This is a genomic window from Mycobacterium asiaticum (genome assembly GCF_001673315.1).
GTDB classification, from domain to species: Bacteria; Actinomycetota; Actinomycetes; order Mycobacteriales; family Mycobacteriaceae; genus Mycobacterium; species Mycobacterium asiaticum_B.
In genome coordinates, this window is the sequence record NZ_LZLQ01000129.1 from 1 (window position 1) to 57,671 (window position 57,671).

Here is a 57,671-nt window from a genome sequence, read left to right on the forward strand (position 1 = left end):
GGAAGAACTGGTGGCTGACTTTGCGGAGAGCGACGGTGGTCGAGCACTGGACGATCCGGTGGTCCTGCGCCGACTCGGCGAGATCGATGTCCGGATCAAGTATCTGGAAGTGCTTTGCCAGCGGGCGATCTCGGCGACACTGCACGGGGGTGACGCACTCGGTTCGGCAAGTCTGGCCAAGACGGTCTGGGGTGAGATCGGACAGGATCTCGCCGCTCTGGCGTTCGACGTGCTGGGAACCCGCGGCGCGCACGGCCGATGGAGCGACTACCGGCTGACATCCCGGTCACTGACCATCGCGGGTGGCACCAGCCAGATCAACAGGAACATCACCGCCCAACGGGTCTTGGGGTTGCCGCGCTCATGAATCTCGAACTGACCGCGGAACAGGTCGCGCTACGTGACACCGTGCGGCGCTTCCTTGCCGAGCGAGCGCCAATTTCCGGACATGTGCGCGCGCTGCTCGATGACCCCACCGGTAGCACGGAGACGGTGTGGCGCGGTCTTGCCGATCTGGGCGCGACGGGGTTGCTGGTCCCGGAGGAGCACGGCGGTGCCGGCATGACCATGGTCGAGGCCGGTGTTGTCGCCGAAGAACTCGGCGCCGCGTTGTACCCGGGGCCCTGGCTGTCCACGGCCGTTGGCGCCGTGCGGCTGTTGACTCGGATTGGCGGCTCGTCGGCGGCCCGGATCCTCACCGAAATTGCCCGGGGAACCACCGTCGCGACTATCGGCCTGTTCGATACCGGCGCGGTCGCGGCGATTGAACGCACCGACGAGGAGACCCCGCGCGTCGTCCTCAAGGGCGAGATCGCCATCGTGCCCGACGCGGCTGCCGCCGACCTTGTGCTGGTCGCTGCGCAAGACCGCGACGGCACCGGGCTTTTCGCGGTCGAGACCGCCAGCGGCGGCATCACCATCACCCCACAACGCGGAATCGACCAGACCCGTAAGCAATTCGAAGTCAAATTCGACGGAGCCGCCACGCGTCGGTTCGGTAGCCTGTCCCCCAGCACCCTCCAGGCCGTGGTCGACGACGTCCTCATCGCGATGGCCGCCGACGCGCTCGGCGCCGCCCGCGCCGTGCTGGCCATGGCCCTCGAATACGCAAAGACACGAAAGCAATTCGGTCAGGCCATCGGCTCGTTTCAGGCGGTTCAACATTTGTGCGTCGATATGTACGAGACGGTCGAGTTGGCTCGCGGCGGGGTGATCCACGCGCTGTGGGCGGCTGACGCCGCGGATCCCGAGGAGCACCACCTGTCCGCGCTGCGCGCGAAGGCTTTCGCAGGCCGGTTGGCTGCCGTGGGTGACACCGCGATCCAGGTGTTCGGCGGCATCGGATACACGTGGGAACACGATGCACACCTCTACCTCAAGCGGTTACTGAGCTGGAGCGAATACGGGGGCGGACCCGATCAGTATCTGACCGAAGTCGGTGCGCGCCTCGCCAAGAAGGGACAGCGGTGATCGATTTTCATGGCCAGGTAGCCATCGTGACCGGCGCTGGGCGCGGCCTGGGCCGCTTGTATGCGCTCGAACTGGCGCGCCGAGGGGCCTCGGTCGTCGTCAACGACCTCGGCGGAACCATGCACGGTGAGGGTGCCGACAGCACCGTCGCCGATCAGGTCGTCGCCGAAATACAAAGTGCCGGTGGCACAGCGGTGGCATCCCACGATTCGGTGGCCAGCCCCGAAGGCGGCGCCGCAATTGTTCAGACGGCCCTGGACACCTTCGGTCGGCTGGACGCCGTCATCAGCAATGCCGGCATCTTCAACAGCATCGCGTTCGAGGAACTATCGGCGGACGACTGGCGTCGCATGCTCGGCGTGCACCTAGACGGCGGGTTCTATCTCAGCCAGCCCGCTTACCGGGTGATGAAAGCGCAAGGCTATGGCCGCTTCGTGTTCGTCTCGTCCTCCGGCGGAATGTTCGGACAACCGTGGGAAGCCCATTACGCGGCCGCCAAGGCCGGGCTGGTGGGGTTATGCAACGTCATCGCCATCGAGGGCGCCGAGCACGGCATTCTCGCCAACACGGTACTGCCGTTTGGCTTTTCGCGCATGGTGACCGAGACAGTCGGGGACCCGGAGGTCTTGGAACGGATCGGCTTCCTGGAGCTGATCAAGCCAGAGTTGGTGGTGCCGATGGTCATCTTCCTCGCCAGCCGGGCGTGCGAGCTCAGCCATCAGAATTTCTCCGCTTGCGCGGGCCGCTTCGCGCGCGTGTTCGTCGGACTTGGCCAGGGCTGGCTCGCCGATGCTGACGGCGCACCGAGTGCGGACGACATCGCGGCCCATCTATCGGCGGTGACAGCGACCGAACCGTTCACGGTGCCTGGTTCGATCTTCGAGGAAGTGTTCGGTGTCTGTGCGCAACGCGGCGTCGAGATAGGGGCGTAATCGTGCACATCGATTACCTGCTCACCGCGACCCGCTCGGCGCGCAGGTCGCTCGACCTGGACGCACCCGTCGACCTCGACGAAATCCGTGACTGCCTGCGCATCGGACTGCAGGCTGCCAATGGCTCCAACCAGCAGACCTGGCGGTGGCTGGTGGTGACCGATCCAGCGTTGCGGGGTGAAATCGCGGAGTTGTACCGGGAAGCTTATCTGCGCCGCGTCGGCGGTCAGTTGCTCGCAGGGATGATGCCCGCTGGCACGCCGGAGACCAGGCTGATGTCGTCGACTGAGTGGCTGGTCGAGAATATGCGCACGGTTCCGGTGCTGGTGGTCCCCTGCTACCAGCCCTACCTGCCCCGCATCGACGGCGACGAGTCGTTCCACCTAGCCACGCTGTATGGATCAATCTTTCCCGCGGTGTGGAACTTTCAACTTGCTTTGCACACCCGGGGCTACGGCACCTGCATCACTACCCTGCACCTGCACCACGAGGCGGCGGTCGCAGAACTGCTCGGCATCCCACCGGGCTACGTCCAGGGTTGCCTGCTGCCAGTCGGCCGCCTTCGGGCCGGGCACACTTTCCGGCCCGCCCGTCGTCTTCCCGTTGACGAGGTAATCTGCATCGACCACTGGCCCGCGCAGTCCGGCTAGGATGAGGCACAGATCCCTACGCAGCGCGTTTGGCACCGTGATGCTGTTAATCTCTAACAAAGATTTGGTTCATCGGGAGGATGTGATTCGCATGTTGCCGAGACTGCGATTCGCCAAGTCCGGCCAGCCATGACCGATAGCGCAACCGAATCCGGAACGCGCCGGACCGAGATCCTCGAGACGGCAGCGACGTTGATCGCCTCCTCCGGACTACGGACCTCGCTGCAGGAGATCGCTGATGCCGCAGGCATTCTCCCGGGCAGCCTCTACCACCACTTCGAATCCAAAGAAGCGATCCTGGTGGAGCTCATCCGCCGCTACCAAGCAGACTTGGAACGCATAGGGCAAAGCGCTCAAGCGAAATTGGACGAGCCGGACTCACGGCCACCGGCCGAACAGATCATCGAGCTGGGGTCCGCGATCGCCAACTGTGCTGTGCGGCATCGCGCGGCCCTGCAGATGTCGTTCTACGAGGGACCGAGCGCAGATCCCGAGTTGATGAAGCTGACCAAACAACGGCCCGTCGCGATCCTGGAGGCGATGCTGCAAACGCTGCGCGCCGCCAGATGGAGCGGCTACATCAAAGCCGAAGTAGACCTCCCGACGCTGGCCGATCGCATTTGCCAGACCATGCTGCAGGTCGGCCTTGATGTAATCCGGCATAACTCCTCTGCCGACCAAGTCGCTACGTTGATGTGCCGAATCATTTTGCAGGGGTTAGCATCTCGCCCCCCAACTGATCGAGCACTGGACCGGTCCCCGGCCTTTGCGGCTGCCAGCGACGTCATCCGAAGCTGGGCCGACGACAGCGAAGCCGACCCCAGCGACAAGGCGGCACACCTGCGCGCGGTGGCGCGAACGGAGTTCGGCCGCAAGGGATATGAAGTCACCACCATCAGGGATATCGCGTCGGCCGCCGGGCTGGGCACCGGCACCGTGTATCGGGTGATCGGATCCAAAGACGAACTGCTGGCGTCGATCATGCGCTCATTCGGTCAGAAGGTCGAAGCGGGATGGGTTGACGTGCTGCGCTCCGAGGCGACGCCGGTCCAGAAGCTGGATGCCCTTAGCTGGGTGAACGTCAATGCGTTGGATCAGTTCTCCGACGAGTTCAGGATTCAGTTGGCCTGGATGCGGCAGTCACCGCCGCGAGACACGGTGAACCCGGGGTGGTCGTACACGACACGGCTGCGTCAGATGAAATCACTGCTTTCCGAAGGCATTCGGTCCAATGAGATCCGCACCGACGCCGCTTCCACGACGATGTTGGCCCGTTGCATCATCGGTATGCAGTGGATCCCGGAGAACATCCTGCGCGACGTGGGCACTCGGGCGTCGCTCATCCTCGCTCGTGACACGGTGTTGCGGGGCACGGCCATTCGCGGTAGGTAGCGACCGCGCGTAGCGTCGAATCCATGGCGCACATCATCGTTATCGGCGGCCACGGCAAGGTCGCACTGCATCTGGCTCGCATCCTGACCGAGCGCGGCGACACCGTCAGCTCAGTATTCCGCAATCCAGACCACGTCGACGACGTCGCGGCTACCGGTGCGACGCCGGTGGTGGCCGACATCGAACAACGCGATACCGACGCCCTGGCCGACCTACTGGCCGGGCACGACGCGGTCGTCTTCTCCGCGGGGGCCGGCGGTGGTGACCCCGCGCGAACCTACGCCGTCGACCGCGATGCTGCGATCCGGGTGATCGACGCCGCCGAGCGGGCGGGCGCCAAGCGGTTCATCATGGTGTCCTATTTCGGCGCCGGACCCAATCACGGTGTATCAGCAGATGATTCATTCTTCGCCTATGCGGAAGCCAAGGGTGCAGCGGATGAGCACTTGCGCGCGAGCGGGCTGGATTGGACGGTGCTGGGGCCGGGCCGGCTCACCTTGGACCCCGGGACCGGCCGGATCGCGATAGGGAAGGCGAAGGGTTCGGTTTCGCGCGAGGATGTCGCGCTGGTGGCGGCGGCCGCACTGCGGGACGACTCGACCATTAGCCGCACCATTGAGTTCAACAACGGCGACGTGCCTATCGAGGAGGCGTTGGTCGGCTGAGCTTAGGCCGATCGCGGTTACCGGCTAAGTACGCGCGCCTTTGCCGCCCTTTCCGCCGGCGCCAGTGGAAGCTGCCGCATGCGGTGAGTCTGACGGCTAGCTCGGCCAGCAGCGTCGTGCCTACCGGGGACCTCTCAGGAGCCGCCGGCCCCGCCGGCACCGCCGTGGTCCCTGCCGCGGTCAGCCCGCCGTTTGCCCCGGCCCCACCAGCACCGCCGTTGCCGATCAATCCCGCCGCGCCCCCGTTGCCGGCGAGCCCGCCTGGCGTGGTTGGCGAATACCCATTGCCGCCATTGCCGTAGAGCAGGCCGCCGGGTCCGCCATCCGGACTTGCCGCGGTCCCATTAGTGCCGTTGCCGATCAGTGGCCGGCCCAGAAGCGCTCGAGCGGGCGCGTTTATTAGATCGAGCGCGTCCTGCTGAACGGTTTGGGCCGCATTGGCTGCCTCGGCGCCGGCGTACGAATTCGCGGCACCGAGGAGGGTCTGCACGAATCGGTCGTGGAACAACGCGGCTTGCGCGTTGAGGGCTTGATAGCTCCGGCCGTGTGCACCGAAGAGGAGCGCAACGGCGGCCGACACTTCGTCGGCACCGGCTGCTGCCAATGCGGTCGTCTGAGCGGCGGCGGCCGAGCTTGCCTGGTCGAGCGCAACACCGATCGCAGTGAGATCTCCTGCTGCACTCAAAAAATGAGCTGGTCCAACTAAAATAAAAGACATGCTTATCTCCTAGGACCCTCGTGCGCCAGAAACGGATGGTAGACCCTCATTGACCAGCTCAGCGCGATTTCGGCTGAATACTTGAGACAAAAATGCTGAGTACACCGGCGCGAAACCGCAGACTGGCTTGTCCGGCGAACAAAGTTCACAACAGACCGGGGCGCCGAGCGGGGAACACCGCTGGAGAATGCCGTGCGGCAACCCTATCTATAGGAAACAGTTCATCCCTAGGACTGTAGGAGACTGTTACACTTTCGCTGCTACCAGCAGGCACGGGATGGGGAAGCATCAGTGGCAACGGACAATGCGACAGCGGCCGACGAGTCACTGGACATGATCACCGATGCATTGATGACGGCTTCCCGGTTGCTGGTGGGCATCTCCGCGCATTCGATTGCTCAGGTCGACGACAGCCTCACCATTCCGCAGTTCCGCACCCTGGTGATCCTGTCCAGTCGGGGTCCCATCAATCTGGCCACGCTGGCGACCCTGCTGGGAGTGCAACCGTCGGCGACCGGTCGGATGGTCGACCGCCTGGTCGGCGCGGGAATGATCGACCGTCTCCCGCATCCGACGTCGCGACGCGAACTGCTCGCCGCCTTGACCAAACGCGGTCGCGACGTGGTTGCGAAGGTGACCGCGAACCGGCGCGCCGAGATAGCCCGCATTGTCGGGCAGATGCCGCAGACCGAACGCCAGGGGCTGGTGCGCGCGCTCACTGCGTTCACCGCCGCCGGCGGTGAGCCCGACGCCCATATCGGGCTCGACGAGATCTAGACGATTGGGCGGTGTTCGGACGCCGCTGAGCACAGACCACTGGGTCGGGGTACCTAGACTGTGCCGGTGCGCATCGTCTTCGCCGGCACTCCCGAACCCGCGCTGCCCGCGCTGCGTCGCCTGATCGAATCGCCCCGTCACGAGGTCATTGCGGTGTTGACCAGGCCCGATGCGGCCTCGGGGCGGCGGGGCAAAGTGGAACCGTCCCCCGTAGCTCGCGAGGCGCTTGATCGTGACATCCCGGTGTTGCGCCCCGCGAAGCCGAATTCCGCGGAATTCGTCGCCGAACTGGCGGAATTGGCGCCGCAGTGCTGCGCGGTGGTGGCCTACGGGGCACTGCTGCGTGAGGGGTTGCTCGGGGTGCCCCCGGACGGTTGGATCAACCTGCACTTCTCGCTGCTGCCCGCCTGGCGCGGCGCGGCGCCGGTACAGGCCGCGATCGCCGCGGGTGACAGGATCACCGGCGCCACCACCTTCCAAATCGAACCAAGCCTGGACTCCGGGCCGGTGTACGGCGTCGTTACCGAGGTCATCCGACCGACCGACACCGCTGGCGATCTGCTTGCGCGCCTTGCTGTTTCGGGTGCGGGGTTGCTGTCGGCCACGTTGGACGGCATCGAAGACCAGACGCTGACGCCACGTCCCCAGCCGCTCGACGGCATCAGCCTGGCGCCCAAGATCAGCGTGGAGCAGGCCAGGGTTCGCTGGGACCTGCCGGCACAGGTGGTTGAGCGACGCATCCGTGCCGTCACGCCCAATCCGGGCGCCTGGACGCTGATCGGCGATATGCGCGTGAAAGTTGGTCCGGTGCAATTAGATTCAGTAGCTGCCGATCCGATGCCGCCCGGCACGATCCGGGTCGACCGCAAGAACGTCTGGATCGGCACAGCCTCAGAACCGGTGCGGCTGGGCGAGATTCAGCCACCCGGCAAGAAAACCATGAACGCTGCCGACTGGGCTCGGGGCGCCCGGTTAGATCCCGCGGTGCGGGCGTCATGAGGCCGGGTCAGGACAAGCCGGACCGGAAGCGGCCGGACCGTAAACCGCCACGGCAGCGGCCGCAGAACCGAGCCCGAGGTCCACATCGCAAACCGCTGGATCCCGCGCGGCGCGCGGCATTCGACGTGCTGCGGGCGGTCAGTGAGCGTGACGCTTATGCCAACCTGGTACTGCCTGCCCTGTTACGCGAGCGTGGAATCGTCGGCCGGGACGCCGCTTTCGCCACCGAACTCACCTATGGAACATGCCGGGCCAGGGGATTGCTCGACGCGGTCATCGGCGCGGCCGCCGGGCGAGCCCCGGAAACCATCGACCCGGTGCTGCTCGATTTGCTTCGGCTGGGCAGCTATCAGTTGCTGCGTACCCGGGTGGACGCACACGCCGCGGTATCCACCACCGTCGACCAGGCCGGAATCGAATTCGATTCGGCACGAGCGGGTTTCGTCAACGGAGTATTGCGCACGATCGCCGGGCGGGACGAGAAAGCCTGGGCGGAGGAACTTGCCCCCCGCAATGATCCGGTCGGGCACGCGGCGTTCGTGCACGCCCACCCGCGGTGGATAGCCCAGGCCTTCACCGACGCGCTCGGCGCCGCAGCCGGGGAATTGGACGCGGCGCTGGCCAGCGGCGATGAACGGCCCCAAGTGCATTTGGCGGCACGCCCCGGCGTGGTCAGCGCCGCCGAACTGGCCGACACGGTCAGTGGCGCGGTGGGTCGTTACTCGCCGCACGCGGTGTATCTGCCGGGTGGTGACCCGGGGCAGCTGGCACCCGTGCGTGACGGGCACGCGTTGGTTCAAGACGAGGGCAGCCAATTGGTGGCGCGCGCACTGACCCTGGCGCCGGTCGACGACGACGCCGGCCGGTGGCTGGACCTGTGCGCCGGCCCGGGCGGCAAGACCGCGTTGTTGGCCGCACTCGGGGCGCAGGCGGGCGCCCGGGTGACCGCTGTTGAGCCGGCTCCGCATCGGGCAGATCTGGTGGTGGAGAACACCCAGGGGCTGCCGGTCGATGTGGTTCGGGTCGACGGCCGGCAGAGCGACCTCGAGCCGGGGTTCGACCGGGTGCTGGTCGACGTGCCCTGCACTGGGTTGGGTGCGCTGCGTCGCCGTCCGGAGTCGCGCTGGCGGCGGCAGCCGTCCGATGTGCCCGCGCTGGCCAAGCTGCAGCGCGAGTTGTTAGGGGCCGCAATCGCGTTGACCCGACCTGGCGGAGTGGTGCTGTACGCGACCTGCTCCCCGCATCTGGCTGAGACCGTCGGTGTGGTCGCCGACGCGCTGCGCCGCCACCCGGTTGAAGCCCTGGATACGCGGCCGCTGTTCGCACCGGTCGAAGATCTCGGACCGGGTCCGTACGTGCAGCTGTGGCCGCACCGACACGGCACCGACGCTATGTTCGCGGCGGCGCTGCGCCGCCAGTAATGTGTCGCTCATGTCTGGTACGGGGGGACCGTTGATAGCGCCGTCGATGCTGGCAGCGGACTTCGGTCGGCTCGCCGACGAAGCCGCCGCCGTGCGCGGTGCCGACTGGTTGCACGTCGATGTGATGGACGGCCACTTCGTGCCGAACCTGACCATTGGACTGCCGGTAGTGGAGAGTCTGTTGACTCACACCGATATCCCAATCGACTGCCATCTGATGATCGAAAACCCGGATCGATGGGCACCGCCGTACGCCGAAGCCGGCGCCTACAACGTCACCTTCCATGCCGAGGCCACCGACAACCCGACCGGGGTGGCTCGCGATATCCGCGCCGCCGGAGCCAAGGCCGGCATCAGCGTCAAGCCCAAGACGCCGCTGGGTCCGTACCTGGACATCCTCCCGCAGTTCGACACCCTGCTCATCATGTCCGTCGAACCCGGCTTCGGCGGTCAGGAATTCATCCCCGAGGTACTCAGCAAGGTGCGTACGGTCCGCAAACTGGTGGATGCGGGGGAGCTCAGGATTCTGGTCGAGATCGACGGCGGAATCAACGAAGAAACCATCGAGCAGGCCGCCGAAGCAGGCGTGGACTGCTTCGTCGCCGGCTCGGCGGTCTACGGCGCCGACGACCCCTCCGCCGCCGTCGAGAAACTGCGCCGCCAGGCCGGCGCGGCCTCACCCCATCTCGGTGGGGCGAAGGCGTGACCAGCGTCGAGCAGGTCAAGAGCATCGAAGAAGCGATGCGCCTGGCTATTGAGCATTCCTATCAAGTCAAAGGCACCACCTACCCGAACCCGCCGGTCGGGGCTGTCATCGTGGACCAGGAGGGCCGGGTCGTCGGAGTCGGCGCCACCCAGCCGGCCGGCGGCGACCACGCCGAAGTCATCGCGTTACGCCGGGCCGGTGGGCTGGCCGCCGGCGGAATCGCCGTGGTGACCATGGAGCCGTGCAACCACTTCGGCAAGACTCCACCGTGCGTGAACGCGCTGATCGAGGCCAGGGTGGGCACGGTGATCTTCGGCGTTGCCGACCCCAACGGCATTGCCGGTGGGGGTGCGGGCCGATTGACGGCGGCGGGCGTGCAGGTGCGGTCGGGCGTCATGGCCGATCACGTGGCCGCCGGCCCGCTCCGGGAATGGCTGCACAAGCAACGTGCCGGCTTGCCGCACGTGACGTGGAAGTACGCCACCAGCATTGACGGCCGCAGCGCCGCCGCCGACGGATCCAGCCAGTGGATCAGCAGCGAGGCCGCCCGGGCGGACCTGCACCGCCGGCGCGCGCTGGCCGACGCGATCATCGTCGGCACCGGGACGGTGCTGGCCGACGACCCGGCGCTGACGGCCCGATTGCCCGACGGTTCGCTGGCTCCGCAGCAACCGCTGCGGGTGGTGGTGGGGAAGCGGGAGATACCGCCGGACGCCAAAGTGCTCAACGACGATTCCCGCACCATGGTGATCCGCACCAACGATCCCGTGGAGGTGCTTCGGGCGTTGGCGGATCGCACTGACGTATTGCTGGAAGGCGGCCCCACGCTGGCCGGAGCGTTCCTGCGGGCCGGGGCGATCAACCGGATCCTGGCCTACGTCGCGCCGATCCTGCTGGGCGGCCCGGTGACGGCCGTCGATGACGTCGGCGTGTCCAGCATGGCCCACGCCCTGCGCTGGCAGTACGACAGCGTCGAGCAGGTGGGACCGGACCTGCTGCTCAGCCTGGTGGCTCGGTAGCCCCGGTCGGCTGCGGTTCGGCGATCGGCGGTTGTTCGGCCGGTTCGTCCTCCTCGTCGGCGTGCTCGCCGCGACTGCTGATCAACAGCCCCAACAAGGCTCCGACCACACAGATCACCACGGTGACCTTGAAGATGTCGCCGTACATCAGGGCGAAAGCCTGCAGGTACATGTGCCCCTGCGCGGTGACGCGTTCCAGGACGCCGGCGTCGGGCGGGATCGATGCCGTCAAGCCCCCCAGGATCTGGTTGAAGCGGTACAACCCCCAGGCGCTCAGCGCCGCCACGCCGATCAACATGCCGGTCATCCTGGCTACCACGACCGCTGCCGAGGCGATCCCGTGCTGGGCCGCCGGGACGACCCGCAGCGCCGCCGACGTCAGCGGGCCGATCACCAGTCCGAGGCCCAACCCGGCCACCAACAGGTCGGTGTGGACGGCGGGCACCGTGAAGAGCCCGAAGATGCTGTGCTGACGGTCCATCAGGTCGGCCCGCCAGTACGAGATCAGCCAGTACCCGCCCGCCGCGATGAGCATTCCGACGAACGCCACCACCCGGTCGCCGACCCTGGTGGCGATCCATCCGCCCAGCACCGCGCCGATGGGCAGCGCGATCAGGAACCACAACAGCAGGCCGGCCGCGCGGTTCTGGTCCATCTGCAGCACACCCTGGCCGAACAATTCGACGTTCACCAGCGTCACCATCAGCGCCGCGCCGGCGCAGACCGAGGTGCCCAGGGCAGACAGGAACGGACGGAAGTGCACACCGGCCGGGTCGATCAGGCGGGTGCGTGCGAACCGCTCCCAGGCGAAGAAGGCGAAGGCGGCGACCACCGCACCGATTACCAGCGGTGGCCCGTAGCTGGGCAGCACCTGCTTGCCGTCCGGGGCAGGGTTGTACAGCCCGATCACCGCCAGACCCAACGCCACGGCCAGCAGCACACCACCCACCAGGTCGATCTTTTCCGGCTGTGCGCTGCGGTCATGCGACGGAAGGCTGAAGTGGATCATCACCATCGCGATCAGCGTCAGTGGAACGTTGATCCAGAACACGTCTCGCCAGTCGTGGAACAGCCAGACGATGAAAATGCCGTACAGCGGCCCCAACACGCTGCCGAGTTCCTGCGCCGCGCCGATGCCGCCGAGCACGCCGGCGCGGTTTCGCTGCGACCACAGGTCGGCGCCCAGCGCTAGCGTGACCGGCAACAACGCGCCGCTGGCGATACCCTGGATCGTGCGACCGACGATCAGCACGTGGAACGCGCGGTTCGGGTCGGGCGTAAGCAGGATGTAGTCGCCCATCTCGAGGTTCCACTCGCCGAGCTTCACCGAGAGCGCGGTCACCACCGAGCCGACGATGAACATGATCAGGCTGGCCTGCAGTACGAACTTACGACCGAACCGGTCCGAGGCCCGGCCGAGCAGTGGCATGGCCGCGATGTACCCCAGCAGGTACATCGTGACAATCCAGGTGATTCGCTGCAGCTGGTTCACCGGGATGCCGACACTGTTCATGATGTCGCGCATGATCGTGACGACGACATAGGTGTCCAGAGCGCCCAGCAGCACCGCTAGGCTGCCGGCGCTGATCGCGACTCGGCGTCCTGTTCGCATGGTGGCCATCAGCTGACCGGAGGCTTGCTGACCTGTACTGACTGGCCCCAGTTGGACAAATTCATCTGGACCGAGTTACCGGTCCCGCGCTCGAGCTGGGCCTGCACCAACTGGTGGTCCCCGGTCTCCTGAATCCACACTTTGGCCGGCACCGGGTCCGACGCGCTGAACGGCGGCGCGATCGCATTCACAGCCTGGGCGGTGACTTTCCCACTGATGCGGATGGTGGTCTGGCCGTTGATGTTTTCCCGGCCTTCGGCCTTCGGTTCGGTGAAGTTCGCCAGCACATTGGCCAGGCCCTTGTCCGGGCTGAGGATCTGCGAGACGTCGTAGACGTCGGATGCCTTGCCGAAATCGGTCCACTTGTTCGGGGTGAGGGTGGCGTACAGGATGCCGTCGAACACGACGAAGTCGGCGTCGATGTCAGATCCGGCGAACGTGAGCTTGACGTTGCCCTTGGCCGCGGTCGGTTCGGTGTTGAGGTCACCGGTCAGTGTCTTGATCGACAGGCCTGGGATCTTGCCGTTCACCGTCAGAACTATGTGCGCGCTCTTGACGCCCTTGGTGGTCTCGGTCGACTGCTTGACCAACGTCGCAGCGTCGGGCAACGGCCCGCTACTACTCTTCTTGCTGATCGAGCACCCGGCGATGAGCGTCATCGCGACGCACAGCGCGGCAAGTACAGCGAAAAGGCGGCGGGGTTTTTGCATACCCAGCATCGTAGAGGGTGGCTGAGACTGCTCCCGGGAGCGAGGCGGGTGCAGCTGCACCTCAACACTCATTAACCTGGTGCGATGTTCACCGGAATTGTCGAGGAACTCGGAGAAGTGACGGGTCGGGATCCGCTGGCAGACGCCGCACGGCTGGTGATCCGCGGCCCCGTCGTCACCTCCGATGCCGGGCATGGTGACTCGATCGCCGTCAACGGGGTGTGCCTGACGGTCGTCGAAGTGCTGCCCGACGGCCAGTTCACCGCCGATGTCATGGCCGAGACGCTGGACCGGTCCAATCTGGGTCAGCTCCGGCCCGGCAGCCGGGTGAATCTGGAGCGCGCCGCCGCACTCAACAGTCGCTTGGGCGGGCACATCGTGCAGGGCCACGTCGATGGCACCGGTGAAATCGTCTCCCGCGCGCCCTCCGAGCACTGGGAGGTGGTGCGGGTCCGCATGCCCGCAACTGTGGCCCACTACGTCGTCGAAAAGGGTTCGATCACCGTCGACGGGATCTCACTGACCGTCTCGGGGCTGGGCGCGGACCCCTATCACTGGTTCGAGGTCTCCCTGATCCCTACGACGCGCGAATTGACCACGCTGGGCACCGCACCGGTGGGCACCCAGGTGAACCTGGAAGTGGACGTGATCGCGAAATACGTCGAGCGGTTGCTGCAACGCGAGGGTGGGGCCCACAGCGGTTGAGCCCGCCGGGGTAGGGCGGCCCGGCTTGAGACGATCCCTTCGCAGTACCAATAGAGCAGGTCATCGAGGCTGCCCGTCCGGTCGAAGCCGAGTTCGCCGCGTTCATAGAAGGTGAAGTGATAGGTGCCGTCGTCTGCCAGGTAGACGTTGAGACCGTCATTAGTCCTCAGTCCCACCTGAATCGGACGGACTCCCAACTGGTCGGAAATTCGGTCGATCTCGGCTTGCAGGTCGGGGGATTGATCGTGTGGATTGCGGGCCATAGCCGCGGGATTCTGCCATTGCGGGGCGAACAAGTGGGATCGCTCACAATTCTGCTGGGCCATGCCGCGGAAAATGCAGGCTGAGCTGCCATCGCAATAACTGACGTCGCGCGGTGGTTCATACTAGGTGCAGGTAGCGGGTCTCATAGCAAGGTGACAACGATGACGAGGTTGGACTCCGTCGAACGGGCGGTTGCCGACATTGCGGCGGGGAAAGCCGTCGTAGTCATCGACGACGAGGATCGCGAGAACGAAGGCGATCTGATCTTTGCGGCCGAGAAGGCCACGCCCGAATTGGTCGCTTTCATGGTCCGATACACCTCGGGATATCTGTGTGTCCCGCTGTCCGGTGAAATCTGCGACCGGTTGGGCCTATTGCCGATGTACGCGGTGAACCAGGACAAGCACGGAACTGCCTACACCGTCACCGTCGATGCGAGAAATGGTGTGGGCACCGGGATTTCGGCTTCTGATCGGGCCACCACGATGCGGTTGCTGGCCGATCCGGCAAGTATCGCAGAGGATTTCACCCGTCCGGGTCACGTCGTTCCTTTGCGGGCGAAAGACGGTGGCGTCTTGCGACGCCCCGGACACACTGAGGCCGCCGTTGATCTGGCCCGAATGGCGGGACTGCAACCCGCCGGAGCGATCTGCGAAATCGTCAGTCAAAAAGACGAGGGTTCGATGGCCCAGACCGACGAACTGCGGGTCTTCGCCGACGAACACCAGCTGGCATTGATCACCATCGCCGACCTGATCGAGTGGCGGCGCAAGCACGAGAAGCACATTCAGCGCATCGCCGAGGCACGGATTCCTACCCGGCACGGTCAGTTCCGGGCAATCGGCTACGCCAGCATCTACGAAGACGTCGAACACGTCGCGCTGGTCCGTGGTGACATCTCCGGACCCACCGCCGAGGGTGACGACGTGCTGGTCCGGGTGCACTCCGAGTGCCTGACCGGTGATGTGTTCGGGTCGCGCCGCTGCGACTGCGGGCCGCAGCTGGATGCCGCGATGGCCATGGTGGCCCGCGAGGGACGCGGCGTGGTGCTCTACATGCGCGGTCACGAAGGCCGCGGCATCGGCCTGATGCACAAGCTGCAGGCCTACCAGTTGCAGGACGCCGGTGAAGACACCGTCGATGCGAACCTCAAGCTCGGGTTACCTGCCGACGCAAGGGATTACGGCATTGGCGCCCAGATTCTGGTGGATCTCGGCGTGCGGTCGATGCGGCTGCTGACGAACAACCCGGCCAAACGGGTCGGCCTGGACGGATACGGGTTGCACATCATCGAGCGAGTGCCATTGCCGGTGCGGGCCAACGCCGAAAACATTCGCTATCTGATGACCAAGCGCGACAAGATGGGCCACGACCTGGCTGGTTTGGATGATTTCCACGAATCCGTGCACCTGCCCGGTGAATTCGGCGGTGCGCTGTGAGCGCCGATGCAGAGCGGTAGCGATGGGGAGGAACGGCGCAGATGAGTGCGCGCCGGTGACAATGCAGAGCGGTAGCGATGAGGAGGAACGGCGCAGATGAGTGCGCGCTGGTGACGATGCAGAGCGGTAGCGATGGGGAGGAACGGCGCAGATGAGTGCGCGCCGGTGACGATGCAGAGCGGTAGCGATGAGGAGGAACGGCGCAAATGAGTGGTGGTGCCGGCGTGCCGGACATGCCCGCGGTAGATGCGGCGGATGTCCGGCTTGCGATTGTCGCCAGCACCTGGCACACCGAAATCTGCGATGCGCTGTTGGCCGGAGCCCGCAAGGTGGCGACCGATTCCGGTGTCGGCAGTCCGACGGTGGTGCGGGTGCTGGGGGCCATTGAGATCCCCGTGGTCGCCCAGGAGCTGGCTCGCAGCCACGATGCCGTAGTGGCGCTGGGCGTCGTAATACGCGGACAGACACCGCATTTCGATTATGTCTGCGATGCGGTGACGCAAGGTCTGACGCGCGTTTCGCTGGATGCCGCAACGCCGGTGGCCAACGGGGTGCTGACCACCAACACCGAGGCGCAGGCGTTGGATCGCGCCGGGCTGCCGTCGTCGGCCGAGGACAAAGGCGCCCAGGCGGCCGCGGCGGCCCTGTCGACCGCCCTGACCCTGCGCAGGCTGCGCGCGCAATCGTGATGACCGCACCCGAAACCGAGAAATGGGACCTGGTCTGCCGTCCCCGGCTGACGCCGATGTTCGCCTACGTCGCGGCCTTCCTCATCCTCGCGGCACACATCGTGGTCGGTTTGCTGCTGAAAACCGGGTCCACCGGGGTGGTCTTCCAGACGGCCGACCAGGTGGCGATGGCCGTGCTGGGCGTGGTGCTGTCCGGTGCGGTGCTGTTGCTGACCAGGCCGCGGCTACGCGTCGGGGCGGCTGGCGTTTCGGTGCGGAACCTGCTGGGTGACAGGCTGATCCGCTGGCCGGAGCTGGTCGGTGTGTCCTTCCCGGCGGGCAGCCGCTGGGCCAGAGTCGACTTGCCCGACGACGAGTACATCCCGGTGATGGCGATCCAGGCAGTGGACAAGGAACGCGCGGTAGACGCGATGGACGCCGTCCGGGAGCAACTGGCGCGGTACCGGCCCGACCTGTTCACCCGCTGATGCGCCTGCTGCGGACGAGCACCGTGCCGGCCACCCGTCCATTTATCGCCGCCCGCGACGACCACTAGCCTGGTTACGTGCCAGATCCCGCCACCTACCGCCCCGCGCCCGGGTCCATCCCGGTTGAACCGGGCGTGTACCGGTTCCGGGATAGCTACGGGCGGGTCATCTATGTAGGTAAAGCCAAGAGTCTCCGCAGCCGATTGACGTCGTACTTCGCCGACACCGCCAGCCTGCATCCGCGCACCCGGCAGATGGTGACCACTGCCGCCAAGGTCGAGTGGACGGTGGTCAATACCGAGGTCGAAGCGCTGCAGCTGGAGTACAACTGGATCAAGGAATTCGATCCGCGCTTCAACGTTCGCTACCGCGACGACAAGTCGTACCCGGTGCTTGCGGTCACCCTCAACGAAGAATTTCCCCGGCTCATGGTCTATCGCGGGCCGCGGCGCAAAGGGGTGCGGTATTTCGGCCCGTACTCGCACGCATGGGCGATCCGGGAGACGCTGGACCTGCTCACCCGGGTGTTTCCGGCCCGCACCTGTTCGGCCGGAGTGTTCAAGCGGCACAACCAGATCGACCGCCCGTGTCTGCTCGGGTACATCGACAAGTGTTCGGCGCCGTGCGTGGGCAGGGTGAGCGCGGACCAGCATCGGCAGATCGTGATGGACTTCTGCGATTTCCTGTCCGGCAAAACCGACCGGTTTGCCCGCGAGCTGGAACAGCAGATGCACGCGGCCTCGGACGCGCTGGACTTCGAGCGGGCCGCCCGGCTGCGCGACGACCTGGGCGCGCTGAAACGGGCCATGGAAAAGCAGGCCGTGGTGTTCGGCGACGGCACGGACGCCGACGTGGTGGCGTTCGCCGACGACGATCTCGAGGCGGCCGTCCAGGTCTTCCACGTCCGCGGCGGACGAGTTCGGGGCCAGCGGGGCTGGATCGTGGAGAAGTCCGCAGACCCCGGCGACACCGGGGCCGAGCAACTGGTAGAGCAGTTCCTTACCCAGTTTTATGGGGAGCAGGCCGAATTGGGTGGCGCGGCAGACGAATCCGTGAACCCCGTGCCGCGTGACGTGCTGGTGCCGTGTCTGCCGTCCAACCACGACGAGCTGACTAGTTGGCTCTCCAGCCTGCGCGGTTCCAAGGTGTCGCTGCGGGTGGCGCGCCGCGGCGACAAGCGGGCCCTGGCCGAGACCGTGCAGCGCAATGCCAAAGATGCTCTCCAGCAACACAAATTGAAGCGAGCCGGTGACTTCAACGCCAGATCGGCTGCTTTGCAGAACATTCAGGATGCCCTCGGCCTGGCCGAGGCCCCGCTGCGGATCGAGTGTGTCGACATCAGTCATGTGCAGGGCACCGACGTTGTCGGCTCGCTGGTGGTCTTCGAGGACGGCTTACCGCGCAAATCGGATTACCGGCACTTCGGGATCCGGGAAGCGGCGGGGGAGGGGCGCTCGGATGACGTGGCCTCGATCGCCGAAGTGACCCGGCGCCGGTTCTGGCGGCATTTGAACGAACAGAAGGACCCGAATCTGCTGACCGCGGAAGGGAAATCGCGCCGGTTCGCGTATCCGCCCAACCTCTACGTCGTCGACGGCGGTGCGCCACAGGTCAACGCGGCCAGCGCGGTGCTCGAAGAATTGGGCATCACCGACGTCGCCGTGATCGGCTTGGCCAAGCGGCTGGAAGAGATCTGGGTTCCGTCGGAGCCCGATCCGATCATCATGCCGCGCAACAGCGAAGGGCTGTATCTGTTGCAGCGGGTGCGCGACGAAGCGCACCGATTTGCGATCGCCTACCATCGCAGCAAGCGATCCAAGCGGATGACGGCGTCGGCCCTGGACTCCGTACCGGGACTGGGCGAGCACCGGCGCAAGGCGTTGGTCACCCACTTCGGTTCAATAGCTCGCCTCAAGGAGGCCACCGTCGACCAGATCACCGCCGTACCCGGCATCGGTGTGGCCACCGCGACCGCCGTTTTGGAGGCACTCCAGCCGGCATCGCCGTCGGAGTCCACGGGAGCTGCGGAATGACGAACGCGGATGTCCCTGCCGGTATCGATGTCGTTCTGGTGACCGGGCTGTCGGGCGCGGGGCGAGGTACCGCCGCCAAGGTCCTCGAGGACCTGGGTTGGTATGTGGCGGACAATTTGCCTCCCCAATTGATCACGCGCATGGTCGATTTCGGGTTGGCCGCCGGGTCGCGGATCACCCAGCTCGCGGTGGTGATGGATGTCCGGTCGCGCGGCTTCACCGGCGATCTGGACGAGGTGCGCAACGAATTGGCCACCCGCAACATCAGGCCGCGGGTGGTGTTCATGGAGGCATCCGACGACATGCTGGTGCGCCGCTACGAACAGAATCGGCGCAGCCATCCGCTGCAGGGCGAGCAGACATTGGCCGAAGGCATCGCCGCCGAGCGCCGCATGCTCGCGCAGGTGCGCGCGACCGCGGACCTGATCATCGACACCTCGACCTTGTCGGTGCGGAGTCTGCGGGAAAGCATCGAGCGGGCGTTCGGCAGTACGGGCGGCCCGACCACCAGCGTCACCGTGGAGTCCTTCGGCTTCAAGTACGGGTTGCCGATGGACGCCGACATGGTGATGGATGTGCGGTTTCTGCCCAACCCGCACTGGGTGGACGAGTTGCGCCCGCTGACCGGTCAGCACGGTCCAGTGCGTGACTACGTCCTGAGCCAGCCCGGCGCGGGCGACTTCCTCGAGACCTACCATCGGTTGCTGTTGCTGGTTCTGGAGGGCTACCGGCGGGAGGGGAAGCGGTACATGACGGTGGCTATCGGGTGTACCGGCGGCAAGCACCGCAGCGTGGCGATCGCCGAAGCGTTGATGGCACTGCTGCGGTCCGATCCTCAATTGACGGTTCGCGCCCTGCACCGGGATCTGGGTCGCGAATGAGCGCGCCGCTGAATCAAAGCATTGTCGCACTGGGTGGCGGACACGGCTTGTATGCGACGCTGTCGGCGGCCCGCCGGTTGACGCCCTACGTGACCGCCATCGTGACCGTCGCCGACGACGGCGGGTCCTCGGGCCGGCTGCGCAGCGAATTGGATGTGGTGCCGCCGGGTGATCTTCGGATGGCGTTGGCCGCGTTGGCATCTGATAGTCCTTACGGGCGGTTGTGGGCGACCATCCTGCAGCATCGCTTCGGCGGCAACGGCGCCCTGGCCGGGCATCCGATCGGGAACCTGCTGTTGGCCGGTCTGTCCGAGGTGCTGGCCGATCCGGTGGCGGCTCTGGATGAGATCGGACGCATCCTGGGCGTCAAGGGCCGGGTGCTGCCGATGTGTCCCATCGCTTTGCAGATCGAGGCCGACGTCTCTGGGCTGGAGTCCGATCCGCGGATGTTCCGCGTGCTCTGCGGTCAGGTCGCGATCGCCTCGACTCCGGGCAAGGTGCGCCGGGTGCGCCTGCTGCCGGCTGATCCGCCGGCCACCCGGCAGGCCGTCGACGCGATCCTGTCCGCCGATCTGGTGGTACTGGGACCGGGTTCCTGGTTCACCAGCGTGATTCCCCACGTCCTGGTGCCGGGACTGGTCGAGGCCCTGCAGGCCACTGCCGCGCGCCGGGCGCTGGTGCTCAACCTGGTGGCCGAACCCGGCGAGACGGCGGGATTCTCGGTGGAACGTCACCTTCATGTGCTGGCCCAGCACGCCCCCGGGTTCACCGTCGACGACATCATCATCGACTCCGAACGAGTGCCCAGCGATCGGGAGCGGGACCAACTGCGGCGCACCGCAACCCTGCTACAGGCCGAGGTCCACTTCGCCGACGTCGCCCGACCTGGTACACCTTTACATGACCCGGGCAAGCTGGCGGCAGTCCTGGAAGCGGTGCGGGTAAGTGCTGGGAGTTCGGCAGTGCCCCCGGTGACTGCCTCTGGGGGGATACCGACCGACGGTCGGCCGCAACAGACCGGCGTGCAGGGAGCGGGCGGCAAAGGAGGTGACGACGCGTGGCGATGACGACCGAAGTCAAGGACGAGTTGAGCCGTCTGGTAGTCAAGTCGGTCAGCGCGCGCCGAGCGGAAGTCACGTCCCTGCTGCGCTTCGCCGGCGGGTTGCACATCGTGGCCGGCCGCGTGGTAGTCGAGGCCGAGGTGGATCTCGGCAGCATCGCGCGCCGGTTGCGCAAGGACATCTTCGACCTTTACGGCTACAACGCGGTGGTGCATGTGTTGTCGGCCAGCGGGATTCGCAAGAACACCCGGTATGTGCTGCGGGTAGCCAGCGACGGTGAAGCGTTGGCACGCCAGACCGGTCTGCTGGACATGCGGGGCCGTCCGGTGCGGGGCCTGCCCGCACAGGTGGTCGGCGGCAGCGTCGCGGACGCCGAAGCCGCGTGGCGCGGGGCATTCCTGGCGCACGGGTCGTTGACCGAACCGGGCCGTTCCTCGGCCCTCGAAGTCAGCTGCCCCGGGCCCGAGGCCGCGTTGGCGCTCGTCGGTGCGGCACGACGGCTCGGTGTCAGCGCCAAGGCACGGGAGGTGCGGGGTGCCGACCGCGTGGTGGTGCGCGACGGCGAGGCAATCGGTGCGTTGCTGACCCGGATGGGCGCCCAGGACACCCGGCTGATCTGGGAAGAGCGCCGCTTGCGGCGCGAGGTCCGGGCTACCGCCAATCGGCTGGCCAATTTCGACGATGCCAACCTGCGCCGCTCGGCCCGCGCGGCGGTGGCAGCTGCTGCCAGGGTGGAAAGGGCGTTGGAAATACTGGGCGAGACCGTGCCCGAGCACTTGGCCACGGCTGGCCGCCTGCGTGTCGAGCACCGGCAGGCGTCGCTGGAGGAACTCGGTCGGCTGGCTGATCCGCCGATGACGAAAGACGCTGTGGCAGGGCGTATTCGGCGGTTGCTCTCGATGGCTGACCGCAAGGCGAAAGTGGACGGAATCCCCGACACCGAGTCGGCCGTGACTCCGGATCTGCTCGAGGACGCCTGAGTAGCTGACCGCGAGCCGAACCTGGCCGCGATATCGGGAGCCCGTTCTCGCAGGGTGGTTCGGCTCGCGAGCAAGACTCGCTGGCTTCGCTGGGTGGCTGAGGACTACGGTCGTGGGATGAAACGGCTCTCGAGTGTTGATGCGGCGTTCTGGTCGGCTGAGACCGCCGGCTGGCACATGCACGTCGGCGCGCTAGCGGTTTGTGACCCCAGCGATGCCCCGGATTACAGCTTCCAGCGGCTGCGCGAATTGCTGATCGAACGTCTACCGGAGATTCCACAGCTGCGGTGGAAAGTCACCGGAGCACCGTTGGGACTGGACCGGCCGTGGTTCGTCGAGGACGACGAGCTCGACATCGACTTCCACGTTCGCCGCATCGGCGTGCCCGCGCCCGGAGGCCGGAAGGAGGTCGACGAACTCGTCGGCCGGTTGATGTCCTACAAATTGGACCGATCCCGCCCGTTGTGGGAACTGTGGGTCATCGAGGGCGTCAAGGGCGGTCGCGTCGCCACCCTGACCAAGATGCATCACGCCATCGTCGACGGTGTCTCCGGCGCCGGGTTGGGCGAAATCCTGTTGGATGTCTCGCCCGAACCGCGGCCACCGCAGAAAGAGACCGTCGGCTTTGTGGGGTTCACCATCCCCGGCCTGGAGCGCCGAGCGCTCGGGGCGCTGATCAACGTCGGCATCATGACACCGTTCCGCGTCGCACGGCTGTTGGAACAGACCGTACGTCAGCAGATTGCGGCCTTGGGCGTCACCAGGCCGCCGCGCTATTTCGACGCACCCAAGACCCGCTTCAACGCATCCGTGTCGCCGCACCGGCGCATCACCGGCACTCGCGTCGAGTTGAAGCGGGCAAAGAAGGTCAAGGATGCGTTCGGAGTCAAGCTCAACGACGTGGTGCTGGCGCTGGTCGCCGGTGCCGCTCGCGAATACCTGGAGAAGCACAACGAATTGCCCTACAAGCCGCTGATTGCGCAGATTCCGGTGTCCACCCGCACCGACGAGAACAAGTCCGACATCGGCAATCAGATCAGCTCGATGACAGCGTCACTTGCCACCGATATCGACGATCCCGCCGAGCGGCTGCGGGCGATTCACAAGAGCACGCAGAACGCCAAAGAAATGGCCAAGGCTCTGTCAGCGCACCAGATCATGGGGCTCACCGAAACCACACCTCCGGGGCTGTTGCAGCTGGCCGCACGCGCGTACACCGCGAGCGGCTTGTCGCACAACTTCGCTCCGATCAACTTGGTGGTCTCCAACGTCCCTGGCCCACCGATGCCGCTCTACATGGCCGGCGCCAAGCTCGAATCGCTCGTGCCGCTCGGACCGCCGGTGATGGACGTGGCACTCAACATCACCTGCTTCTCCTACCAGGGCTACCTGGACTTCGGTTTCGTGACTACGCCGGAAGTGGCTAACGACATCGACGAGATGGCCAAGGCCATCGAGCCTGCGCTCGCCGAACTGGAGCGCGCCGCGGAGTTGCTGGACGCTTAGCCGGACGGCGGGTTTGTCACGTAGACCCAGGACAAAAACCGGGCGACCGCGTCGGCGGACTTGTGTGCCCGCGGCGAACCGAAGATGTCGAACGCGTGCTGGGCGTGCGGCAATTCGGCGTAGGCGACGGGTGACTTCGACACCGAGCGCAGCTCCTCGACGAATTCCCGCGCTTCGGGAACCGGGATGAGCGAGTCGTTGACACCGTGCAGCACGAAGAAGGGCGGTGCGTCCGCAGACACGTGGCGGATAGGTGAGGCGTCAAGGTAAATCTGACGATGTGTGCTGAGTTTCTTCTTGACCACGAGTCTGCCGAGTATTTCGATGAATTCGGCACGGCCAGGCGCATTGGTGGAAAACCAGTCGTAGCGACCGTAATACGGTACGGCCGCGACGACGGAGGTGTCGGCGTCCTCGAAGCCGGGCTGAAATTTTGCGTCGTTGGGCGTCAGCGCTGCCAGCGCGGACAGATGGCCCCCGGCCGAACCGCCGCTGATCGCAACGAAATTCGGGTCGCCGCCATAGTCGGCGATGTTGTCCTTGACCCAGGCGAGTGCACGCTTGACATCCACGATGTGGTCGGGCCAGGTGTGCACCGGAGAAACCCGGTAACCCATCGACACGCACACCCAGCCGCGCGAAACCAGTTCACTCATCAACGGATACGCTTGCGGGCGGCGCATGCCGATCATCCAGGCACCGCCGGGCACCTGCAACAGCACTGGGGCCTTGCCGTCCCGCGGCAGGTCGCGCCGACGCCAGATGTCGGCCGTATTGGCGCGGCCGTGCGGGCCGTAGCGCACGATGTTCTCTTTGTCGACGAAGCGCCGCCGGGCCCCCGTGGTACGCAGCGGCGGATTGCGCCGTCTACCCCTTCCAGGGGTCAATTCGGTGGGCAGCTTCTTTAATTCCGCTGGGTAGTCGGGTCCGAGTTGATCCGTGAGGCCGGCATCCAGCACCGGACCCGGAGTCGTCAACCCGCGGTACGCGATCACCCCCAGCAGTGCCCACGACGCGGCCGTCAGCGTCAATGCCAGCTTGCCCTTCGGTCGGGCGAAGTCGCCGCGACGGTTGCGGCGCACGGCGTCCAGCACGGAGCCCGCGGCGTACAGAGCCGGCACCTCCGAGGTGGGCCAGCCGAACCAGAACACCATTACCGCGGCATACGGGTGACGGGTGATCGGGGCGAATCCGTTGGCGGCGTTGACCAATTCCACCGCCGCACGGGTCAGCGGTCTGGGACGACGCAGCTCGCGCAGCACTCGTTGGACCTTCATGAACCGCTCACCCTTGCCTGCAACTCGTTGCGCAGGATCTTGCCGGTGCTGCCCCGGGGTAACTCGTCGAGGACCACGATCTCGCGAGGCACCTTGTAGTTGGCGAGGTTCTCTCGGACGTGCTGCTTCAAGGTCTCCTCGGTGGCGGTGGCGCCGGGCTCCAACACCACGAAGGCCGCCAGGCGCTGCCCGTACTGTTCGTCGTCGACGCCGATTACCGACGCTTCGGCAACCTCCGGGTGCCCCGCCAGGGTCTTCTCCACTTCGATCGGATAAATGTTCTCCCCACCGGAGACGATCATTTCGTCGTCCCGGCCAACCACGAACAGGCGCCCGTTCTCGTCCAGGTACCCGACGTCGCCCGACGACATGAAGCCGGCGTGGAAGTCTTTCGTCTTGCCGGATGTGTAACCGTCGAACTGGGTGTCGTTGCGGACGTAGATGGTGCCGGTCTCGCCGGTGGGTAATTCGTTGAGATCTGAATCGAGGATCCGGATTTCGGTCCCGCCGGCCGGACGACCGGCGGTGTCGGGAGCCGCGCGCAGATCCTCCGGTGTGGCGGTGGCGATCATTCCGGCTTCGGTGGCGTTGTAGTTGTTGTAGATGACGTCGCCGAACTGATCCATGAAAGCGATCACGACATCGGGACGCATCCGCGAGCCGGAGGCTGCGGCGAATCGTAAGGACTTGCCGCTGTAGCGATTTCGGACTTCCTCGGGCAGGTCCATGATGCGGTCGAACATCACCGGCACCACTGCCAGTCCGGTGGCCTGATGGCGATCGATGAGGTCCAGCGTTGCTTCCGGATCGAACTTGCGCCGGGTCACGATCGTGCAGGCCATCGAAGCGGCGAAGATCAACTGCGAAAACCCCCACGCGTGGAACATCGGCGCCACGATCACGACGGTCTCCTCCGCACGCCACGGGGTGCGGTCCAGGATCGCCTTGAGGGTGCCCATTCCGGCCCCGCCACCAGACTGCTTGGCGCCCTTGGGACTTCCGGTCGTACCGGAGGTGAGCAAGATCATCTTGCCCTTGCCGTCGGTGCGCTGGGGTTGCTGACCGAGGTGGTCGGCGATCAGCTTCTCGACCGTCATATCTTGTGGCGAATCCGTCCACGCGAGAATTCGGGTGGCGTCGGGTCTGTCGGCCATCGCGCGCTCGACCGTTTCGGTGAACTCTTCGTCGTAAATGACGGTATCGACACCTTCGCGGTTGACCACTTCGGCCATCGCGGGCCCGGCGAAGGACGTGTTGAGCAGCAGAACGTCGGAGGCGATGCGGTTGGACGCGACCAGCGACTCGACAAAGCCCCGATGGTTGCGGCACATGATGCCAACGACTTTGGGCTGACCCGTCGGCAGCTTCTGCAGGCCGGTGGCCAACGCGTCGATCCGCTCGTCGAGTTGGCGCCAGGTCAGCGTGCCGATCTCGTCGATCAAGGCCGGACGATCCGGGCAGCGCTGGGCCGCACCCGCGAAACCGACCGTCATCGCCATGCCCTGGCGGCGCATCGCCGCGGCCATCTTGAGGTAGCGGTCGGGGCGCATCGGCGCAATCACCCGCGCGCGCCGGAATGTTTCGATGATGCCGAGGGTCTGTTGGAGTCGAGATGCCATGGCTCAGCCCAGGATCGGGAATCGGCGGTTGGCGGCCAACTTGTTCAGGCCCTGCTGCATCACCGATCGCACGTGTTCGTCCACTTCGTCGATATCGGGGTCTGAGCCGAATTGTGCGGTGATGTCGATCGGTTCCAGCACCTGCATCACGATCTTGGCGGGTAGCGGCAGATTGGGTGGTATCGCGGCACTGAAACCGAACGGAAAGCCGAACGAGAGGGGCAGGATGTCGCTGCGCAGGAGCCGCTTCAAGCCCAGCCGCTGGGCCAGCCAGGTGCCCCGGGTCAGGTACAACTGAGTCTCCTGGCCGCCGATACCGACCAGCGGCACGATGGGCACGCCCGCTTCGATCGCGGTCCGCACGTATCCCTTGCGTCCGTTGAAGTCGATGGTGTTCTCGGAGGCGGTCGGTCGGTATGCGTCGTAGTCGCCGCCGGGAAACACCACCACCACGCCTCCGGACCGCAGCGCCTCGGCGGCGTTTTCGCGGTTAGCCCGGATGTATCCCGTCTTGCGAAAGAAATCTCCGGTGAGGCCCATGAACAGAATGTCGTGGCTCAGCGTCAGCACCGGCCGGTCGAAGCCGAATTTGTCGTAGAAGTCGACGCTGAAGATCGGGACGTCCATGGGAAACTGACCGCCGGAGTGATTGGCCACCACCAGCGCCCCGCCCGAGGGAAAGGAGTCGAGGCCGTTCACCTCGGCGCGGAAGTAGGTCTTGAGGATGGGACGCATCACGCTTATCAGGCGCTGTGTCAACCCAGGATCGAATTTGCCGATGTCTCCGACATCCAAGCTGTCGCTCTCGCTGCTCACTGAGGCTCCCTCGGGCTATCCTCGCGGCTCCCTTGCCGTCGAGTCTCTAGATGGTAGCGACCGGCTTTGCCGGCTACGAGCCGACGGCGCATCGTCGTGCGGCGGCTATTGTCACGCCGGATAGATTTGGAATCGCTGAACGGTTCAGACCTGGGAGCGAGGCTGCGATGGGATTCATGTCACCGGACCTTCCGGATGTTGACCGCGACAGCTGGCCAACACTGCCACGAGCTACCCGGCTGCAGGTGGTGACCCGGCACTGGGCGGAAAACGGGTTCGGGACTCCATACGCGGTGTACCTGCTCTACCTGATCAAGATCGGACTGTACGTCGCGGTTCCGGCGGCCATCATCTCGTTGACGCCCGGGCTGGGCGGGCTGGGCCGCATCGGCGAGTGGTGGACACAGCCGATCGTGTACCAGAAGGCCATCATTTTCACGTTGCTCTTCGAGGTGTTGGGCCTCGGCTGCGGGTCTGGTCCCCTCACCGGACGTTTCATGCCGCCCATCGGCGGAGTGCTGTATTGGTTGCGGCCGAAGACAATTCGGCTTCCGCCCTGGCCGGGCAAGGTTCCGTTCACGAGCGGCGATTCCCGCACCGTCGTCGACGTCGTGCTCTATGCCGCCGTGTTGCTCAGTGCGGTATGGGCGCTGTTGGCGCCCGGGGACGGGCCGGTGACTAGTGCCGGTGACGTAGGGGTGATCAACCCGATCCTGGCCATGCCGCTCATCGTGGCGTTGGCGCTGCTGGGGCTGCGTGACAAGACGGTGTTCCTGGCCGCCCGCGGTGAGCACTATTGGTTGAAGTTGTTCGTCTTCTTCTTCCCGTGGGTGGACCAGGTCGCCGCGTTCAAGCTCATCATGCTGCTGCTGTGGTGGGGCGCGGCGACCTCCAAGCTCAATCACCATTTCCCCTATGTCGTCTCGGTGATGACGAGCAACAATGCGCTGCTACGCAGCAAGCTGTTCAATCCGCTCAAGCACCGGCTCTACCGCGACCACGTCAACGACCTACGGCCGACGGCGATACCGAAGCTGATGGCCCACGTCGGCGGGACCACAGCGGAATTCATCGTCCCGACGGTGCTGGTGTTCGTCGCCGGCGACCAACCGTGGCGGTGGTTCCTCATCGGGTTCATGGTGATCTTCCACCTCAACATCCTGTCCAACCTCCCGATGGGAGTTCCGTTGGAGTGGAACGTTTTCTTCATCTTCTCGCTGTTCTACCTGTTCGGTCATTACGGTTCGATCCGGGCCATCGACCTGCGCTCACCGCTGTTGTTGGCCCTGGTAGTGATCGCGGCGGCGGTCGCGATCGCGGGAAACATGTTCCCCGAGAAGATTTCGTTCCTGCCCGGCATGCGCTACTACGCCGGCAACTGGGCCACCAGCGTGTGGTGCTTCCGCGAGGGCGCCGAGGACAAGATCGAAGCCAACGTCGTCAAGAGCTCTGCGCTGGTGGTCAACCAGCTGGCCAAGCTGTACGACGAGGCGACCGCCGAGATCATGGCCGACAAGACCGCCGCGTTCCGGGCCATGCACACCCACGGACGAGCGCTGAACGGCCTGTTGCCGCGCGCGATCGACGACGAGGCCGCCTACAAGATCCGGGAGGGCGAGATCGTGGCAGGCCCGCTGGTCGGCTGGAATTTCGGCGAAGGCCACCTGCATAACGAGCAGCTGCTGGAGGCGGTGCAGAAGCGGTGCAACTTCGAGGAAGGCGAAGTACGCGTCATCGTTCTCGAGGGTCAGCCGATCCACATCCAGAAGCAGTGGTACCGGATCCTGGACGCCAAGACCGGACTGATCGAGTCCGGATATGTCGACGTCGCCGAAATGCTGACCCGTCAGCCCTGGCCCGAGCCCGGCGACGAATTCCCGGTGCACGTGACCACCCAGGCCGGGGTACACGGCACCTCATGACCAAAGCCATCGTCGTCGGCGCGGGACCCAACGGTCTGGCCGCGGCAATCCACCTCGCCCGGCAGGGCATCGACGTCCACGTGTTGGAAGCGCAAGACGCCATCGGCGGGGGAGTGCGGTCCGGGGAGTTGACGGTGCCCGGCGTCATCCACGATCACTGCTCGGCGTTTCACCCGCTGGGTGTCGGCTCGCCGTTCTGGAGTGAGATCGACCTGGCCAGCTACGGGCTGAGTTGGAAGTGGCCGGAAGCCGACTGCGCGCATCCCCTCGACGACGGCACCGCCGGGGTGCTGTACCAGTCGGTGGTCCAGACCGCCAAGGGGCTGGGCGCCGACGGCCGGCGCTGGCGGGCGGCCGTGGGTGGACTCGCTTCGGGGTTCGACGACCTCGCCGAGGACTTGCTGCGCCCGGTCATCAACATTCCGCGCCATCCAATCCGCTTGGCGCTGTTCGGTCCCCGGGCGGTGCTGCCGGCCACCGCGGTGGCCGGGTGGTTCCGCACCGAACAGGCACGCGCGCTCTACGGCGGCGCTGCGGCGCACGCCTACACCCGACTGGACCGGCCACTCACCGCGTCGCTCGGGCTGATGATCCTGGCCAGCGGACACCGCTACGGATGGCCCGTCGCCGAGGGCGGGTCGGGAGCGATCACCCGGGCTCTGGGTGCGGCCCTGGCCGCCGCCGGCGGACGTGTCAGCACCGGTGTGACCGTTCGCAGTCGCCGCGACATCCCGACCGCGGACATCGTCATGCTCGACCTCAGTCCCACACAGGTGCTGGACCTCTACGGCGACGCGATGCCGACCCGCATCAAACGGTCGTACCGGCGCTATCGGGAAGGGTCGTCTGCGTTCAAAGTCGACTTCGCCATCGAAGGCGACATCCCCTGGACCAACCCCGACTGCGGGCGGGCCGGCACGGTCCATCTGGGCGGTAGCTTCGAAGAAATCGCCGGCACCGAACGGCAACGCGCGGAAGGCAGGATGGTGCCGCGACCGTTCGTCCTGCTCGGGCAGCAGTACCTGGCCGACCGGTCGCGCTCGGCGGGCAACATCAATCCGATCTACGCCTACGCGCATGTGCCGTTCCGCTATACCGGCGACGCGACGGCGGCGGTCATTGAGCAGATCGAACGGTTCGCGCCGGGATTCCGTGACCGCATCGTGGCCACCGTCAGCACCGGGACGGCCGAGTTACAGGCACGCAACCCCAGCTACATCGGCGGCGACATCATCGGCGGGGCCAACGACCGGTTGCAGATCCTGTTCCGGCCGCGCATCGCCCTTGATCCCTATCCGATCGGCGTGCCCGGCGTCTACCTGTGCTCGCAGTCGACTCCGCCCGGCGCCGGGATACACGGACTGTGTGGCTATCACGCCGCTGAATCCGCGTTGCGGCGCATGCGGCGTCGGCAGTAGCGGGATCGCCGGAGCCGAAATGTGACGAAGACTTCACCGAATTGGGCACGTGCTTCCGGTGTCTCCCGGAGCGAACCACCTCTAACATGTATTACAAGCGTGTCATTAATGGAGGAGGATCAGGGCGCCGCCGTGCAACGCCTCTTGCATATTGCGCTGTCTTCTTTGTGGCGCCCTGCGATCCATTTCTCCGAATGGTGAATAGTTCGGCCGGTCGCGAATTATGTAAGCGGCTCACTCCGGATTCATTCTTTGAGCCGTAGTTTCAGAACTCTGCTCCAAACAGCGCACGGGAAACCGCGAATGGTCTCGCCTTGGCGGCGCATTATTCAAGCCATTTCGTATGGGAAATACTGCAGATGGCGAAGCGGGCTCCCGCGACCGGAATGGCGTGGGAGCCCGCTTCGCGCCAGGATCAGCCGGCTGCCCCTGCAGGGCCGGCCGGAGTGGGCTGGCCGGGCACAGGACCACCGGCGGGCGCCGCCGGGCTGGTCGGAACACCCTTCCCGGTCCCCGACATGTCGGTGATGGGAGCGGTCGCCGGCAGCGGTGCACCATCGGCTCCCATCGCTATCAAAGGGGCCCCGACTGGCACCGGCGCGCCGACTGGCACGGGAGCGCCGACCGGGACGGGAGCGCCGACCGGGACGGGAGCGCCGACTGGAACGGGGGCGCCGACTGGGACGGGAGCACCGACTGGAACGGGAGCGCCGACCGGGATTGGAGCACCCACCGGGACCGGTGCGCCGACCGGAACCGGAGCTCCCACCGGGACCGGAGCTGCCACCGGACCAGGCAATACCACGGGAACACCGGCCATGTCGGTGATCGGCGCGCTAGCAGGACCGCACGCCTCCGCAGGGGCGCCAGCGCCCGTGGGTGTGCCGCCAGCGGTCGGTGCGCCACCGCCCGCTCCGCCGCCGCCTGCCGGGCCACCACCCGCGCCGCCGGCGCCTGTGGGTCCACCGGCGGGTCCAGTTCCGCCGCCGTAGGCACAGCAGACTGAGTGTCCGCCCGCAGCCCCGGCTCCGCCCGCCGCCGCGGCTCCACCGGCGCCGGCCGGCCCGCCGGCCGCCGGTGCACCCGCGAGTTCGCCCGACATGCCCTGGATGCATGCGTGACCACCGGTGATCAACGGAACGGCGGCCGCATCCGGGCTAAACGCGATGGCGGCCCCGCACACCCCGGCGCTGGCAGCAATTACCTTGATGCTGAATCGACCAAAGATCGCCATCTACGTCACTCCCTCATTCGCTCAGATATATAACGTCGGGTGGCCGAGCAGAACCGCATAGTCCTACCGGGCCGTGCCCGACGACCGGCTCAATAATTGGCCGCCGTCGTGCAATTCAACCCACGCCGCGCCGCGCCGTTTCCAAATGGTGACGTTGGGCCGTTGAGGACCGCAAAGAGGGCGCGCGGTTCGTCTTGAAGAATGGCGACACCGGTGGTCTATTGGCGCCACTTCCCGGGGGCGGGAACGTGAGCGGCGCCACAAGATCGGAACCACCCGTTCAACCAAGTCTTACCGGCCCAGCAATGGGCGGACGTACTGATCTAGGCTGGCGACGAGGACTTCATCAGCCGGTAATGAACACAAGGAGAGACACGTGACGGTCCGAGTTGGCATCAACGGCTTTGGTCGAATCGGACGTAACTTCTACCGGGCCTTATTGGCTCAGCAGGGGCAGGGCGACGCCGACATCGAGGTGGTGGCCGTCAACGACATCACCGACAACAAGACCCTGGCGCACCTGCTCAAGTTCGACTCGATCCTGGGCCGCCTGCCCTACGACGTCAGCCTCGAGGGCGAGGACACGATTGTGGTGGGCGACGTCAAGATCAAGGGGCTCGCGGTCAAAGACGGACCTGCTGCCATGCCCTGGGGCGATCTCGGCGTCGACGTGGTGGTGGAATCCACCGGCCTGTTCACCAACGCCGCCAAAGCCAAAGGTCATCTGGAAGCCGGCGCCAAGAAGGTGATCATTTCCGCTCCGGCCACCGACGAGGACATCACCATCGTGCTCGGCGTGAACGACGACAAGTACGACGGCAGCCAGAACATCATCTCCAACGCGTCGTGCACCACGAACTGCCTGGGTCCGCTGGCCAAGGTGCTCAATGACGAGTTCGGCATCGTCAAGGGACTGATGACCACCATCCACGCCTACACCCAGGACCAGAACCTGCAGGACGGCCCGCACAAGGATCTGCGCCGGGCCCGCGCGGCGGCCCTGAACATCGTGCCGACCTCGACCGGTGCGGCGAAGGCGATCGGACTGGTGCTTCCGGAACTCAAGGGCAAGCTCGACGGGTACGCGTTGCGGGTGCCGATCCCCACCGGCTCGGTCACCGACCTGACCGCCGAGTTGTCCAAGTCGGCGAGCACCGACGAGATCAACGCCGCGTTCAAGTCCGCTGCCGAGGGTCCCCTGAAGGGCATCCTGAAGTACTACGACGCGCCAATCGTGTCCAGCGACATCGTCACCGACCCACACAGTTCCCTGTTCGACTCCGGCTTGACCAAGGTGATCGACAACCAGGCGAAGGTGGTGTCCTGGTACGACAATGAATGGGGCTACTCCAATCGCCTCGTCGACCTGGTCAAGCTCGTCGGCAAGTCCCTCTAGCCGTGGGCGTCCCGACTCTCGACGACCTTCTGGCCGAAGGTGTTTCCGGACGCGGCGTGCTGGTGCGCTCCGATCTCAACGTCCCGCTCGACGATGACGGCAACATCACCGACCCCGGCCGGATCACCGCATCGGTGCCGACGCTGAAGGCGCTGCTCGACGCCGATGCCAAGGTGGTCGTCACTGCGCACCTCGGCAGGCCCAAGGACGGTGCCGACCCGAAGTACTCGTTGGCCCCGGTTGCCGCGGCACTGAGCGAGCAACTCGGCCGGCACGTGCAGTTGGCCGGTGATGTTGTCGGTTCTGACGCACTGGCCCGGGCCGAAGGGCTGACCGACGGTGACATCCTGTTGCTGGAGAACATCCGCTTCGACAAGCGGGAAACCAGCAAGGATGACGACGAGCGGCTGGCGCTCGCCAAACAGCTCGCTGAGTTGGTCAGTCCAGGAGGCGCTTTCGTCTCCGACGGGTTCGGTGTGGTGCACCGCAAGCAGGCCTCGGTCTACGACGTCGCGACCCTGCTGCCTCACTACGCGGGCAACCTGGTCGCCGACGAGATAAAGGTGCTGCAGCAGCTGACCAGCTCCACCGACCGGCCCTACGCCGTAGTGCTCGGCGGATCGAAGGTTTCCGACAAGCTCGGCGTCATCGAGTCGCTGGCCACCAAAGCCGACAGCATCCTGATCGGCGGCGGGATGTGCTTTACCTTCCTTGCGGCACAGGGTTATCCGGTCGGCAAGTCACTGCTGGAAGAGGACATGGTGGAAACCTGTCGCAACCTCTTGGAGACCTACTACGATGTGCTCCGGCTGCCGGTCGACATCGTCGCGACCGAGAAGTTCGACGCTGATTCACCGCCACAGACCGTTGCCGCCGACGAGATCCCGGACGACCTCACGGGTTTGGACATCGGGCCGGGATCGGTCAAGCGGTTCACCACACTGCTTTCCAATGCCAGAACGGTCTTCTGGAATGGGCCGATGGGCGTGTTCGAGTTTCCCGCCTATGCACACGGCACCAAGGGCGTTGCCGAGGCGATCGTCGCCGCGACCGGCAAAGGCGCGTTCAGCGTAGTCGGTGGCGGTGATTCGGCCGCCGCGGTCCGCGCGCTGAAAATCCCCGAAGACGCCTTCTCGCACATCTCTACCGGAGGTGGTGCGTCACTGGAATATCTTGAGGGCAAATCACTTCCGGGTATCGAGGTGCTCGGAAGAGACCAGCCAGCTGGAGGAGAGTCGTGAGCCGCAAGCCGTTGATCGCCGGCAACTGGAAAATGAACCTGAACCACTTCGAGGCGATCGCATTGGTTCAGAAGATCGCTTTTGCCTTGCCGGACAAGTACTTCGACAAGGTGGATGTCACGGTGATCCCGCCGTTCACCGACCTACGCAGTGTCCAGACCTTGGTCGATGGCGACAAACTACGTTTGACGTATGGAGCGCAGGATCTTTCGCAACACGACTCCGGCGCGTACACCGGTGATATCAGCGGGGCCTTCCTGGCCAAGTTGGGTTGCAGCTTTGCGGTCGTGGGTCACTCCGAGCGACGCACTTACCATCACGAGGACGACGCTTTGGTAGCCGCCAAAGCCGCCGCTGCACTCAAGCACGAGATCACGCCGATCGTCTGCATCGGCGAGCACCTGGAGGTCCGCGAAGCGGGAAACCATGTGTCGCACAACGTCGAACAACTGCGTGGCTCGTTGGCCGGGCTGTCTACTGAGCAGATCGACAAGGTCGTCATCGCCTACGAGCCGGTCTGGGCGATCGGCACCGGCCGGGTGGCCAGCTCAGCCGACGCCCAGGAGGTCTGCGCCGCGATCCGTGCCGAGCTGGCCTCGTTGGCGTCAGCCGACGTCGCGGAGTCGGTACGGATCCTTTACGGCGGCTCGGTCAACGCGAAAAATGTCGGCGATCTTGTCGCGCAACAAGATATCGACGGTGGATTGGTCGGCGGGGCGTCACTGGATGGCGAGCAGTTCGCGACGCTGGCGGCCATCGCCGCCGGGGGACCGCTGCCCTGACAGGCTGACCGATCTACGTGTGCGCCGCCAATCGGGCGTACTTTCCGGCGCGGGCGACAGCATACGATCGCCAGAGTTGCCGCTCCATCGAGTCGAACACATGGTCCGCAACACTTTTCGCGAGGTCCAATCGCTCGGCTGTCAGCGGCGCGGGAGCACTGATCTCGATCGAGCCCCCGGCGTCTCCGGTGGCGGCAGGCGGGTCGTGCCTTCCGGTCAGGTAGTCCAGCCGGCCCCCGGTTTCCTCTTCCGCGGCCAGCGCCAACGGTCGTGTCTGGGCGAAAAACTCCTCGCCGGTGGACTCCAGGGCCACCAGCATCCACCAGCGCAACACCGGATCACGATGCCGCAGCGCGATTTTGGCGAACTCGATCATATTCTGGCGATGCAGATCCATATCCGAATCCAGGAATAGCCACTCGAGCGCATCGCTGGCGGTGTGGTCCAGTACCTGATCGAGTCCCAGCGCTTCCCAGTCGGAGAGAAACAGCTTGCTGTGCTCGGACAACCGCGACGCCCAGCCGTTGACAGCGTCTTCCTCAGCGCTGCTGGGCTGTGCGTAGGTCATGGCATATTTGGTCAGGTCACGGTATCCAAGGATGTCCGTCACCCACATTGGGATGAAGAGACGCAGTTTGTCGGTGGGACTGTGTTCGTCGTCGCGTAGCCAGTCATAGAACGGATGCGCTCGCAATTTCGCCTTGCGCTCCTCAATGTGGCGAATGAGTTCGGAATCATCCTCATCACGCGGTCGGACCACCAGCGAGGGTGCCGTCCAGTCGTCCTGGGCCACGGAGACGACCTTCGGGCGGCGGGGGAAGTTGCCGGTTTCCAGATAGGCGGTGGCGTAGTCGTGGAATCCGGTGAATATGTCGTCGAAAATGCCGAACATTCGCCGACATGCGTCGCTGGCGCGTTCACGCCGATCGGTGTCGAGCACAACGGCTTCGAACAACCCCTCGGTGTTGGCAACGTGTCCGGACTCAAGGTCAAGGTGGTAGGGGCCGAAGTAGCGATATTCCAATCCGGTCTGGCCTGACAGCACCGCCGCGACGCGAGCCGTGTTGCTGAGCATGACATGACCGGTGGCTTCACCGGCTTCGGAATGGCCGAATCGGATCAGCGCATCGTCCCCGTCGTCGACGGCTAGCCTGATGAACTCAATCCCGCTGCGACGGAACGTTTCCTGATCCGGCGAGAGAAATAACCACCACAACATGTCGCTGGTGCGCCAACCCAGTCGAGAATCAAGGTCGAGTTTTCGCCAGTCCTCCAAGAACATTCGCGAATGCTTCTCGTCTTCGAGCGTGCCGAGATTGATCAGCCACTCGTATTCGTCACGCGGTTCCGGAAACCGAAGCACCCATCGGTTCATATCGCGGAACTGCATGATGAACAGCGCACCCGCGGGCCCGATGGCGAGACGGTCCTGCGCCGGCACCCGGTCGGTGGACAACCACTCGAAAAAGGCATGTCGACGCGCTGCTTCCTGGCCCGCATCGCGCAGTTGCATCACATGTTTCATCGGAAGGTCTCTCTTTGCGGGACTCCGCCGCCGTCGCAGAGTCGTAGTGGTCGACAGGCCTTTCAAGTCGGGCTAATTCTACGCCCGTTCATTACGGTTGTTTACTTGGCCACGTGCTCCGAATAGCATCAAATCCCCAGCTGAGTTCACCTCGCTGCTCGTCCGTCGCGGGTGTTGGGTTGGGAAATTGCTTGTTACCGGTTAACAGCTGTTGACCGATCTCTAGGGTGGGTAGATCGTCTCGACAGAGAGGATCAACGAGATGGGCGGTCAAGACGACGTGGGTGGCGAGTTGGCTGCGGCGACCCGTGAGCGAACGCCGGCCAACGGCGCGATCGACCAGATGCTCGCCGGGGGCGCGAGCGGCCGTGACGCGGCGTTGCTGCGTGCTGTCTTCGCTCAGGCCGGGGTCGGAGTCGGCATTTCCGATATGAACGGCAAAATCCTGGTGGTCAACGATGCGTTCGCGCGCATGTTCGGCTATGAGACCGAAGAGTTCATCAGGGCGTTCCACATCACCGATCTCACCCATCCGGACGACACCGCCGACGTGTGGAATCAGTACGCGGGGATGATGCGTGGTGAGGTCGAGATGGTCAGCTTGGAGAAGCCTCACCTGCACCGCGACGGGCACACCATCTGGAACACCGTCAACGTCTCGCTGATCCGGGACGCGGCCGGAATCCCCATCTACACACTGGCCGTTTTCGGAGACGTGACCGACCGCCGCCAGCTCGAACAACAGTTGCGCCACCAGGCTTGGCACGATCCCCTGACCGGATTGCCGAATCGCAGTCAGTTCTTCGACCGCCTCACCGCCGCGTTTGAAGATCCGCAGTCCAAGGTCGGTATCTGCTATGTCGACCTCGACGGCTTCAAAGACGTCAACGACACGCTCGGCCACGACATCGGCGACAAACTCCTCGTCAAGGTCGCAGAACGCCTGTCGCTTTGCCTGCAGCGACCCGAACACTTCGTGGCGCGTCTGGGCGGTGACGAGTTCGTCTTCTTGTTGCACGAACCGTCCAGCACCGAGGAGGTCACCGACCTCGCTGACTCGGTGCTGCGCGTCCTCGAGTCACCTTTCGACATCGACGGCAACCCGATCACCGTGTCCGCCAGCGTGGGCGTCATGGAACAAGAAGTCGCCATCATCTCCGAGGTCGACCTGATGAAAGGGGCCGACGTCACGCTCGCGCGCGCCAAACAGTCCGGGGGCAACCGGTGGGTGATCCACGACCGCCACCACGAAAACACCCCGATGCACAAAGCGCTCGACCGCGGCGAGTTCCGCCTCGTCTACCAGCCGATCGTGCGGCTCGCCGACAACGCCGTCATCGGCGCCGAGGCGTTGCTGCGGTGGGAACACCCGACGCTCGGGACGTTACTGCCAGACCGTTTCATCAACCTGGCCGAGCGCAACGGCATGATCGTGCCCCTCACCACGTTCGTGGTCGAGCAAGCCTGCCGCCACGTGCAGTGCTGGCGAGCAAACCAGGATGCCGACTCGCCGCTGTTCGTCAGCGTGAACGTCGCCGTCCGCAACGTCTGTGACCCCACCTTCATCACCGTGGTCAAGAACGCGCTGCACAACTGCAACCTGCCCCCGCACGCCCTGCACCTGGAACTCACCGAGAACGCGGTGCTGGGCAAAGACGAGACGTCGGTGCGCAGGATGCAGCAGCTGTCGGCGATGGGCGTGTCCATCGCCATCGACGACTTCGGCACCGGATTCTCCAGCCTGGCCTACCTGCGTGAGTTGCCCGTCGACGTGGTGAAACTCGCTGGTGAGTTCATCAACAACCTCGGTGGCAACATTCACGGTCGCCTGGCCGACGAACAGATCACCAGAGCGATGATCGACCTGGCCCACACGCTCGGCCTCACCGTCACCGCCGAGCAGGTGGAAACCCCCAGCCAGGCCGCCAGGTTGCGGGCGCTTGGCTGCGACGCCGCGCAAGGGTGGTACTTCGGCAGGCCGGTACCGCCCGAATTGTTCAACTACTGACCAACCCAGACGTACTGACCAACCCAGGCGGCCGGCGGCCGTCAGCGGTACAAGATCAGCCGTCAGCGGTACTTGATCAGCAGTGCCATGCCTATGACCGACACCAGCCAAATTCCCGTGATGAACAGCGTCAGGCGGTCCAGGTTCTTTTCCACCACCGTCGACCCGGACAGGCTGGACTGCACGCCGCCGCCGAACAACGTCGACAGGCCGCCGCCCTTGGCGCGGTGCAGCAGCACCAGCAACACCACCAGCACGCTCGTGACCACGAGGGTGATCTGCAGGGCCAATTCCATAACGGGCAGCCTACCTAACAGCACCCCGAGGACAGGCGCCGCCCGCGTACGTCGCTAATACTTAGACACATGGTCGAGCTTTCTGACACCGGACTGGATCCCATCGGTGACGTGCACCGCACGGCGCTGGGGCGGGAGGCGACCGAGCCGATGCGCGCCGACATCCGGTTGCTGGGCGCCATCCTGGGCGACACCGTGCGTGAGCAGAACGGTGACGAGGTGTTCGACCTGGTCGAGCGTGCACGGGTGGAATCCTTCCGGGTACGGCGGTCGGAGATCGATCGCGCCGAGATGTCGCGCATGTTCGACGGCATCGACATCCACCAAGCCATCCCGGTGATCCGCGCGTTCACTCACTTCGCACTGCTGGCCAACGTGGCCGAAGACATCCACCGGGAACGCCGCCGCAGCATCCATGTCGCCGCCGGCGAACCGCCACAGGACAGCAGCTTGGCCGCTACTTACCTGAAACTCGATGAGGCGCAACTAGATTCAGCGACAGTGGCTGAAGCGCTCAAGTGTGCGCTAGTGGCACCGGTTATCACCGCCCACCCGACCGAGACTCGCCGACGCACCGTCTTCGTCACCCAGCACCGCATCACCGAGTTGATGCGGTTGCACGCTGAGGGGCACACCGAAACCGACAGCGGCCGCAGCGTCGAACTCGAGTTGCGCCGCCAGATCCTGACGCTCTGGCAGACCGCGATCATCCGGCTGTCCCGGCTGCAGATCAGTGACGAGATCGCAGTGGGCCTGCGGTATTACCCGGCCTCGTTCTTCGAGGTCATTCCGCGGGTGAATGCCGAGGTCAGGGACGCATTGCAGGCGCGTTGGCCAGATGCTGACCTTTCTGCTCCGATGCTGCGCCCCGGTTCCTGGATCGGTGGCGACCGCGACGGCAATCCGAATGTCACCGCCGAGGTGGTGCGGCTGGCCACCGGCAGCGCCGCATTTGCTGCGCTATCCCACTACCTCGCCGAACTCGACCAGCTCGAGCAGGAGCTGTCCATGTCGTCTCGGCTGCTGGGCGTGACATCCGAACTCGCCGAACTGGCCGAGGGCTGCCAGGACAAGGCGCGCGCTGACGAACCGTACCGTCGGGCGTTGCGGGTGATCCGCTCCCGGCTGAGCGCTACCGCCGCGGCAATCCTCGACGACCGGCCGCAGCATGTCCTCGACCTGGGGTCGGCGGCGTATGACACCCCGGATGAACTGCGAGCCGACCTCGACACCATCGACGCTTCGTTGCGCACCCACGGCAGTGCGGTTCTGGCAGATGACCGGCTGGCCCTGTTGCGGGAGGCCGTGCACGTGTTCGGTTTCCATCTCAGTGGCCTGGACCTTCGGCAGAACTCCGATGTGCACGAAGAGGTGGTTGCCGAACTGCTGGCCTGGGCCGGGGTGCACCCCGATTACGCCTCCTTGCCAGAAGACGAGCGGGTCGAGTTGCTGGTGACCGAACTGGGCACCCGTCGTCCGCTCATCGGGGACCGCGGGCAAATCTCCGACCTGGCGCACAAAGAACTGGACATCGTCAGCGCCGCCACCCACGCCGTGCAAACCTACGGTCCCGCAGCGGTTCCCAACTACGTCATCTCGATGTGCCAATCGGTGTCCGACATCCTGGAGGTGGCGATCCTGCTCAAGGAAGCGGGACTGCTGGATGCGTCGGGCGACGAACCATACTGTCCCGTCGGCATCTCACCACTGTTCGAAACGATCGACGATCTGCACAACGGCGCCGCCATCATGCAGGCGATGCTGGAACTGCCGCTGTACCGAGCGATGGTGGCCGCCCGCGACGACGAGCAGGAAGTGATGCTGGGCTACTCCGACTCCAATAAGGACGGGGGGTACCTGGCTGCCAATTGGGCGGTGTACCGCGCTGAGCTGGCGTTGGTGGAGGTTGCGCGCAAGAACGGAATCCGGCTGCGGCTCTTTCATGGTCGGGGTGGAACGGTCGGCCGCGGCGGCGGCCCGAGCTATCAGGCCATCCTGGCCCAGCCACCCGGTGCGGTGAACGGTTCGCTGCGGCTCACCGAACAGGGTGAGGTGATCGCCGCCAAGTACGCCGAGCCCCAGGCAGCCCGGCGCAACTTGGAGAGCCTGCTGGCCGCGACGCTGGAGTCGACGCTGCTCGATGTCGAAGGTCTTGGTGACGCGGCCGAACCGGCCTACGCGGTGCTCAACGAGCTGGCCACCCTCGGCAAGCAGGCGTATGCCGAATTAGTCCACGACACACCGGGATTTGTCGAATACTTCAAAGCGTCCACGCCGGTCAGCGAAATCGGATCCCTCAACATCGGCAGCCGGCCGAGTTCGCGCAAACCCACCGAGTCCATCGCGGACCTGCGCGCGATTCCGTGGGTGCTGTCGTGGAGCCAGTCACGGGTGATGCTGCCCGGCTGGTACGGCACCGGTGCTGCGTTCGAGCAGTGGATCGCGGCGGGCCCCGAGAGTGCGGAAGACCGGTTGGCGGTGTTGCACGAGCTGTACGAACGCTGGCCGTTCTTTCGCAGTGTGCTGTCCAATATGGCCCAGGTAATGGCCAAGAGCGACCTCGGCCTGGCCGCTCGCTATGCCGAACTGGTCGACGATGAATCCTTGCGGCACAGGGTGTTCGACAAGATCGTCGACGAACACCGCCGGACCATCTCGATGTACAAGCGCATCACCGGACAGGAGGACCTGCTGGCCGACAATGCGGCGCTGGCGCGGTCGGTGTTCAACCGGTTTCCGTACCTCGAACCGTTGAATCACCTGCAGGTTGAGTTGTTGCGCCGTTATCGCTCAGGTGAGGACAACGAATTCGTGCAGCGCGGCATCCTGTTGACCATGAACGGGTTGGCCAGCGCGCTGCGGAACAGCGGGTAGCCGTCCCGGTTCGGTTCGGTCTCGGCTCGACGACGCCCCTAGTGGACCGCCCGGTTTCGTAACCGGTCCAGCACGCCACGCACCGCATGTTCGGTAATCGAGACTGGCGTCATCATCGTTTCGCCCCAGCTCACGATGTTGTCCATCCGTTCGAGAATGGCCTCCACCGGCTGCAACACACCGAGCAACCGTTGGGCCAGGTCGTCCAGGCTGGACAGGGTCCTGTCGAGATGGTTCAAGGCGCCCTCCATGCGTTCCACCGTGGCGTTGAGGGCCGTCAGCGACTTGTTGAGTTCCACCATGGAAGTGCTCAGACCATCCAGGACATCCTCGACCTGCTCGACCGTCTTGTCGGCATTCAACGCCGCCTGGGTGAGCGTCTTCACTCGCTGCCGAGCGGGGGTCGAGCGGCCGCTTCTGTCTGCCATGACGGTAATTATTACCGGATTACGCCGAAAAACCTACCCCGAGCAGTGATTTCACGCGCTCACCTGGCAAGTTTGCTCGCGGCGTCCTCGTCGAGTAGCCACCGGGTGGCCTCGCGCCCCACAGCGCCCGCGGCGGGCACCGACACGGGGTCGGCGCCGCCGAGGGCGGCGGCAACCGCGTCCGCCTTGCCGGCGCCCGACACGATCAGCCATACCTCGCGCGACCGTTGAACTGCGGGCAGCGTCAACGTGATGCGCAACGGCGGTGGCTTGGGACAATCCTCGACCGCAACCACCATGCGGTTGGTTTCGCGCACCGCGGGGGTGTCCGGGAACAGGGAGTTGATGTGTCCCTCGGGACCCATGCCCAGCAGGTGAACGTCGAAATCCGGCGCCGTGTCACCGGGTGCGGCGTTGGCCGCCAGAACTTGCTCGTAGGCCAGTGCGGCAGCGTCGATGTCGACACCGAATTCGCCGTTACTGGACGCCATCGGGTGCACCTGGCTAGCCGGGATGGGGATGTGGTCCAGCAGCGCCTCGCGCGCCTGCTTTTCGTTGCGTTCGTCGTCGTCCTCGGGCACATAGCGCTCGTCGCCCCAGAACAGGTGGACTTTGGACCAGTCGATCTGTTGATCTGCGCTGAGATGGCGCAATATGCCGATGCCGTTGCCGCCGCCGGTCAGCACGATCAGGGCTTGCCCGCGCGCGTCGACGGCGGCGTTGATCGCCTCGACCAATCGCTGGCCGGCCGCCCGCACCAGAGCCTCACCGTCCGGAAAAACCTCAACGTCTGTGCTCATTGGTACTGCACTTTCTCGATGCCTTCGAGCGCGGCGTGGAATGTTTCGTCAGCGTCCAGCCGACGCAGGTCTTCAGCCAGACATTCACCAGTTTCCCTGCGGGCCAACGGAACCAACGCGTCCGGCTTGGCCGTACGGCTCAACGTTGCGGTGGTCCCGTCCTGCGGTCGGCTCAGCACGATGGTCTCGCTCTTACGCGTCAACTCCACCTTCAGCTCGCCGACCTCCCGGCGCACCGGGCCGTCAATGCAGTGAGCAAGCCAGCCTGCCAGCACGTCGAGGGCAGGTTCGTCGCGCAAACCCGACACCACTGCCGACTCGATCGGCTCGTGCGGGGGCAGGTCGACGGCCGAGGTGAGCAGCGCCCGCCAATAGGTGATGCGACTCCACGCCAGGTCGGTGTCGCCGGCGGTGTACCCGGCCAACCGGCTCTTGATCGCCGACAGCGGGTCCGTGCCGTTGGTGGCATCGGTGATACGACGGACAGCCAATTTGCCCAACGGGTCCTCGGCCGGCACGGCCGGGGCGACGTCGGGCCACCACGCCACCACCGGGATGTCGGGGAGGAGGAAGGGAATGACCACGCTGTTGGCGTGGCCGGCCAGCGACCCGGACAGCTTCAAAATGACGACCTCGCCGGCGCCGGCATCGCCGCCCACCCGGATCTGGGCATCCAAACGCGGCTTGTCGGCATAGAGATCGCCACGCATCGTCACGATGACGCGGCTCGGATGCTCATGGCTGGCACCGTTCGCGGCATCGATGGATTCCTCGAGCACCGCGTCGCTGTCGGGCGCGATGATCAAGGTGAGCACTCGGCCCATCGTGACGATGCCGGCCCTTTCGCGCATGTCGTCGAGCTTTTTGTTCACCGCCGTGGTGGTGGTGTCAGGCAGGTCGACGATCATCGGCGCCGCTCCTTACGCATCGTGACACTCTGCCTCGTCGCGGCGCGGATCATGGCCGCCGCCATTCCCGGCCGGTCCGGCGCAGCATCTCGAACGCTGACTCCGGACCCCAGGTGCCGGCCTCATAGGGATCCGGCTTGCCGTGCGACGCCCAGTTGTCCAGCGCGGGATCCAGTATCTCCCAAGCCAATTCGACCTCTTCGTTGACCGGGAACAGGGATGGTTCGCCAAGCAGCACATCGAGGATCAACCGCTCGTAGGCCTCCGGGGATTCCTCCGCGAAGGCCGAACCGTAGGAGAAGTCCATGTTGACGTCGCGGACTTCCATCGCGGTGTCCGGAACCTTCGACCCGAACCGCATGGTGATGCCCTCGTCGGGCTGGATCCGGATGACCATGGCGTTGGCGCCGAGCTCATCGGTCATGGTGGCGTCGAATGGGAGATGCGGCGCCCGTTTGAAGACTAGTGCGATCTCGGTTACCCTGCGGCCCAACCGTTTTCCAGTCCGCAGGTAGAACGGCACGCCGGACCAGCGTCGGGTGTCGACTTCCAGGGTGATCGCCGCGAACGTCTCGGTGATCGAGTCCTCGGCGAACCCTTCCTCGTCGAGCAACCCCACCACCTTCTCGCCCCCCTGCCAGCCCGCGGTGTACTGCCCTCGGCTGGTGGTCTCGTCGAGTGGCTCGGCGAGTCGGGTCGCCGAGAGCACCTTGATCTTCTCGGTCTGCAACGCCTTCGGGGTGAAGCTGACCGGTTCCTCCATGGCGGTCAGTGCCAGCAGTTGCATCAAATGGTTCTGGATCACGTCGCGCGCGGCGCCGATGCCGTCGTAGTAGCCGGCGCGACCACCCAAACCGATGTCTTCTGCCATGGTGATCTGCACGTGATCGACGTAGTGCGCGTTCCAGATCGGGTCGAACAACTGATTGGCGAAGCGCAACGCCAGGATGTTCTGCACCGTCTCCTTGCCGAGGTAGTGGTCGATGCGAAAGACAGACTCCTCGGGGAAGACGGAGTTGACCGTCTTGTTCAGATCCTGCGCGCTCGCCAGATCATGACCGAACGGTTTCTCGATGACGACCCGGCTCCATCGGTCGTCCTGTGGGCGGGCCAGCCCCGACTTGTGCAACTGTTCACACACCTGCGGGAAGGACTTCGGCGGGATGGCCAGGTAGAACGCGTGGTTGCCGCCCGTGCCGCGCTCGGCGTCGAGCTTCTCCAGCGTTTCGGCGAGCTGAGCGAACGCGTCGTCATCGTCGAACGCGCCTGGCACGAAACGAAATCCCTCAGCCAGTCGGTCCCAGTTCTCCTGCCGAAAAGGCGTCCGGCAGTGCTGTTTGACGGCATCGTGAACCACGTCGCCGAAATCCTGGGTGCTCCAGTCGCGACGCGCAAAACCCACCAGCGAGAACGTGGGCGGTAGCAAGCCGCGGTTGGCCAGGTCGTAGATCGCCGGCATCACCTTCTTGCGGGCCAGGTCGCCGGTGACCCCGAAGATCACCATTGCGCACGGGCCGGCGATCCTGGGCAGCCGCTTGTCCCGCTTGTCTCGCAACGGGTTTCGCCATGCTGCGGTGTCGGGTTGACTCATTTGTTGGCGGAGTCCAGCTGCGCCTGGGTCTCCTCCAGCAACTCACTCCACGACTTTTCGAACTTCTCCACGCCCTCGTTCTCCAGCACGATGAACACATCGTCGAGGTCGATCCCGACACCCTGCAATTTGTCGAAGACTTGCTGGGCTTCCGAACCAGTGCCGGTCACCGTGTCGCCGTTGATGGCGCCGTGATCGGCCACGGCCTCGATGGTCTTCTCCGGCATGGTGTTCACGGTGTTAGGCGCCACCAACTCGGTGACGTAGAGGGTGTCGGAGTAATCCTCGTTCTTCACCCCGGTGGACGCCCACAGCGGACGCTGAACCCGGGCACCGTCGGACTTGAGCGCCTCGAACCGTTCGCCGCCCTCGAAGACCTCCTGGTAAGCGGCGTAGGCCAGACGCGCGTTGGCAACAGCGGCCTGACCCAGCAGACCCCGCGCCTCATCCGAGTCGATCTTCTCCAGTCGCTTGTCGACTTCGGAGTCCACGCGGGACACAAAAAACGAAGCGACCGAATGGATTTTGGACAGGTCGTGCCCGGCTTGCCGGGCCCGTTCCAGTCCCTCCAGATAGGCGTCCATCACCGCGCGGTAGCGTTCGACGGAGAAGATCAGCGTGACGTTGACCGAAATGCCTTCCGCCAGAGTGGAAGCGATGGCCGGAATACCCGCTTCGGTGGCCGGAATCTTGATCAACAGGTTCGGCCGGTCGACTATTTTCCACAGTTCGATCGCCTGTTGCGTGGTCTTGTCGGTGTCGTGCGCCAACCGCGGGTCGACCTCAATCGACACCCGACCGTCGACCCCGTCGGAGGCCTCCCATTGCGGCCGCAGGACGTCACAGGCATTGCGGACGTCGTCGGTGGTGACGGTACGGATGGTGGCATCCACATCGGCGCCGCGTTCGGCCAGTTCGGAAATCTGGTCGTCGTAGGTATCGCTGTCCGCCAGGGCTTTTTGGAAGATGGACGGGTTGGTGGTAACCCCCACCACGCTCCTGGTGTCAATCAACTCCTGCAGGTTGCCGGATTTGATCCGGTCCCGTGAGAGATCGTCCAGCCAAACCGATACTCCTGCTTCGCTCAATGCCGCGAGGTTTGGATTCTGGGTCATCTTCATCACCTTTTTCTCAGTTATCGAGTGCTTCTTCCGCGGCGGCAGCGACGGCCTCAGCTGTGAAGCCGTACTCACGGAACAACGTCTTGTAATCGGCGGACTCGCCGTAGTGCTCGATCGACACGATCTTTCCGGTATCGCCGACAAGTTTGTGCCAGGACTGCGCCACCCCGGCCTCCACGGCCACCCGCGCAGACACGGACGGGGGCAGCACGCTGTCGCGGTAGTCGCTCGACTGCGACTCGAACCACTCCACGCAAGGCATCGAAACCACGCGCGCCACGATGTCCTTGTCCGCCAACAACTTCTGCGCCTCCACGGCAAGCTGCACCTCGGAGCCGGTGCCGATCAACACGACATCGGGCTCGTCGCCCCCGTCGTCACCGAGCACATAGCCGCCACGGGCCACGCCCGCTGCGTCGGTGCCCTCGAGCACCGGCACATTCTGACGGGTCAGGATCAGTCCGACCGGCCCACTGCCGTTGCCGCGCGCCAGAATCGTGCGCCAGGCGAACGCCGTCTCGTTGGCGTCGGCCGGACGTACCACCGACAGGTTGGGGATGGCGCGCAGCGCCGAAAGATGCTCGACCGGTTGGTGCGTCGGACCGTCCTCACCCAGGCCCACCGAGTCGTGCGTCCACACGTAGATGGTGTCGACGTCCATCAGCGACGCCAGCCGTACCGCCGGGCGCATGTAGTCGGAGAACTGCAGGAACGTGCCGCCGTACGCACGGGTGGGGCCGTGCAGCACGATGCCGGACAGGATGGCACCCATTGCGTGTTCACGGACACCGAAGTGCAGCGTGCGCCCGTACCAGTGGGCGGTGTAATCCTTGGTCGAAATGGACGGCGGACCAAACGAGTCCGCGCCCTTGATGGTGGTGTTGTTACTGCCCGCCAGGTCCGCCGAACCACCCCATAGCTCGGGCAGGTTCGGTCCCAGCGCGTTCAGTACCTCGTTGGAGGCCTTCCTGGTGGCAATCGCGTCGTCGCCGGCGTCCCAGTGCGGCAGGTCGGCGTCCCAGCCGTCGGGCAGCTCCTGGGCGGTCAACCGGTCCAGCAGTGCCTTACGGTCGGATTCCCGCTCGGCCCAGGCGTCGAAGTCCTGCTGCCATTTCTCGTGGGCTTCCTTGCCGCGCTCGATCAGCTTGCGGGTGTGGGCGATGACCTCGTCGCGCACCTCGAAATTCTTGTCGGGGTCGAAGCCAAGGATCTTTTTGACCTCGGCGACCTCGTCGTCACCGAGCGCGGCACCGTGCGCCTTGCCGGTGTTCATCAGGTTGGGCGCCGGAAAGCCGATGATGGTGCGCAACGCGATGAACGACGGCCGGCCGGTTTCGGCCTTCGCGTTGGCGATCGCCTCTTCGATGCCGACGACGTTCTCGCCACCCTCCACTTCCTGCACATGCCAGCCGTAGGCGCGGTAGCGGGCCGCGGTGTCCTCGGACAGGGCGATGTTGGTGTCGTCCTCGATCGAAATCTGATTGCGGTCGTAGAAGACGATCAGGTTGCCCAGCTGCTGGACCCCCGCCAGCGACGAGGCCTCGGAGGTCACCCCTTCTTCGATGTCACCGTCGGAGGCGATCACATAGATGTAGTGGTCGAACGGGCTGGTGCCCGGCTCGGCGTCCGGATCGAACAGGCCGCGCTCGTACCGCGCCGCCATCGCCATCCCCACCGCCGAGGCCAATCCCTGGCCCAGCGGTCCGGTGGTCATCTCCACACCCTTGGTGTGGCGGAACTCAGGGTGCCCCGGTGTCTTGGACTTCCAGGTCCGCAGCGACTCGATGTCGTCCAGCTCGAGGCCGAATCCGCCGAGGTAGAGCTGCAGGTACAAGGTCAGGCTGCTGTGTCCGGCCGACAACACGAACCGGTCCCGGCCGAGCCAGTGGACGTCGCTGGGATCGTGGCGCATCGTGCGCTGGAACAGGGTGTAGGCCAGGGGGGCCAGACTCATCGCCGTCCCGGGATGACCATTGCCGACCTTCTGGACGGCATCGGCGGCCAGAACCCGGATCGTGTCGACCGCAGCCGAATCGATCTCGGTCCAGTCGTCGGGGTGGCGCGGTTGAGTAAGGGCAGAGATCTCTTCGAGTGTGGTCATTCAGTCCTCAGTCCTGGGGTCATCAAACTGATCAATTCCACCCTAGTGGTGGATGGGTGGCCACTGCAGGCCCAGTTTGCGTGTACCCCGCTGAGGCGATGTGAAAATATCGTGTCGGGTGGCGTGCTGCGCAACCGGCGTCTTGACGGGCCGAGTGCCGGCAAAGATTGGACGAATCGACCCTGCGGTTCTGTGGTTGTGCCCGCGCGGTCTACCATCGTGTGTAGTAGAAGCTGCGCGCGGCTGCGATTTTCCCGAGGAGTTATTGCGTGAGCGTTCGCGGGCGCGTCGCGTCGGGCAGGACAACTAGCCGGATCACCGGCACCCTGCTGGCGTATTTGGCGCTTACCAAGCCTCGGGTCATCGAGCTGCTTCTGGTGACCGCAATACCCGCGATGCTGCTGGCCCACCGCGGCAGCGTCAACCCGCTGCTCATCCTGAACACGCTGGTCGGGGGCATGATGGCGGCCGCCGGTGCGAACACCCTGAACTGCGTGGCCGACGCCGACATCGACAAGGTGATGAAGCGAACAGCCCGTCGACCGTTGGCGCGGGCCGCGGTACCCACCCGCAACGCGCTGGTCTTCGGGCTGCTGCTCAGCGTGGGCTCGTTCTTCTGGCTGTGGTGGACCACGAATCTGCTGTCGGGACTACTGGCCGTGGCCACCATCGCGTTCTACGTGTTCATCTACACGCTGCTGCTCAAGCGGCGCACCTCGCAGAACGTGGTTTGGGGTGGAGCGGCAGGTTGCATGCCGGTGATGATCGGTTGGTCGGCCGTCACCGGCACCATCGGCTGGCCGGCACTGGTGATGTTCGCCATCATCTTCTTCTGGACACCACCGCACACCTGGGCTTTGGCAATGCGGTACAAGGAGGACTACAAAGTCGCCGGCGTGCCGATGCTGCCCACGGTGGCGACCGAGCGTCAGGTCACCAAGCAGATCCTGATCTACACGTGGCTCACGGTGCTCGCGACGTTGACGCTCGCGCTGGCGACCGGGTGGCTGTACGCCGTCGTGGCCGTGCTGGCCGGGGTGTGGTTCCTGGCGATGGCCCATCAGTTGTACGCCGGTGTCCGCGCGGGGGAGACCGTCAAGCCGCTGCGCCTGTTCCTGCAGTCAAACAACTACCTCGCCTTGGTCTTCTGCGCGCTGGCCGTCGACTCGGCGATCGGGCTGCCGACCCTGTTCTGATTCGCGCCCGGCTACCCGCTCAGGGCAGCAGCACGATTGATCCGGTGGTCTTGCGACCCTCCAGATCGGTGTGTGCGCGCGCGGCTTCGGCCAACGGGTACGTTCCGCCGACCGCTATTCGGACGGCCCCACTGTCGATCACCTCGAACAGCTCTTCGGCGCGCCAGCTGAACTCCTGTCCGCTGCGGACGAAGTGAGCCAGGGACGGGCGGGTCAGGTATACCGAACCGGCGTAGTTGAGTTGCTGCGGGTCGAACGGGGGAACGGGTCCGCTGGCGGCGCCGAACAGGGCCAGCGTCCCCCGCACGGCCAGGCTGGCCAGGCTGGCGTCGAACGTAGTGGCGCCCACGCCGTCATACGCGACCGCGACTCCGCTGCCGCTGGTCAGTTCCCGCACCCGCTGTCCGAAGTCGTGGGGGTCCGTCGGATAAGGAAGCACCTCGGCGGCGCCGGCCTGCCTGGACAGCTGCTCCTTCTCCTTATTCGAGACGGTGGTGATGACCCGGGCGCCCAGGTGCGTCGCCCACTGGGTCAGGATCAGGCCGACACCGCCGGCGCCGGCGTGCACCAGTACGTCGTCCCCACTTTGCACCGGATAGACCGACTTCAGCAGGTACTGCGCGGTCAGGCCTTTCAGCAGGGCCGAAGCGGCCGTCTCCGGGGAGATGTCGTCGGGTACCTTAGCGGTCAAAACTGCTGGCGCAGTGACGAATTCGGCATACGAACCGTTGGCCGAAGCGCTGACCACCCGGTCGCCCACTTTGACGTCGGTACCGGTTTCTGGTCCGGTTTCCGGGCCGAGTGCAATCACCGTTCCGCACACCTCCGCACCCAGCACGAAGGGGAGCGGCCGAGGGTATTTTCCCGAACGGAAGTAGGTGTCGATGAAGTTGACCCCGATGGCCTCGGACTTGATCAGCACCTCGCCCCGGCCCGGCTCCGGTTGGGACACGTCGTTGTAGCTCAGTACCTCCGGGCCCCCGGTTTGGCTGACTTCTATCGCATGCATGTCGCTATCATGCCCGGGCATGAAGCTCGCCCGACCGGACACCTTCCATCCGCGCATCGTGCTGGTAGGTTCCGCGCGGCGAGCCGCAGGTGACGACGCCGGGTTGGTCGCTGCTCTGCGTGCCCGCGGACTCCATGCCCGCTGGCTGGCCTGGAATGACCCCGAGGTGGCAACCGCGCACTTGGTGATTCTGCGGGAGGCCGACTTCGCAAGCCGCCTCGATGAGTTCCTGGAATGGACCGCCGGCGTGCAGAACCTGTTGAACCCGCCGCGCGTCGTCGCCTGGAACGCCGACCGCAGCTACCTAGAGGATGTGGCGCGACGCGGTGTGCCGACCGTGCCCGGGCAGTTCTATGCGCCGGGCCAACGGGTCCGGGAGCCCGGTCCCGTCTTCGTCGGACCCGCGGTCGGCGCCGGGACGCGGCGGTTCAGCGACCCGGTGCAGGCAAACGCCTATATCGCCGAACGCGAACAGGCCGGGCAGCGCATGTTCGTCCAGACGGGCTCGGCTGCGGAAACAGTGCTGGTCTTTATCGGCGGGAGACCGTCGCACGCTTTCGTCACCTGGGACAACGCCCTGCACCAGGGCACGGCTGACTTCGAGTTGTGGGAGGTGGGGACGGCCGCGCTGGCCGACCTCGGTGAGCTGCTCTACGCCCGGGTGCACCTGGTGGGTCGGCGGGTGCTTGAGCTGCAGCTGATTGATCCTTTGCTGGGCTGGCTGCGGTTGGACCCCCAAACCCGGATGATGGCCCAGCGCGAATTCGCGCTGGCCGTCGAGTCAGCTTTGGAGCGGCTGGGGCTGGGCCCTTTCTCGCATCGACGCCCATAGCGCGGCGGTGGCGGCGGTGCAGGCTGCGGCGCCGGCCACGTGAATGGCGACCAGGACTGCAGGTACCCCGGTGTAGTACTGCGCAGTTCCGATCCCGGCCTGCGCGAACACCAACGCCACCAGCACACCGAGGCGCTTCAGGGTGGCCCGGCCGGCATGCACTGCCCACAACCCGAAACCCAGGCCCACCAGCAGCGCGAGATAGGACACCAGCAGCGACGAGTGCGCGTGCACCAAAGTGGTGATCTCGATCTCGAGACGGGGGACCGTGCGGCTGGGACTCTTATCGCCCGCATGCGGGCCGGCCGCGGTCACCAACGTCCCGGTCACCAGCACCGCGGCGAGATTCAGTGCGCTCAGCGCGGTGAGTATGCGCAGCGGCTTGGCTACCCGTGGCTGGACGGTGCCGTTATCGGGCTCACCGATTTTGACCAACAGCAGGACCGACAACCACACCATCGTCATCGACGCCAGCAGGTGGATTGCCACCGTCCACCACAACAGTCCGGTGCGCACCGTGATGCCGCCGATCACCGCCTGCACCACTGTCGAGGCCGGCATCAGCCAGGCGTAGACCAGCACCTCGCGGCGCCTGCGGGCACGGGTGACAGCCAGGACCGCGAGCGCGGCTGTCAGGACCACCGCGAACGTGACCATCCGGTTGCCGAACTCCACCGCTTGGTGGATGCGGGGTACCTCGGACACCGCGACAGGGGTGAAGCTGCCCGGAAAGCACTGTGGCCAGGTGGGGCAGCCCAGGCCGGAAGCGGTGACGCGCACGATGGCCCCGGTTACCGCGATCCCGCCTTGCGTGAGGATGACCAGTACGGCGATGACGCGCTGGACACGCAGGCTGGGGTTGGGGAGCAGGTCCACCAACCGCATCAGCGCTCGTCCGACGGCCACCGCCCGATCGTAACGACCACTACGTCACGTAGTAGCCGCGGGCCTTGCGCGGGCTGCACCGAGATTGACGCTACGCACACCCGCGCCCGCGTGTCGTGTGCGTGGTGACAGTGTCGCGGTATCCGCGATTACGCAACGCATCAACGACCTGCCGGAGAACATGCTCGGGCCGATCTTCGGCGACCACCCGGATGACCATCCAGCCGAGCTCTCGCAATTCCTTCAACCTGCGCAGATCCCGCACATACTGACGACGGCTGGTTCGGTGCTGGTCGCCGTCATACTCGACGGCGACCTGGAATGGCTCCCAGCCCATGTCCAGCATTGCAACAACCCGATAGTGGACGAGCACCGGAATCTGCGTCTGCGGTGTCGGCAATCCAGCGTCGATGAGCAGCAGGCGAAGCCATGTCTCTTTGGGTGATGCGGCACCGGGGTCGACCCGGGGCAGTACCGCCTTGAGCCATCGCACACCTCTAGCGCCGGGGTACCGCTCGGCGAGTAGCAACACAGCGTCGTCGGAGAACGAAGTGGCTCGCTTCAGTGCATCCAGCCGCGCTACCGCCCGCTCCGGTGTGAGCTGCCGTCCCAGATCGAACGCCGTCCGTGCCGCCGTGGTGACCGGCAGTCCGGCCACCCGCGTCAACTCATCCTCGGCTACTTGGAGATTGCGAGTGATCACGCCTTCGGGAGGGCGGGGGTTGCGCCAGATCAATTCGACGGGTTCGTCGTCGTCGATCCAGTCGGAGCCATGCAGTGATGCAGCGGCAAGGCCCGCCAACGTCCCACGTCGTCCCGTCCAGAGCCATGCTGCTTCGGAGCGGCGTCGCAGCGACAGTTGCGCACCGCGAGGCAGGTAGACGTCGGGGTAGATCGCTTGGAAACGTGATCGCAGTTCGTACCGGTTGATTTTTCCCTGCTTCAAGGCCTCGCTACCTCTGACGATGTTGTCCACACGGAGTTGGACGCCGACGAATTGCGGTCAGTTCCACCGAGATTGAAGCTACGCACCCGCTCGACGGTGTGTTGTGTGCGTGGAGTCAGTGTCGGCGCAGCAGCAGCACGCAGCAGCAGGAACAGCAGGGCGAGGTCACACGAATCGGAACCAGCGCCGTGCGGCGAATCCCGCGACAGCCCCCCACGCCACCAGCACCGCGATCCCGAACCAGTCCACCGACAGGCTCATAGCCTGTGAGAGTGATTCCGTGAGGGCTCCCGACGGCGTCACCCGCGCCGCCCACCTGACCGCCCCGGGGATCATGCTGCTCTCCAGCGTCAGCGCGCCGAGGCCGGCGAAAATGAACCACAGCAGATTGGCCAGCGCCAGGACGATCTCGGCCCGCAGGGTTCCGCCCAGCAGCAGGCCCAGCGCCGCAAATGCCGCGGTACCCAGCGCGATCACCACGGCGCCAAGAGCCAATGCTGCTAACCCGGGCCGCCATCCCAGCGCAAATCCGATGGCGCCCAGGATTATTGACTGCAAGAAGACGGTGAAGATGACGGCCGACACTTTGCCGATGATGATTCCCCAGACGGGCAGTGGGGTGGCCCCCAGGCGCTTCAACGCTCCATAGCGGCGGTCGAACCCCACCGCGATGGCCTGACCGGTGAAAGCGGTGGAAATGACCGCAAGAGCCATGATCGCGGGCACGAACACCGCCGCCCGGTGGGGTCCGAACGAGCCCAGCGGAAGCAGGGTGAGGCCGATCAGCAGCGTGATCGGTATGAACATCGTCAACAGCAGTTGCTCGCCGTTGCGCAGCAACAGCTTTGCTTCCAGGCTGAATTGCGCGACCAGCATCCGGGACACGGCGTTGGGCCGCGGGTCCGGCGTGAATGTGCCCGCCGGGAACAGGTCACTCATTGCCGCAGTCTCCTGCCGGTCAGGTCGAGGAAGACATCCTCGAGGCTGCGTTGCTCGACGCGCATATCGGTGGCCAGTACGTCGATCTGTGCACACCACGCCGTCACCGTAGCCAGCACCTGCGGTCCGACGGGCCCTTCGACCAGGTACTCACCCGGTGCCACCTCGCTGGCCTGGTAGTCCTCTGGCAACGCCGACGTCAGCAAGCTCAGATCGAGCCGCGGCGGCGCGGTGAACCGCAGCTGATCCTTCGCGCCGCTGCGCATCAATTCCGCGGGTGTGCCGGCAGCCACCGTGGCGCCGTGGTCGATGATCACCAACCGGTCGGCCAGTTCCTCAGCCTCCTTGAGCTGATGCGTGGTCAGCACCACTGTGACGCCGTCGCGGCGCAACGCATCGATCAACTCCCACACCAGCAGCCGGGCGTGGGCGTCCATTCCGGCGGTGGGTTCATCCAGGAACACCAGCTCGGGACGTCCGACCAGCGCGCAGGCCAGCGCGAGCCGTTGCTGCTGGCCTCCGGAGAGTCGCCGGTACGTGGTGCGGGCGGCTTCAGTGAGCCCCAGCGTCTCCAGCAGCCACTGCGGATCCAGCGGATCGGCGGCGTAGGACGCCACCAGATCGAGCATTTCACCGGCGCGGGCCGCGGGGTACCCGCCGCCACCTTGCAGCATCACACCGATGCGTGGGCGCAGGCGCGCGTTGTCGACGATCGGGTCCAGCCCGAGCACCTCGATGGTGCCGGCATCCGGCCGGGTGAAGCCCTCGCACATCTCGACGGTCGTTGTCTTGCCGGCGCCGTTGGGGCCCAGCAACGCGAATACCTCCGCGGTGTACACGTCGAGATCGAAGCCGGACACGGCCGTCACAGACCCGTACTGCTTGGATACTCCGCGCAGTCGTACCGCGATGTCGCGGTCCCGGGGGAGTGAGCTCACGTGGAGTCAGCGTAGGCGTCGGTTGCCGTCTCGGGACGGGGAGTGGCCTGCCGGGTGGCAGGGGTCACAGGATCAGCGGGGGTTGACGGCATTTCCGGGCCGGGCGCCGCCGGGCCGTCGCCGTTCGGCAGCGGATGCCACGGCAACCGGTGGTAGGTGAGCGCGATGAGCACCACCACGATGAACGCGCTGGCGAGTGTGGCGTCGATGATCTGAAACAGAGCGAAGCGGTCGCCGTTGGCGGTGGGGCCGAAGATGCCGACGATCAATGTGATGACGATCGCGGCGACCCGGAAGCCGGTGCGGGTTGCCCAGGCCGCCAGCGGAATGATGGCCCAGAGCAGGTACCACGGCTGCACGACGGGGAACAGCAGCACCGTCAGGCCCAGCGCCACCCCGAGCCCGCCGATCGGGTGCAGCCGCCCGCGGAAGACGGCCAGCAGCAGCCAGCAGACCATCACCATGATGATGAGTACGCCGATGCCACGGGTCAGCGCCAGCACGGCCGTGGTGTGGTCGCCCAACCCCAGCAGGATGCCGACTTGGCCGGTGCCCAGCGCCAGCAGCGTGGGCGGCGACATCCAGCTGCGCACCACGTTGGCGGTGCCCAACGTGTACATCCATCCGAATCCGAGTCCGCTGGCCCAGCCGACGAGACCCATCACCGCCAACGACAGGGTTGCCATCGCGCCGCCGGACAGCAGCAGTGCCTTGAAGGTTCCGCCGCACCGGTAGGCCAGGGCCATCGTGACGAAGCCCAACGCGAGCAGCGACGGCAGCTTCACCTGCGACGACAGCACGATCAGGATCGATCCCCCGACCAACATCCCCAGCGGCTCCCAATCCGGGCCAAATCGCCAGGAGCTGGGTTTGAGTGGCCGGGTGGGGCCGGTCGAGTCCAGCCCGCGCAACGCGAATTCGGCACCGGTCAGCATGAGGCCGAGCATCAGCGCTTCGTTGTGGATGCCCGCGACCAAGTGCATGAACAGCAGCGGATTGGCCGCCCCCAGCCACAGCGCGCTGACCTCAGCCACGCCGCAGCGCCGCGCCAGCCGAGGCGTCGCCCACACGATCAACGCCACACCGAGCAAGACCACCAGCCGGTGGCACAGCACCGCCGCGACGATGTTCTCCCCGGTGATCGACGAGATGCCCCGACCGATCCAGAGAAACAGCGGTCCGTAGGGGGCCGGTGTCTCCCGCCACAGGCTCGGCACCGACAGCGTGAACACGTGGCCCAGGCCCAGGCCGGAGGCGGGCCCTACGCGGTAAGGGTCGAGTCCTTCCAGCGAAATCTGGCTCTGCGCCAGGTAGGAGTAGACGTCCTTGCTGTACATCGGGGGTGCGATCAGCAGCGGCAGCATCCACAGCACCAGAGTGCGGTCGACGTCACCGCGCGACATCCGTCGCTTGCCCATGGCGAACCGCCCGAGCATCAACCAGGCGAGCGCCATCATCACTGCGCCGGTGGTCGTCATGGTGAGTGACACGGTTTGGATGCGTGACGGCAGATTCAGGAGCCGTACGCCGAAGGTGGGGTCTTGGACCACCGGCCGGGCGCCGTCGCCCAGTGCGCCGATTGCCATGAGAACGGTGCCAGTGGCCCCGAACAGCCGGGTGCGTTTCAGAGCGGTGAGTTCGGAGGCGTTGAGCGGCTTGCCCACCGTCTGCTCGTCGCCGTGCAGGCTGGCGATCGACGAGCTCAGGGTGTGGTGGCGGGCTGCCATCAGAGCAGACTAGCGCCGGTGACAATCCGGGCCGTTGCGTGCGGCCCGGTGAGGAGCGGCGCAGTGTCAGGCGCCGGCGACAATCCGGGCCGTTGCGTGCGGCCCGGTGAGGAGCGGCGCAGTGTCAGGGGTCGGTGACAATCCGGGCCGTTGCGTGCGGCCCGGTGAGGAGCGGCGCAGTGTCAGGCGCCGGTGACAATCCGGGCCGTTGCGTGCGGCCCGGTGAGGAGCGGCGCAGTGTCAGGGGCCGGCGACAATCCGGGCCGTTGCGTGCGGCCCGGTGAGGAGCGGCGCATACGCTCAAGCGGGTGCTGTGACCAGCGCAACCCAGTTAGGTAGGGCACCCTTGCTGGACCGCCCGTTGGAATTGCGTCACACTGGTGTTGTGAAAATCCGATCCGAGCTGGATGCTGCCGTGCCCGCGGCCGGTGTTGCCGGGTCCGATGGCCACACCCGCCGTGCGATCGTTCGGCTGCTGCTCGAATCCGGCTCGATCACAGCTGGTGAGATCGGTGACCGGCTGAGCCTGACGGCCGCCGGTGTGCGGCGCCATCTCGATGCGCTGATCGATGCCGGTGATGCTGAGTCCGTGGCCGCCGCGCCGTGGCAGCAGGTGGGGCGGGGGCGCCCGGCCAAGCGCTACCGGTTGACGGCAGCGGGGCGCGGCAAGCTGGACCACACCTACGACGACTTGGCTTCCGCTGCGATCCGCCAACTTCGCGAAATCGGCGGTGACGAGGCCGTCC

Annotated in this window: 50 protein-coding genes and 3 pseudogenes (1 of these 53 running past the window's edge); 31 read left to right on the forward strand and 22 right to left on the reverse strand. The window is 65.5% G+C overall.

The annotated features are described in order from the left end of the window. The 6 genes from A5636_RS20775 to A5636_RS20800 all read left to right on the forward strand — a co-directional run. Positions 1–367: acyl-CoA dehydrogenase family protein (locus A5636_RS20775; RefSeq protein ID WP_301336733.1), on the forward strand; the 367-nt coding region annotated here is incomplete at its 5' end. Then, on the forward strand, positions 364–1,470 hold the full coding sequence (locus A5636_RS20780) for an acyl-CoA dehydrogenase family protein (RefSeq protein ID WP_065160522.1): 1,107 nt from the start codon (positions 364–366) through the stop codon (positions 1,468–1,470). The genes A5636_RS20775 and A5636_RS20780, both read left to right, overlap by 4 nt. Further along, the gene (locus A5636_RS20785; RefSeq protein ID WP_065160523.1) at positions 1,467–2,402 is read left to right on the forward strand and encodes an SDR family NAD(P)-dependent oxidoreductase; all 936 of its coding nucleotides are present in this window, start codon (positions 1,467–1,469) and stop codon (positions 2,400–2,402) included. The genes A5636_RS20780 and A5636_RS20785 overlap by 4 nt, the downstream gene beginning before the upstream one ends. Before the next feature lie 2 nt (positions 2,403–2,404). Further along, complete coding sequence (locus tag A5636_RS20790; protein WP_065160524.1) at positions 2,405–3,052, forward strand: nitroreductase family protein; 648 nt, start codon at positions 2,405–2,407, stop codon at positions 3,050–3,052. A gap of 129 nt (positions 3,053–3,181) precedes the next feature. Further along, complete coding sequence (locus tag A5636_RS20795; protein ID WP_065160525.1) at positions 3,182–4,444, forward strand: TetR/AcrR family transcriptional regulator; 1,263 nt, start codon at positions 3,182–3,184, stop codon at positions 4,442–4,444. Between the two features lie 23 nt (positions 4,445–4,467). After that, entirely contained in the window at positions 4,468–5,109 is a 642-nt protein-coding gene (locus tag A5636_RS20800) for an SDR family oxidoreductase (RefSeq protein ID WP_065160526.1), read from the forward strand. Positions 5,110–5,252: 143 nt separating this feature from the next. Here the strand turns inward: A5636_RS20800 and A5636_RS20805 are convergent. Beyond that, positions 5,253–5,827: pseudogene (locus tag A5636_RS20805) on the reverse strand (PE family protein); the annotation flags it as partial. A 333-nt stretch (positions 5,828–6,160) separates the two neighbouring features. Here A5636_RS20805 and A5636_RS20810 point away from each other — a divergent pair. The 5 genes from A5636_RS20810 to ribD all read left to right on the forward strand — a co-directional run bounded on the left by A5636_RS20810 (position 6,161) and on the right by ribD (position 10,749). After that, the gene (locus A5636_RS20810; protein ID WP_155763932.1) at positions 6,161–6,604 is read left to right on the forward strand and encodes a MarR family winged helix-turn-helix transcriptional regulator; all 444 of its coding nucleotides are present in this window, start codon (positions 6,161–6,163) and stop codon (positions 6,602–6,604) included. A 66-nt stretch (positions 6,605–6,670) separates the two neighbouring features. Further along, entirely contained in the window at positions 6,671–7,603 is a 933-nt protein-coding gene (gene fmt / locus A5636_RS20815) for a methionyl-tRNA formyltransferase (protein ID WP_065160592.1), read from the forward strand. Continuing rightward, on the forward strand, positions 7,600–9,024 hold the full coding sequence (locus tag A5636_RS20820) for an RsmB/NOP family class I SAM-dependent RNA methyltransferase (protein ID WP_065160529.1): 1,425 nt from the start codon (positions 7,600–7,602) through the stop codon (positions 9,022–9,024). The genes fmt and A5636_RS20820 overlap by 4 nt, the downstream gene beginning before the upstream one ends. A gap of 1 nt (position 9,025) precedes the next feature. Beyond that, positions 9,026–9,730 carry a ribulose-phosphate 3-epimerase gene (rpe, locus tag A5636_RS20825; RefSeq protein ID WP_155763928.1) on the forward strand — a complete coding sequence of 235 codons (705 nt, stop codon included), beginning with the start codon at positions 9,026–9,028 and terminating at the stop codon, positions 9,728–9,730. Continuing rightward, positions 9,727–10,749 (forward strand): bifunctional diaminohydroxyphosphoribosylaminopyrimidine deaminase/5-amino-6-(5-phosphoribosylamino)uracil reductase RibD, encoded by a 1,023-nt coding sequence (ribD, locus tag A5636_RS20830; protein ID WP_301336734.1) that lies wholly within the window; start codon positions 9,727–9,729, stop codon positions 10,747–10,749. Before rpe ends, ribD begins: the two co-directional genes overlap by 4 nt. On the opposite strand, the gene A5636_RS20835 is transcribed toward ribD, so the two are convergent. Both A5636_RS20835 and A5636_RS20840 read right to left on the reverse strand, forming a co-directional pair. Beyond that, complete coding sequence (locus tag A5636_RS20835; protein ID WP_155763933.1) at positions 10,730–12,361, reverse strand: MFS transporter; 1,632 nt, start codon at positions 12,359–12,361, stop codon at positions 10,730–10,732. The genes ribD and A5636_RS20835 overlap by 20 nt on opposite strands. A gap of 8 nt (positions 12,362–12,369) precedes the next feature. Next, positions 12,370–13,071 (reverse strand): LppX_LprAFG lipoprotein, encoded by a 702-nt coding sequence (locus A5636_RS20840; protein WP_065160594.1) that lies wholly within the window; start codon positions 13,069–13,071, stop codon positions 12,370–12,372. A gap of 84 nt (positions 13,072–13,155) precedes the next feature. On the opposite strand from A5636_RS20840, the gene A5636_RS20845 reads away from it, so the two are divergent. The 9 genes from A5636_RS20845 (at position 13,156) to A5636_RS20890 (ending at position 23,096) form a co-directional block, all read left to right on the forward strand. Continuing rightward, entirely contained in the window at positions 13,156–13,776 is a 621-nt protein-coding gene (locus tag A5636_RS20845) for a riboflavin synthase (protein WP_065160531.1), read from the forward strand. A 425-nt stretch (positions 13,777–14,201) separates the two neighbouring features. Then, positions 14,202–15,479, forward strand: coding sequence for a bifunctional 3,4-dihydroxy-2-butanone-4-phosphate synthase/GTP cyclohydrolase II (locus A5636_RS20855; RefSeq protein WP_065160533.1), 1,278 nt, complete (start codon positions 14,202–14,204; stop codon positions 15,477–15,479). A 206-nt stretch (positions 15,480–15,685) separates the two neighbouring features. Next, the gene (gene ribH, locus A5636_RS20860) at positions 15,686–16,168 is read left to right on the forward strand and encodes a 6,7-dimethyl-8-ribityllumazine synthase (RefSeq protein WP_065160534.1); all 483 of its coding nucleotides are present in this window, start codon (positions 15,686–15,688) and stop codon (positions 16,166–16,168) included. Continuing rightward, on the forward strand, positions 16,168–16,635 hold the full coding sequence (locus A5636_RS20865; protein WP_065160596.1) for a PH domain-containing protein: 468 nt from the start codon (positions 16,168–16,170) through the stop codon (positions 16,633–16,635). Before ribH ends, A5636_RS20865 begins: the two co-directional genes overlap by 1 nt. A gap of 77 nt (positions 16,636–16,712) precedes the next feature. After that, a complete protein-coding gene (gene uvrC / locus A5636_RS20870) occupies positions 16,713–18,668 on the forward strand; it encodes an excinuclease ABC subunit UvrC (protein ID WP_065160535.1) in 1,956 nt (651 codons plus the stop codon). After that, a complete protein-coding gene (gene rapZ, locus A5636_RS20875; RefSeq protein ID WP_065160536.1) occupies positions 18,665–19,549 on the forward strand; it encodes an RNase adapter RapZ in 885 nt (294 codons plus the stop codon). Before uvrC ends, rapZ begins: the two co-directional genes overlap by 4 nt. A gap of 8 nt (positions 19,550–19,557) precedes the next feature. Further along, on the forward strand, positions 19,558–20,616 hold the full coding sequence (locus A5636_RS20880; RefSeq protein WP_253900658.1) for a YvcK family protein: 1,059 nt from the start codon (positions 19,558–19,560) through the stop codon (positions 20,614–20,616). Then, positions 20,613–21,590: a DNA-binding protein WhiA gene (whiA, locus tag A5636_RS20885; protein WP_081287914.1), complete on the forward strand. Its 978-nt coding sequence runs from the start codon at positions 20,613–20,615 to the stop codon at positions 21,588–21,590. Before A5636_RS20880 ends, whiA begins: the two co-directional genes overlap by 4 nt. 117 nt (positions 21,591–21,707) lie before the next feature. Next, the gene (locus A5636_RS20890) at positions 21,708–23,096 is read left to right on the forward strand and encodes a WS/DGAT/MGAT family O-acyltransferase (RefSeq protein ID WP_065160539.1); all 1,389 of its coding nucleotides are present in this window, start codon (positions 21,708–21,710) and stop codon (positions 23,094–23,096) included. Here the strand turns inward: A5636_RS20890 and A5636_RS20895 are convergent. From A5636_RS20895 to A5636_RS20905, 3 genes are read right to left on the reverse strand one after another with little or no spacing between them, the layout of a single operon-like run. Beyond that, entirely contained in the window at positions 23,093–24,373 is a 1,281-nt protein-coding gene (locus tag A5636_RS20895) for an alpha/beta hydrolase (RefSeq protein ID WP_065160540.1), read from the reverse strand. The genes A5636_RS20890 and A5636_RS20895 overlap by 4 nt on opposite strands. Next, positions 24,370–25,992, reverse strand: a complete 1,623-nt coding sequence (gene fadD12 / locus A5636_RS20900) for an acyl-CoA ligase FadD12 (RefSeq protein WP_065160541.1) — start codon at positions 25,990–25,992, stop codon at positions 24,370–24,372. Before fadD12 ends, A5636_RS20895 begins: the two co-directional genes overlap by 4 nt. 3 nt (positions 25,993–25,995) lie before the next feature. Further along, complete coding sequence (locus tag A5636_RS20905) at positions 25,996–26,727, reverse strand: 1-acyl-sn-glycerol-3-phosphate acyltransferase (protein ID WP_155763934.1); 732 nt, start codon at positions 26,725–26,727, stop codon at positions 25,996–25,998. A gap of 248 nt (positions 26,728–26,975) precedes the next feature. Here A5636_RS20905 and A5636_RS20910 point away from each other — a divergent pair, with 248 nt between their 5' ends. Both A5636_RS20910 and A5636_RS20915 read left to right on the forward strand, forming a co-directional pair. Then, a complete protein-coding gene (locus A5636_RS20910) occupies positions 26,976–28,730 on the forward strand; it encodes a DUF3556 domain-containing protein (RefSeq protein ID WP_065160543.1) in 1,755 nt (584 codons plus the stop codon). Beyond that, positions 28,727–30,148, forward strand: a complete 1,422-nt coding sequence (locus tag A5636_RS20915; RefSeq protein WP_065160544.1) for a phytoene desaturase family protein — start codon at positions 28,727–28,729, stop codon at positions 30,146–30,148. Before A5636_RS20910 ends, A5636_RS20915 begins: the two co-directional genes overlap by 4 nt. Before the next feature lie 415 nt (positions 30,149–30,563). On the opposite strand, the gene A5636_RS20920 is transcribed toward A5636_RS20915, so the two are convergent. Then, positions 30,564–31,250, reverse strand: coding sequence for a hypothetical protein (locus tag A5636_RS20920; RefSeq protein WP_437339851.1), 687 nt, complete (start codon positions 31,248–31,250; stop codon positions 30,564–30,566). Then, positions 31,239–31,382 (reverse strand): annotated as a pseudogene (locus tag A5636_RS27940) (hypothetical protein); the annotation flags it as partial. The pseudogene A5636_RS27940 and the gene A5636_RS20920, both read right to left, overlap by 12 nt. A gap of 376 nt (positions 31,383–31,758) precedes the next feature. Here A5636_RS27940 and gap point away from each other — a divergent pair. The 3 genes from gap to tpiA are packed head-to-tail and all read left to right on the forward strand — an operon-like array spanning position 31,759 to position 34,801. Next, positions 31,759–32,778: a type I glyceraldehyde-3-phosphate dehydrogenase gene (gene gap / locus A5636_RS20925; RefSeq protein ID WP_065160546.1), complete on the forward strand. Its 1,020-nt coding sequence runs from the start codon at positions 31,759–31,761 to the stop codon at positions 32,776–32,778. Between the two features lie 2 nt (positions 32,779–32,780). After that, the gene (locus tag A5636_RS20930; protein ID WP_065160547.1) at positions 32,781–34,019 is read left to right on the forward strand and encodes a phosphoglycerate kinase; all 1,239 of its coding nucleotides are present in this window, start codon (positions 32,781–32,783) and stop codon (positions 34,017–34,019) included. After that, a complete protein-coding gene (tpiA, locus tag A5636_RS20935; RefSeq protein WP_065160548.1) occupies positions 34,016–34,801 on the forward strand; it encodes a triose-phosphate isomerase in 786 nt (261 codons plus the stop codon). The genes A5636_RS20930 and tpiA overlap by 4 nt, the downstream gene beginning before the upstream one ends. Before the next feature lie 13 nt (positions 34,802–34,814). Here tpiA and A5636_RS20940 read toward each other — a convergent pair whose 3' ends face one another. Continuing rightward, the gene (locus tag A5636_RS20940) at positions 34,815–36,326 is read right to left on the reverse strand and encodes a hypothetical protein (RefSeq protein WP_065160549.1); all 1,512 of its coding nucleotides are present in this window, start codon (positions 36,324–36,326) and stop codon (positions 34,815–34,817) included. 343 nt (positions 36,327–36,669) lie between these two features. Here A5636_RS20940 and A5636_RS27945 point away from each other — a divergent pair. Together A5636_RS27945 and A5636_RS27950 are read left to right on the forward strand one after the other, a co-directional pair. Then, a pseudogene (locus tag A5636_RS27945) lies at positions 36,670–37,062 on the forward strand (PAS domain-containing protein); the annotation flags it as partial. Then, complete coding sequence (locus A5636_RS27950; RefSeq protein WP_437339852.1) at positions 37,042–38,334, forward strand: putative bifunctional diguanylate cyclase/phosphodiesterase; 1,293 nt, start codon at positions 37,042–37,044, stop codon at positions 38,332–38,334. The pseudogene A5636_RS27945 and the gene A5636_RS27950, both read left to right, overlap by 21 nt. 62 nt (positions 38,335–38,396) lie before the next feature. On the opposite strand, the gene secG is transcribed toward A5636_RS27950, so the two are convergent. Next, positions 38,397–38,630: a preprotein translocase subunit SecG gene (gene secG / locus A5636_RS20950; protein ID WP_036355638.1), complete on the reverse strand. Its 234-nt coding sequence runs from the start codon at positions 38,628–38,630 to the stop codon at positions 38,397–38,399. A gap of 69 nt (positions 38,631–38,699) precedes the next feature. On the opposite strand from secG, the gene ppc reads away from it, so the two are divergent. Continuing rightward, entirely contained in the window at positions 38,700–41,504 is a 2,805-nt protein-coding gene (ppc, locus tag A5636_RS20955; RefSeq protein ID WP_065160551.1) for a phosphoenolpyruvate carboxylase, read from the forward strand. Between the two features lie 38 nt (positions 41,505–41,542). Here the strand turns inward: ppc and A5636_RS20960 are convergent, their stop codons facing one another. From A5636_RS20960 to tkt, 6 genes are read right to left on the reverse strand one after another with little or no spacing between them, the layout of a single operon-like run. Next, complete coding sequence (locus A5636_RS20960) at positions 41,543–41,941, reverse strand: ATPase (RefSeq protein WP_065160552.1); 399 nt, start codon at positions 41,939–41,941, stop codon at positions 41,543–41,545. A gap of 50 nt (positions 41,942–41,991) precedes the next feature. Beyond that, on the reverse strand, positions 41,992–42,732 hold the full coding sequence (gene pgl, locus A5636_RS20965) for a 6-phosphogluconolactonase (RefSeq protein ID WP_065160553.1): 741 nt from the start codon (positions 42,730–42,732) through the stop codon (positions 41,992–41,994). Beyond that, positions 42,729–43,640: a glucose-6-phosphate dehydrogenase assembly protein OpcA gene (opcA, locus tag A5636_RS20970; protein ID WP_065160554.1), complete on the reverse strand. Its 912-nt coding sequence runs from the start codon at positions 43,638–43,640 to the stop codon at positions 42,729–42,731. Before opcA ends, pgl begins: the two co-directional genes overlap by 4 nt. A 49-nt stretch (positions 43,641–43,689) precedes the next feature. Then, complete coding sequence (gene zwf / locus A5636_RS20975) at positions 43,690–45,231, reverse strand: glucose-6-phosphate dehydrogenase (protein ID WP_065160555.1); 1,542 nt, start codon at positions 45,229–45,231, stop codon at positions 43,690–43,692. Then, positions 45,228–46,346, reverse strand: a complete 1,119-nt coding sequence (gene tal / locus A5636_RS20980; protein ID WP_065160597.1) for a transaldolase — start codon at positions 46,344–46,346, stop codon at positions 45,228–45,230. The genes zwf and tal overlap by 4 nt, the downstream gene beginning before the upstream one ends. 16 nt (positions 46,347–46,362) lie before the next feature. Beyond that, on the reverse strand, positions 46,363–48,453 hold the full coding sequence (tkt, locus tag A5636_RS20985) for a transketolase (RefSeq protein ID WP_065160556.1): 2,091 nt from the start codon (positions 48,451–48,453) through the stop codon (positions 46,363–46,365). A 269-nt stretch (positions 48,454–48,722) separates the two neighbouring features. On the opposite strand from tkt, the gene A5636_RS20990 reads away from it, so the two are divergent. Next, positions 48,723–49,649, forward strand: a complete 927-nt coding sequence (locus A5636_RS20990) for a heme o synthase (protein ID WP_065160557.1) — start codon at positions 48,723–48,725, stop codon at positions 49,647–49,649. 19 nt (positions 49,650–49,668) lie between these two features. Here the strand turns inward: A5636_RS20990 and A5636_RS20995 are convergent, their stop codons facing one another. Continuing rightward, on the reverse strand, positions 49,669–50,658 hold the full coding sequence (locus A5636_RS20995; protein WP_065160558.1) for a quinone oxidoreductase family protein: 990 nt from the start codon (positions 50,656–50,658) through the stop codon (positions 49,669–49,671). Between the two features lie 19 nt (positions 50,659–50,677). Between A5636_RS20995 and A5636_RS21000 the strand changes: the two genes are divergently transcribed. Beyond that, complete coding sequence (locus A5636_RS21000) at positions 50,678–51,490, forward strand: hypothetical protein (RefSeq protein ID WP_065160559.1); 813 nt, start codon at positions 50,678–50,680, stop codon at positions 51,488–51,490. Here the strand turns inward: A5636_RS21000 and A5636_RS21005 are convergent. The 5 genes from A5636_RS21005 to mptB form a co-directional block, all read right to left on the reverse strand. Next, positions 51,440–52,375, reverse strand: coding sequence for a COX15/CtaA family protein (locus A5636_RS21005; protein ID WP_081287915.1), 936 nt, complete (start codon positions 52,373–52,375; stop codon positions 51,440–51,442). The genes A5636_RS21000 and A5636_RS21005 overlap by 51 nt on opposite strands. A gap of 91 nt (positions 52,376–52,466) precedes the next feature. Continuing rightward, on the reverse strand, positions 52,467–53,351 hold the full coding sequence (locus A5636_RS21010; RefSeq protein WP_065160561.1) for an endonuclease domain-containing protein: 885 nt from the start codon (positions 53,349–53,351) through the stop codon (positions 52,467–52,469). A 135-nt stretch (positions 53,352–53,486) separates the two neighbouring features. After that, positions 53,487–54,260, reverse strand: coding sequence for an ABC transporter permease (locus A5636_RS21015; RefSeq protein ID WP_065160562.1), 774 nt, complete (start codon positions 54,258–54,260; stop codon positions 53,487–53,489). Continuing rightward, positions 54,257–55,198 carry an ABC transporter ATP-binding protein gene (locus tag A5636_RS21020; protein ID WP_065160563.1) on the reverse strand — a complete coding sequence of 314 codons (942 nt, stop codon included), beginning with the start codon at positions 55,196–55,198 and terminating at the stop codon, positions 54,257–54,259. The genes A5636_RS21015 and A5636_RS21020 overlap by 4 nt, the downstream gene beginning before the upstream one ends. Further along, positions 55,195–56,925, reverse strand: coding sequence for a polyprenol phosphomannose-dependent alpha 1,6 mannosyltransferase MptB (mptB, locus tag A5636_RS21025; RefSeq protein WP_065160564.1), 1,731 nt, complete (start codon positions 56,923–56,925; stop codon positions 55,195–55,197). The genes A5636_RS21020 and mptB overlap by 4 nt, the downstream gene beginning before the upstream one ends. 313 nt (positions 56,926–57,238) lie before the next feature. Between mptB and A5636_RS21030 the strand changes: the two genes are divergently transcribed. Next, on the forward strand, positions 57,239–57,671 hold the 5' portion of the coding sequence (locus tag A5636_RS21030) for a helix-turn-helix transcriptional regulator (protein WP_065160565.1). It continues 380 nt past the right edge of the window; 433 of the gene's 813 nt are visible here — the first part of the coding sequence; the start codon lies at positions 57,239–57,241; the stop codon falls past the right edge of the window.

What these genes read in the sequence shown, in the direction of transcription:
- secG (WP_036355638.1), bottom strand. Translation starts at nt 38,630, where the DNA reads ATGGAATTGGCCCTGCAGATCACCCTCGTGGTCACGAGCGTGCTGGTG.
- tkt (WP_065160556.1), bottom strand. Translation starts at nt 48,453, where the DNA reads ATGACCACACTCGAAGAGATCTCTGCCCTTACTCAACCGCGCCACCCC.
- A5636_RS20905 (WP_155763934.1), bottom strand. Translation starts at nt 26,727, where the DNA reads ATGCGTCCCATCCTCAAGACCTACTTCCGCGCCGAGGTGAACGGCCTC.
- opcA (WP_065160554.1), bottom strand. Translation starts at nt 43,640, where the DNA reads ATGATCGTCGACCTGCCTGACACCACCACCACGGCGGTGAACAAAAAG.
- ppc (WP_065160551.1), top strand. Translation starts at nt 38,700, where the DNA reads ATGGTCGAGCTTTCTGACACCGGACTGGATCCCATCGGTGACGTGCAC.
- A5636_RS20835 (WP_155763933.1), bottom strand. Translation starts at nt 12,361, where the DNA reads ATGCGAACAGGACGCCGAGTCGCGATCAGCGCCGGCAGCCTAGCGGTG.
- tal (WP_065160597.1), bottom strand. Translation starts at nt 46,346, where the DNA reads ATGACCCAGAATCCAAACCTCGCGGCATTGAGCGAAGCAGGAGTATCG.
- A5636_RS20915 (WP_065160544.1), top strand. Translation starts at nt 28,727, where the DNA reads ATGACCAAAGCCATCGTCGTCGGCGCGGGACCCAACGGTCTGGCCGCG.
- A5636_RS20865 (WP_065160596.1), top strand. Translation starts at nt 16,168, where the DNA reads ATGACCGCACCCGAAACCGAGAAATGGGACCTGGTCTGCCGTCCCCGG.
- ribH (WP_065160534.1), top strand. Translation starts at nt 15,686, where the DNA reads ATGAGTGGTGGTGCCGGCGTGCCGGACATGCCCGCGGTAGATGCGGCG.
- A5636_RS20940 (WP_065160549.1), bottom strand. Translation starts at nt 36,326, where the DNA reads ATGAAACATGTGATGCAACTGCGCGATGCGGGCCAGGAAGCAGCGCGT.
- A5636_RS20810 (WP_155763932.1), top strand. Translation starts at nt 6,161, where the DNA reads ATGATCACCGATGCATTGATGACGGCTTCCCGGTTGCTGGTGGGCATC.
- A5636_RS21005 (WP_081287915.1), bottom strand. Translation starts at nt 52,375, where the DNA reads ATGCGGTTGGTGGACCTGCTCCCCAACCCCAGCCTGCGTGTCCAGCGC.
- A5636_RS20780 (WP_065160522.1), top strand. Translation starts at nt 364, where the DNA reads ATGAATCTCGAACTGACCGCGGAACAGGTCGCGCTACGTGACACCGTG.
- A5636_RS20840 (WP_065160594.1), bottom strand. Translation starts at nt 13,071, where the DNA reads ATGCAAAAACCCCGCCGCCTTTTCGCTGTACTTGCCGCGCTGTGCGTC.
- rapZ (WP_065160536.1), top strand. Translation starts at nt 18,665, where the DNA reads ATGACGAACGCGGATGTCCCTGCCGGTATCGATGTCGTTCTGGTGACC.
- A5636_RS20800 (WP_065160526.1), top strand. Translation starts at nt 4,468, where the DNA reads ATGGCGCACATCATCGTTATCGGCGGCCACGGCAAGGTCGCACTGCAT.
- A5636_RS20910 (WP_065160543.1), top strand. Translation starts at nt 26,976, where the DNA reads ATGGGATTCATGTCACCGGACCTTCCGGATGTTGACCGCGACAGCTGG.
- zwf (WP_065160555.1), bottom strand. Translation starts at nt 45,231, where the DNA reads ATGAGTCAACCCGACACCGCAGCATGGCGAAACCCGTTGCGAGACAAG.
- A5636_RS20795 (WP_065160525.1), top strand. Translation starts at nt 3,182, where the DNA reads ATGACCGATAGCGCAACCGAATCCGGAACGCGCCGGACCGAGATCCTC.
- A5636_RS20895 (WP_065160540.1), bottom strand. Translation starts at nt 24,373, where the DNA reads ATGAAGGTCCAACGAGTGCTGCGCGAGCTGCGTCGTCCCAGACCGCTG.
- A5636_RS21015 (WP_065160562.1), bottom strand. Translation starts at nt 54,260, where the DNA reads ATGAGTGACCTGTTCCCGGCGGGCACATTCACGCCGGACCCGCGGCCC.
- A5636_RS20845 (WP_065160531.1), top strand. Translation starts at nt 13,156, where the DNA reads ATGTTCACCGGAATTGTCGAGGAACTCGGAGAAGTGACGGGTCGGGAT.
- A5636_RS20995 (WP_065160558.1), bottom strand. Translation starts at nt 50,658, where the DNA reads ATGCATGCGATAGAAGTCAGCCAAACCGGGGGCCCGGAGGTACTGAGC.
- A5636_RS20920 (WP_437339851.1), bottom strand. Translation starts at nt 31,250, where the DNA reads ATGTCGGGCGAACTCGCGGGTGCACCGGCGGCCGGCGGGCCGGCCGGC.
- whiA (WP_081287914.1), top strand. Translation starts at nt 20,613, where the DNA reads ATGACGACCGAAGTCAAGGACGAGTTGAGCCGTCTGGTAGTCAAGTCG.
- fadD12 (WP_065160541.1), bottom strand. Translation starts at nt 25,992, where the DNA reads ATGGCATCTCGACTCCAACAGACCCTCGGCATCATCGAAACATTCCGG.
- pgl (WP_065160553.1), bottom strand. Translation starts at nt 42,732, where the DNA reads ATGAGCACAGACGTTGAGGTTTTTCCGGACGGTGAGGCTCTGGTGCGG.
- A5636_RS20820 (WP_065160529.1), top strand. Translation starts at nt 7,600, where the DNA reads ATGAGGCCGGGTCAGGACAAGCCGGACCGGAAGCGGCCGGACCGTAAA.
- mptB (WP_065160564.1), bottom strand. Translation starts at nt 56,925, where the DNA reads ATGGCAGCCCGCCACCACACCCTGAGCTCGTCGATCGCCAGCCTGCAC.
- A5636_RS20890 (WP_065160539.1), top strand. Translation starts at nt 21,708, where the DNA reads ATGAAACGGCTCTCGAGTGTTGATGCGGCGTTCTGGTCGGCTGAGACC.
- A5636_RS21000 (WP_065160559.1), top strand. Translation starts at nt 50,678, where the DNA reads ATGAAGCTCGCCCGACCGGACACCTTCCATCCGCGCATCGTGCTGGTA.
- A5636_RS20855 (WP_065160533.1), top strand. Translation starts at nt 14,202, where the DNA reads ATGACGAGGTTGGACTCCGTCGAACGGGCGGTTGCCGACATTGCGGCG.